The 41,168-nt window shown below is 69.4% G+C and carries 40 protein-coding genes; 7 read left to right on the forward strand and 33 right to left on the reverse strand.

Annotation, left to right across the window (positions count from 1 at the left end; genetic code table 11):
• From BN948_RS18460 to folE, 7 genes are all read right to left on the reverse strand, one after another.
• On the reverse strand, window positions 1-582 hold a 582-nt coding region (locus BN948_RS18460; RefSeq protein ID WP_202901781.1), incomplete at its 3' end, for a hypothetical protein.
• 1 nt (window position 583) lies between these two features.
• Entirely contained in the window at window positions 584-1,054 is a 471-nt protein-coding gene (locus tag BN948_RS18465) for a DM13 domain-containing protein (protein ID WP_009520406.1), read from the reverse strand.
• 48 nt (window positions 1,055-1,102) lie between these two features.
• On the reverse strand, window positions 1,103-1,606 hold the full coding sequence (locus tag BN948_RS18470) for a 6,7-dimethyl-8-ribityllumazine synthase (RefSeq protein ID WP_009520407.1): 504 nt from the start codon (window positions 1,604-1,606) through the stop codon (window positions 1,103-1,105).
• Window position 1,607: 1 nt separating this feature from the next.
• Window positions 1,608-2,441 (reverse strand): DUF429 domain-containing protein, encoded by an 834-nt coding sequence (locus BN948_RS18475; protein WP_009520408.1) that lies wholly within the window; start codon window positions 2,439-2,441, stop codon window positions 1,608-1,610.
• Window positions 2,442-2,455: 14 nt separating this feature from the next.
• Window positions 2,456-3,337 carry an EamA family transporter gene (locus tag BN948_RS18480; RefSeq protein ID WP_009520409.1) on the reverse strand — a complete coding sequence of 294 codons (882 nt, stop codon included), beginning with the start codon at window positions 3,335-3,337 and terminating at the stop codon, window positions 2,456-2,458.
• A gap of 4 nt (window positions 3,338-3,341) precedes the next feature.
• Complete coding sequence (locus BN948_RS18485; RefSeq protein WP_009520410.1) at window positions 3,342-3,764, reverse strand: BLUF domain-containing protein; 423 nt, start codon at window positions 3,762-3,764, stop codon at window positions 3,342-3,344.
• A gap of 25 nt (window positions 3,765-3,789) precedes the next feature.
• Window positions 3,790-4,518, reverse strand: coding sequence for a GTP cyclohydrolase I (gene folE / locus BN948_RS18490; protein ID WP_009520411.1), 729 nt, complete (start codon window positions 4,516-4,518; stop codon window positions 3,790-3,792).
• 103 nt (window positions 4,519-4,621) lie between these two features.
• Between folE and BN948_RS18495 the strand changes: the two genes are divergently transcribed.
• Window positions 4,622-5,419: a hypothetical protein gene (locus BN948_RS18495; RefSeq protein ID WP_009520412.1), complete on the forward strand. Its 798-nt coding sequence runs from the start codon at window positions 4,622-4,624 to the stop codon at window positions 5,417-5,419.
• Between the two features lie 25 nt (window positions 5,420-5,444).
• On the opposite strand, the gene BN948_RS27075 is transcribed toward BN948_RS18495, so the two are convergent.
• The 26 genes from BN948_RS27075 to dapF all read right to left on the reverse strand — a co-directional run bounded on the left by BN948_RS27075 (window position 5,445) and on the right by dapF (window position 35,152).
• Window positions 5,445-5,621 carry a hypothetical protein gene (locus BN948_RS27075; RefSeq protein WP_009520413.1) on the reverse strand — a complete coding sequence of 59 codons (177 nt, stop codon included), beginning with the start codon at window positions 5,619-5,621 and terminating at the stop codon, window positions 5,445-5,447.
• Between the two features lie 13 nt (window positions 5,622-5,634).
• Window positions 5,635-6,558 (reverse strand): UDP-3-O-acyl-N-acetylglucosamine deacetylase, encoded by a 924-nt coding sequence (gene lpxC / locus BN948_RS18500; protein ID WP_035623146.1) that lies wholly within the window; start codon window positions 6,556-6,558, stop codon window positions 5,635-5,637.
• Between the two features lie 391 nt (window positions 6,559-6,949).
• Window positions 6,950-8,164 carry a cell division protein FtsZ gene (gene ftsZ, locus BN948_RS18505; RefSeq protein ID WP_009519768.1) on the reverse strand — a complete coding sequence of 405 codons (1,215 nt, stop codon included), beginning with the start codon at window positions 8,162-8,164 and terminating at the stop codon, window positions 6,950-6,952.
• A 182-nt stretch (window positions 8,165-8,346) separates the two neighbouring features.
• Window positions 8,347-9,576 (reverse strand): cell division protein FtsA, encoded by a 1,230-nt coding sequence (gene ftsA / locus BN948_RS18510; protein ID WP_009519770.1) that lies wholly within the window; start codon window positions 9,574-9,576, stop codon window positions 8,347-8,349.
• A gap of 13 nt (window positions 9,577-9,589) precedes the next feature.
• Window positions 9,590-10,387 (reverse strand): cell division protein FtsQ/DivIB, encoded by a 798-nt coding sequence (locus BN948_RS18515; RefSeq protein ID WP_009519771.1) that lies wholly within the window; start codon window positions 10,385-10,387, stop codon window positions 9,590-9,592.
• Window positions 10,388-10,397: 10 nt separating this feature from the next.
• Window positions 10,398-11,336 carry a D-alanine--D-alanine ligase gene (locus BN948_RS18520; protein ID WP_009519773.1) on the reverse strand — a complete coding sequence of 313 codons (939 nt, stop codon included), beginning with the start codon at window positions 11,334-11,336 and terminating at the stop codon, window positions 10,398-10,400.
• A complete protein-coding gene (murC, locus tag BN948_RS18525) occupies window positions 11,333-12,730 on the reverse strand; it encodes a UDP-N-acetylmuramate--L-alanine ligase (protein WP_009519774.1) in 1,398 nt (465 codons plus the stop codon). Before murC ends, BN948_RS18520 begins: the two co-directional genes overlap by 4 nt.
• Window positions 12,727-13,806, reverse strand: a complete 1,080-nt coding sequence (gene murG / locus BN948_RS18530; RefSeq protein ID WP_009519775.1) for an undecaprenyldiphospho-muramoylpentapeptide beta-N-acetylglucosaminyltransferase — start codon at window positions 13,804-13,806, stop codon at window positions 12,727-12,729. The genes murC and murG overlap by 4 nt, the downstream gene beginning before the upstream one ends.
• On the reverse strand, window positions 13,803-15,038 hold the full coding sequence (gene ftsW / locus BN948_RS18535) for a putative lipid II flippase FtsW (RefSeq protein ID WP_050980710.1): 1,236 nt from the start codon (window positions 15,036-15,038) through the stop codon (window positions 13,803-13,805). The genes murG and ftsW overlap by 4 nt, the downstream gene beginning before the upstream one ends.
• Window positions 15,039-15,121: 83 nt before the next feature.
• Window positions 15,122-16,918, reverse strand: a complete 1,797-nt coding sequence (murD, locus tag BN948_RS18540; protein WP_009519777.1) for a UDP-N-acetylmuramoyl-L-alanine--D-glutamate ligase — start codon at window positions 16,916-16,918, stop codon at window positions 15,122-15,124.
• Complete coding sequence (mraY, locus tag BN948_RS18545; RefSeq protein WP_009519778.1) at window positions 16,915-18,093, reverse strand: phospho-N-acetylmuramoyl-pentapeptide-transferase; 1,179 nt, start codon at window positions 18,091-18,093, stop codon at window positions 16,915-16,917. The genes murD and mraY overlap by 4 nt, the downstream gene beginning before the upstream one ends.
• Window positions 18,083-19,510 (reverse strand): UDP-N-acetylmuramoyl-tripeptide--D-alanyl-D-alanine ligase, encoded by a 1,428-nt coding sequence (locus BN948_RS18550; protein ID WP_009519779.1) that lies wholly within the window; start codon window positions 19,508-19,510, stop codon window positions 18,083-18,085. Before BN948_RS18550 ends, mraY begins: the two co-directional genes overlap by 11 nt.
• Entirely contained in the window at window positions 19,507-21,015 is a 1,509-nt protein-coding gene (locus BN948_RS18555; RefSeq protein ID WP_009519780.1) for a UDP-N-acetylmuramoyl-L-alanyl-D-glutamate--2,6-diaminopimelate ligase, read from the reverse strand. The genes BN948_RS18550 and BN948_RS18555 overlap by 4 nt, the downstream gene beginning before the upstream one ends.
• Window positions 21,015-22,751 (reverse strand): peptidoglycan D,D-transpeptidase FtsI family protein, encoded by a 1,737-nt coding sequence (locus BN948_RS18560; protein WP_009519781.1) that lies wholly within the window; start codon window positions 22,749-22,751, stop codon window positions 21,015-21,017. The genes BN948_RS18555 and BN948_RS18560 overlap by 1 nt, the downstream gene beginning before the upstream one ends.
• Window positions 22,748-23,059: a cell division protein FtsL gene (gene ftsL, locus BN948_RS18565; protein WP_009519782.1), complete on the reverse strand. Its 312-nt coding sequence runs from the start codon at window positions 23,057-23,059 to the stop codon at window positions 22,748-22,750. Before ftsL ends, BN948_RS18560 begins: the two co-directional genes overlap by 4 nt.
• Window positions 23,060-23,144: 85 nt before the next feature.
• Entirely contained in the window at window positions 23,145-24,065 is a 921-nt protein-coding gene (rsmH, locus tag BN948_RS18570) for a 16S rRNA (cytosine(1402)-N(4))-methyltransferase RsmH (protein ID WP_009519783.1), read from the reverse strand.
• 8 nt (window positions 24,066-24,073) lie between these two features.
• Window positions 24,074-24,490, reverse strand: a complete 417-nt coding sequence (gene mraZ, locus BN948_RS18575; RefSeq protein WP_009519784.1) for a division/cell wall cluster transcriptional repressor MraZ — start codon at window positions 24,488-24,490, stop codon at window positions 24,074-24,076.
• A gap of 598 nt (window positions 24,491-25,088) precedes the next feature.
• Window positions 25,089-26,420, reverse strand: coding sequence for an ATP-dependent protease ATPase subunit HslU (gene hslU, locus BN948_RS18580; RefSeq protein ID WP_009519075.1), 1,332 nt, complete (start codon window positions 26,418-26,420; stop codon window positions 25,089-25,091).
• Window positions 26,421-26,423: 3 nt separating this feature from the next.
• Window positions 26,424-26,972, reverse strand: a complete 549-nt coding sequence (gene hslV, locus BN948_RS18585) for an ATP-dependent protease subunit HslV (RefSeq protein WP_009519073.1) — start codon at window positions 26,970-26,972, stop codon at window positions 26,424-26,426.
• A gap of 90 nt (window positions 26,973-27,062) precedes the next feature.
• Entirely contained in the window at window positions 27,063-28,880 is a 1,818-nt protein-coding gene (locus tag BN948_RS18590; protein WP_009519072.1) for a hypothetical protein, read from the reverse strand.
• A gap of 31 nt (window positions 28,881-28,911) precedes the next feature.
• Complete coding sequence (gene dksA / locus BN948_RS27080) at window positions 28,912-29,985, reverse strand: RNA polymerase-binding protein DksA (protein ID WP_009519070.1); 1,074 nt, start codon at window positions 29,983-29,985, stop codon at window positions 28,912-28,914.
• A gap of 254 nt (window positions 29,986-30,239) precedes the next feature.
• Window positions 30,240-31,328, reverse strand: a complete 1,089-nt coding sequence (locus BN948_RS18605) for a CobW family GTP-binding protein (protein WP_009519069.1) — start codon at window positions 31,326-31,328, stop codon at window positions 30,240-30,242.
• Between the two features lie 64 nt (window positions 31,329-31,392).
• Window positions 31,393-32,577, reverse strand: a complete 1,185-nt coding sequence (locus tag BN948_RS18610; protein WP_009519068.1) for a class I SAM-dependent rRNA methyltransferase — start codon at window positions 32,575-32,577, stop codon at window positions 31,393-31,395.
• Between the two features lie 25 nt (window positions 32,578-32,602).
• A complete protein-coding gene (locus tag BN948_RS18615; protein WP_009519067.1) occupies window positions 32,603-33,553 on the reverse strand; it encodes a tyrosine recombinase XerC in 951 nt (316 codons plus the stop codon).
• The gene (locus BN948_RS18620; RefSeq protein WP_009519066.1) at window positions 33,550-34,248 is read right to left on the reverse strand and encodes a DUF484 family protein; all 699 of its coding nucleotides are present in this window, start codon (window positions 34,246-34,248) and stop codon (window positions 33,550-33,552) included. The genes BN948_RS18615 and BN948_RS18620 overlap by 4 nt, the downstream gene beginning before the upstream one ends.
• 25 nt (window positions 34,249-34,273) lie before the next feature.
• A complete protein-coding gene (gene dapF / locus BN948_RS18625; RefSeq protein WP_009519065.1) occupies window positions 34,274-35,152 on the reverse strand; it encodes a diaminopimelate epimerase in 879 nt (292 codons plus the stop codon).
• A 221-nt stretch (window positions 35,153-35,373) separates the two neighbouring features.
• Here dapF and BN948_RS18630 point away from each other — a divergent pair, with 221 nt between their 5' ends.
• The 6 genes from BN948_RS18630 (at window position 35,374) to BN948_RS18655 (ending at window position 41,044) form a co-directional block, all read left to right on the forward strand.
• Window positions 35,374-36,381, forward strand: a complete 1,008-nt coding sequence (locus BN948_RS18630) for an ABC transporter ATP-binding protein (RefSeq protein ID WP_009519064.1) — start codon at window positions 35,374-35,376, stop codon at window positions 36,379-36,381.
• A gap of 61 nt (window positions 36,382-36,442) precedes the next feature.
• On the forward strand, window positions 36,443-37,729 hold the full coding sequence (locus BN948_RS18635) for an ABC transporter substrate-binding protein (protein ID WP_009519063.1): 1,287 nt from the start codon (window positions 36,443-36,445) through the stop codon (window positions 37,727-37,729).
• Window positions 37,730-37,739: 10 nt separating this feature from the next.
• Window positions 37,740-38,660 carry an ABC transporter permease gene (locus BN948_RS18640; RefSeq protein WP_009519062.1) on the forward strand — a complete coding sequence of 307 codons (921 nt, stop codon included), beginning with the start codon at window positions 37,740-37,742 and terminating at the stop codon, window positions 38,658-38,660.
• A complete protein-coding gene (locus BN948_RS18645; protein WP_009519061.1) occupies window positions 38,660-39,541 on the forward strand; it encodes an ABC transporter permease in 882 nt (293 codons plus the stop codon). The genes BN948_RS18640 and BN948_RS18645 overlap by 1 nt, the downstream gene beginning before the upstream one ends.
• On the forward strand, window positions 39,538-40,296 hold the full coding sequence (locus BN948_RS18650; RefSeq protein WP_009519060.1) for a GntR family transcriptional regulator: 759 nt from the start codon (window positions 39,538-39,540) through the stop codon (window positions 40,294-40,296). The genes BN948_RS18645 and BN948_RS18650 overlap by 4 nt, the downstream gene beginning before the upstream one ends.
• A 7-nt stretch (window positions 40,297-40,303) precedes the next feature.
• Window positions 40,304-41,044 carry an aspartate/glutamate racemase family protein gene (locus BN948_RS18655; RefSeq protein ID WP_009519059.1) on the forward strand — a complete coding sequence of 247 codons (741 nt, stop codon included), beginning with the start codon at window positions 40,304-40,306 and terminating at the stop codon, window positions 41,042-41,044.
• The last annotated feature ends 124 nt before the right edge of the window (window positions 41,045-41,168 follow it).

The raw sequence follows: 41,168 nt of genomic DNA on the forward strand, positions 1-41,168 counted from the left end.
TTGCTGGCGGGCTTCATCTTCATGATCTGGCTGGACAGCGCCCTGGCCTGACGCGGGGTGAATCGGCCGCCCCCGGGTGCGCGGCCAAGAAGGCCCGCATGGGGGGGAGGATTCGGTTTCTCGGCGGCGCGGGGCCCGGCCACCGCGCCCGGTGTTCACGCGGCCGGGCCCCGAACGCGGGATGAGCAGCGAGGGCGGAATGGGGTCGAGCCCGAGCTGGCGCCGCAGCTCGGTGCGCAACGCCTCCACCAGCGGCTGGCAATCGGGCGCTTCGCCGCGCTGCAGGGCAGCCAGGCAGGCCGCGGCCAGCTCCACCTGAGGCAGCGAGCCGAACAGCACCAGCTCGGCCAGTGTCTCTTCGATCTGCGGCGTGTGCTCCGCCGTGGCCGGCGTGAATGAACCCGCCAGCGCGCGGTAGGCGGCCACCAGCGACTTCAGTCGCTCGGTCTCCTGCCGGTTCTCGCGCTGGCGGCGTTGCTGCACGCGCTGCATCACCACCACGCGGATGGTGAGCAGCACGATGGCCACGACGAGAGACGTCAACAGGGTGAGCGACAAGGGACCGAGGTTGGAGAACGTCATGTCAGCGGTACCGCGCGGCAGTGATGAACTGCTGGAAGGTCTCGCACCATACGATGACCGTGTTGAAGCCCTGCGGTTCCACGCCGGGTGGCAACTCGACGATGAAGTTCTCGAAGGTTTTCACATCGCCCACGCGTTGCATGCGCGGCTTCAGGCGCGCGAAATCGGCCTCGGTCTCGACGAACTCGGGCGAAAGGTAGAGCTTGTAGTCCGGCCCCGGCGCCAGCCGCCCGCGCAGCGCGATGCGCGTGGCGCCCACGCTCACCTCGCCCTCGCCCCAGTGCAGCGCGTCGCTGTCTTTCAGGTCGCGGCGGAACTGACCGGTGAACAGGGCGCCTTCGCTGGCCCGACCGACCTGCAACGCGTCGGGCGGGGGTGGCGCGATCAGCAGCGGCAGCGTGTAGATGCCGGCGGCGAAGCCCAGGGCCAGCACCAGGCCATGGGACAGCGTGAGCCAGAGGATTCGTTTCATGGCGGCTCCTGTCGGTGGGTACCGTGGGTCGCCGCGGGCGCCGGCTTCTTACCGCCGAGCATCCAGGCCGCGCAGGCCGGCCACGGTGCTCAGCAGGGCCTGCGCGGCTTCGGTGCCCTTGGCGCCGAAGTGCTGCTGCAGGAATTTGCGGTGCTCCACGTGCTCGTGGAAGTGGTGCGGCGCCTGCACCGCGCAGATCACGGGCACGCCGGTCTTCAGTTGAACGTCCATCAGCGCCCGGACCACCGTGTCGGCGACAAAGTCGTGCCGGTACACGCCGCCGTCGACCACCAGCGCGCTGCCCACCACGGCCGCGTAGAGCCCCGACTGCGCCAAGCGCTGCACGTGCAGCGGGATCTCGAAGGCGCCCGCGACGTCGAACACGTCGATGGCATCCGGGCCGAAGCCGGCGCGCGCCATCTCGGCGAAAAAGGCGTCGCGCGAGCGCTGGACGATATCGGCGTGCCAGGAGGCCTCGACGAAGGCGAAGCGCAGCTCACGCGGCAATTGCGGAAGGTGGATGAGGGGGGGTGCTTCGGCCATGAGGCGCATTCTAGGAGCCGACGATCCAGCCCTCGAGCGGGTCGAACGCGGGCAGGCCCCAACGCGCATCGCCCGAGCGGTGGCGCTGCAGCGCCCAGGCGGCCTGCAGCAGGCACAGCACCGCGTCGAGCCGGTCGCCGCTGGCGTCATCGGCCAGGTCGTCGCGCTGCGCGTGCGTGAGTCGCAGGCGCAGGCCCGCGGCCTGCAGCAACGGTGCCTGACCGTTTTCCAGCGCGTTGATGAGGGTCTTGCGCGCGATCAGGCGCTCGCCGGTCTGTTTGCCCTTGTCGTCGCTCTTGTAGGAGGTGGCGCCCAGCACGCTGCGCGCCAGCAGACCCGGGTAGGCCTCCAGCGCCACGCGCTGCGGGTCGCCATCGAGCAGACCGGGCAGGTGCGCGCCGGCGGCGATCAGGCGCGGCACCCCCGCGTGCATCATGAAGGCCACGGGCGGGTTGACCCACTTCATGCTCGGGCTCGACCCAGCCGGGCCATCGGTGGCGCGGTGCGCGAACTTGCCACCCACCGGCCGGGCCTGGCAGAAGGCCGCAAAGGCCTCGCGGATGGCTGCGCGCGGCAAGGCGGCGTAGTGCGCCATGCAGGCGCGCCAGTCCTCGGGCCAGCCCAGGGCCTGCACCAGCTCGCGCGGCAGGCCGAAGGGCAGGTCGAAGCCGCCCACCCAGGGGCCGGGCGCGCGCAAGCGCTCGCCCCAGGCGTCCAGCGACTCGAAGCGCTCGATGGCGTCGAGCACCACGCGGCCCCGCTCCGCGCGGCCCACGGCCAGCACGATGGGTTTGCGCCGGGTGGGGGCGCTGGTGAAGTCGCAGCCGAGCAGCGTGAAGTCCATGCCCGCTCGGCCCTTCAGGCCAGTGCCAGCGCCGCCACGCCCAGGCCGATGCACAGCGCGCCCAGGATGCGCAGGCCACGGTCGCCCTCGCGCAGCAGGTGGCCGCCAATCAGCGCGGCGAACAGCATGGACACCTCGCGCGCGGGCGCCACGTGCGACAGCGGCGCGCGCTGCATGGCGAACAGCACCAGCACGTAGGCCACCGGGCTGAACACCGCCACCAGCAGCGCGTGGCGCCACTGCAGGCGCCACAGCCGCAGCGCCTCGGGGCGGTCGCGCAGCACGCGCGGCGAGAACAGCACCAGCCGCACCAGGTTGCCCATGTAGTCCAGCACGATGGGCGACACCATCAGCACTTTGACGGTGTAGCCGTCGACCACCGAGTAGGCCGCGATGGACAGGCCCGTGAGCGCACCGTAGTAGAGCCCGCGGTGCAGGCGCTCGCGCGCCACCGGGTCGTGCGCCGCGCGCCACAGGCCCGGCCCGCCCGCGATCAGGAACACCCCGCCAACCACCGCCGCGATGCCTGCGGCGCCGAGCGCGCTGATCTGCTCGCCCAGGAACAGCACCGCCACCAACGCCGTGATCAGCGGGCCGCTGCCGCGCGCCAGCGGGTACACCACCGTGAGGTCGGCGCGCCGGTAGCCGCGCAGCAGCGTGGTGAAGTAGAAGACATGGATGACGCCGCTGGCCACCACCAGGGCCCATTCGGCAGCGCCCCAGCGCGGCAATTCGGTGCGCGCGAACCACCAGCCCACGGGCGCCCAGATGACCGCGATCAGCGCCGACGAAAACCAGGCGAAGCGCGTGTCGCCGCCCGCGTGCTTGGCGGCGATGTTCCAGCCCGCGTGGATCAGGCCCGCGAGCAGGACGAGCAGGAAGGCGTCGAGCGACACCCTCTCACGCGCGGCCGATGATGCTGGCCGTGGCCATCAGCTCTTCGAGCAGCGCCAGCGAGACCTCGCCCGACACGGCGTACGGGTCCAGCTCGGGGCGCTCGGAGTACTTGAGCACGATGGAGGCGTTGAGCTTGGCCAGGTTGACCTGGCCCATGGTCCAGCCACCGAAGCGGCGCTCGGTGATCTCCTGGTAGTGCAGCAGCTCCACGTCCTGGTGGCGCGGGTCCGCCACGATCTGGTTGTAGAGCTGGCTGACGGCCCGGCGACCGCCCTCGATGGCCTGCAGGAAGATGCCGCCGCCGTAACACAGCACCCCCGTGATGCCATGGGAAGGGTTGTGCTGACGCGAGGACTCCAGGATGCTGTCGATGGCCTTGGGGTCCTTGTCGACGGCGCGGCTGACATAGAGCAGGCGGACCAGCATGGTGGGCTTCTTTGCGAAAAGTGGATCAGCGGGGAACGAGGGCCAGGAATTCGCGGCGCAGGTTGGCGTCCTTGAGGAACACGCCGCGCATCACCGAGTTGATCATCTTGCTGTTCATGTCCTTCACGCCGCGCCAGGCCATGCAGTAGTGGCTGGCCTCCATCACGATGGCCAGCCCGTCGGGCTGCGTCTTTTCCTGGATCAGGTCGGCCAGCTGGATCACAGCCTCTTCCTGGATCTGCGGGCGCCCCATGATCCACTCGGCCAGGCGCGCGTACTTGGACAGGCCGATCACGTTGGTGTGCTCGTTGGGCATGACGCCGATCCACAGCTTGCCGATGACCGGGCAGAAGTGGTGGCTGCAGGCGCTGCGCACGGTGATCGGGCCCACGATCATGAGCTCGTTGAGGTGCTCGGCGTTGGGGAATTCGGTGACCGCGGGGCCCTTGACGTAGCGGCCCGCGAAGACCTCCTTGAGGTACATCTTGGCCACGCGGCGCGCGGTGTTGCCGGTGTTGTGGTCGCTGTCGGTGTCGATCACCATCGACTCAAGCACGCCCTGCATCTTCTCGGTGACTTCGTCGAGCAACTTCTCGAGTTCGCCGGGCTGGATGAACTCGGCGATGTTGTCGTTGGAGTGGAAGCGCTGGCGCGCGGCCTTCAGGCGTTCGCGGATCTTGACGGACACGGGCACGCCTTCGTCGCCGGAAGGCGGCGTGGCCGGGGTCTGGTCAGGGTCGGTCTTCATGAGCATCGGGCATGCTAACACCGGCGCGCATTCCCCCCGGGCGTATGGCCTTGCGCGCCGGAGCAGGATTGGCCCCGCGTGGCGCGGGCCACCGCTTCTGGAGCACCCCATGACCCATTGGCGAAATTGCAGCCGGCGGTGGCTGTCGGGCCTCGTTCTGACGGGCGCTCTCGCCGCTCTCGCGGGCTGCATCAACGACGCCTTCGACCCCTGGCTCGGGCCGCGCCGGCCCCGGGAAGGCACCGAACGCTACCTGTCCACCCGCCCCGACGTCAGCGAATCCGACAAGTACAACTTCCTGCAGCGGCAGCCCATCGCGCCCGAGCTGCTCGCCGATCTGGCCCAGTCGCCCTCGCGGGACACGCGCGCCTACGTGGCCATGAATCCGGCTACCCCGGCCGACACACTCGTCGCCCTGGCGGCCGACCCCGACATCGGCGTGCGCCAGTACACCGCCCCCCACCCCGGCCTGCCCCGGGCCGCACTGCTGCGCCTGTTCGCAGACCCGAGCGCGCTGGTGCGCGACGCCGCCGTGGCCTCACCGGTCTGGCAGGCCGAGGAGCTGTGGACGCTGTATCGGCAGGGGCATGCCGGCGACGCCATTGCGGGCAACCCCAATGCGCCCGCGGCGCTGCTGATGGCGATCGCGCGCAGCGGCCGGGGGTCGTCGCTGCTGGGCTACCAACTGGCGCGCAGCCCGCAGATCACGCCGGAGATCGAGGCCTTCGTGCTGGCCAGCGGATCCGGCACGGACAAGCTGACGCTGCTGAACAATCCCCGCCTGTCCTGCCCCACGCTGCTGGACCTGGCCAAAGACCCGGAGCCCCACATCGCGCAACGCGCACGGGAAACCGCCGAGGAGCGCGACAGCGCGGGGCGGCGGTGCCGGGTGAAGGGCCGGCCCTGAGAAAGCGTCGTCGGGGCCGGCGCGCTCAGAGCAGCCGCTCGAGCGCCAACACCGCGAAGAACCCCAGGGCCGCGATCACCGTCCACTTGAGGATCACCAGGCCCCATTGGCGGTAGCGCGCCTGGCCGGTGCCGATGTAGAAGGCGAAACACACGCCCGCTGCGATCAGCAGCAGCAGGACGGTCCAGCGGAACAGCAGCATGCGATGACCCGGCTCACCAGGCCGGCGCGACCTGGGCGAAGCCCTGCGGGGCCTCGCGCTCGTTGTCGAAGCTCACGATCTGGTAGGACTGTGGCCGCTCCAGCAGCGCGCGCAGGAGCTGGTTGTTCATGGCGTGCCCGCTGCGGAAAGCGCTGTACGCAGCCAGCAGCGGCTTGCCCACGATGTGCAGGTCGCCCATGGCGTCGAGGATCTTGTGCTTGGCGAACTCGTCGCCGTAGCGCAGGCCGTCGGCGTTGAGCACCTTCACGTCGTCCATGACGATGGCGTTGTCCAACCCGCCGCCCAGCGCCAGACCATGCGAGCGCATCATCTCCACGTCCTTCGTGAAGCCGAAAGTGCGGGCGCGCGCGATCTCGCGCGCGTAGTTGCCGCTGCCGAGGTCGAACTCCACGCGCTGACCGGAGGCGTTCACGGCCGGGTGGTCGAACTCGATCTCGAAGCTGAGCTTGTAGCCGTGGTACGGGTCGAGCCGCGCCCACTTGAGGCTGCGGCCCTCGCCCTCGCGCACCTCGACGGGCTCAATGACGCGGATGAAGCGCTTGGGCGCGTTCTGCGCCACGATGCCGGCGCTTTGCAGCAGGTAGACGAAGGAGGCGGACGATCCGTCGAGGATGGGCACCTCTTCGGCGGTGATGTCGATGAGCAGGTTGTCCAGCCCCAGGCCGGCACAGGCGCTCATGAGGTGCTCGATGGTGTGCACCTTGGCGCCACCATTGGAGATGGTGGAAGCCAGGCGCGTGTCGCTGACAGCGAGGGCGTTGACGGGGATGTCCACGGGCTCGGGCAGGTCGACGCGCCGGAACACGATGCCGGTGTCGGGGGCGGCGGGGCGCAGCGTCAACTCAACGCGCTGACCGCTGTGCAGGCCGACGCCGACCGCCTTGGTCAGGGATTTGAGGGTGCGTTGCGCGAGCATCCTCGGATTGTAGTTTTCACGGCCCCAAAGCATGGTTGCAAATGGCGATGGCCTTGATAGGTTTGGGTTCTCGAAGCGTCTTTCTCCGGAGGGGTCGGTCATCGGCGCTCGGGTGTCCGGCTCCGCGACTGTCCCCCGGAGCGGATCGCTGGCGCGCTCCGCTCCTCCTCCTTTATGTCGCTACGCCGGACACCCGATCACCGACGACCTCGTTGGCACTCGGTCTGTTGGTGCGCCCAGGTGCCTGTTGCTCGCGGACGCTGGGTGCCCTGCGTAGCGAAATAAAGGGGGAGGACGGCGCAGCCGTCCGGAGGACATTCGCGGAGCAGGGCACCCAGTGGCCGCGAGCCCGCGAGGTGCAGGCTCGCTACCGCCACGAACGCAGACAACCTCAATCCGCCTGCTTACGAAGGAAAGCAGGAATCTCGAAGTCGTCCATGCCACCCGAAGCCAGCGCGTCCACCTTGGCCGCCGCCTGCGTGCGGTTGGTGCGCCACACGCTGGGCACCGCCATGTGCTGGTAGTCTGGCTGGGCCGAGCCCGCGCCCGGGCCGCCCACGGCCTGGTTCACGGTGGGCACGTTGAACGGCACGTCGTCCGTGCCGGTGCGCAGCACCTGCAGCGGCGGCTGGCGACGCTGCTGGCCCTGGCGCGACAGACCCGTCGCCACCACGGTCACGCGCATCTCGTCGCCCAGGCTGTCGTCGTAGGCCGCGCCGTAGATCACGTGCGACTCGGCCGAGGCGTAGGCGCGGATGGTGTTCATCGCCAGCTTCGACTCGGCCAGCTTCAGCGAGCCCTTGGCCGCCGTCACCAGCACCAGCACGCCCTTGGCGCCCGACAGGTCGATGCCCTCCAGCAGCGGGCAGGCCACGGCCTGCTCGGCGGCGATGCGCGCACGGTCGGGGCCGGCCGCGGTCGCGGTGCCCATCATGGCCTTGCCTGGCTCGCCCATCACCGTGCGCACGTCTTCGAAGTCGACGTTCACGTTGCCGTACTCGTTGATGATCTCGGCGATGCCGCCCACGGCGTTCTTCAGCACGTCGTTGGCGTGCGCGAAGGCCTCGTCCTGGGTGATGTCGTCACCCAGCACCTCCAGCAGCTTCTCGTTGAGCACCACGATCAGCGAGTCCACGTTGGCCTCGAGCTCGGCCAGGCCCTGGTCGGCGTTGACCATGCGGCGCCCGCCCTCCCAGTCGAAGGGCTTGGTGACCACGCCCACGGTGAGGATGCCCATCTCCTTGGCCACGCGCGCGATCACGGGCGCCGCGCCGGTGCCGGTGCCGCCGCCCATGCCGGCGGTGATGAACAGCATGTGCGCGCCTTCGATGGCCTCGCGGATGCTGTCCACCGCGCCCTCGGCCGCCTCGCGGCCTTTCTCGGGTTTGCTGCCCGCGCCCAGACCGGTGATGCCGAGCTGGATCGTCTTGTGCGACGCGCTGCGCGCCAGGGCCTGCGCGTCGGTGTTGGCGCAGATGAACTCCACGCCCTGGACCTGGCGGGCGATCATGTGCTCGACGGCGTTGCCGCCGCCACCGCCCACGCCGATGACCTTGATTTGCGTGCCCAGGTTGAATTCTTCAACTTCGATCATTTCGATGCTCATTGGGTGCTCCTTTGCAGTTGCCAGTTTTGTTTGATGCTTTGAATGCGAAAACGGAAATCGGGAAAACGGTTCGGGTCATCCGGGAGGCCCGGTGTGTTCGTCACACCGTCCTCGTCGTCGGCGCCGCCCCGGCGGCCGCCACTGGGGCGGGCCGTGCGTGCTGAGGGGGATCGTCGCTGCCATCAGAACGTTCCCATGAACCAGCTTTTCACGCGCTCCAGCGTGCCCGAGACGGAGCCCGCCTTCTGCGCCACCTTGTGTCCGCGCACACGGGCCAGGCGCGCCTCTTCAAGCAGGCCCATCACCGTGGCCGCGCGCGTCTGCGCCACCATGTCGGACAGCGCGCTGTGGTAGTTGGGCACACCGCGCCTCACGGGCTTGAGGAAGATGTCCTCGCCGAGTTCCACCATGCCGGGCATGACCGCGCTGCCGCCGGTGAGCACGATGCCGCTGGAGAGCATTTCCTCGTGCCCGCTGTCGCGCAGCACCTGCTGCACGAGCGAAAAGATTTCTTCCACGCGCGGCTCGATCACGCCGGCCAGGGCCTGCTTGCCCAGCAGGCGCGGGCCGCGATCACCCAGGCCGGGCACTTCCACCTGCGTGTCGGGGTCGGCCAGCAGTTGCTTGGCGCAGCCGCTCTCCACCTTGATGTCCTCGGCGTCCTTGGTGGGCGTGCGCAGCGCCATGGCGATGTCGCTGGTGATGAGGTCACCCGCGATCGGGATCACCGCGGTGTGGCGAATCGCGCCGCCCGAGAAGATGGCCACGTCGGTGGTGCCGGCGCCGATGTCGACCAGGGCCACGCCCAGTTCCTTCTCGTCGTCGGTGAGGATGGCCTGGCTGCTGGCCAGCGGGTTGAGCATGAGCTGATCGACCTCCAGCCCGCAGCGGCGCACGCACTTGATGATGTTCTCGGCCGCGCTCTGCGCGCCGGTGACGATGTGCACCTTCGCCTCCAGGCGGATGCCGCTCATGCCGATCGGCTCCTTGACCTCCTGGCCGTCGATCACGAACTCCTGCGGCTCCACCAGCAGCAGGCGCTGGTCGGTGGAGATGTTGATGGCCTTGGCGGTCTCGATCACGCGCGCCACGTCGGTGGCGCTGACCTCGCGGTCCTTGATGGCCACCATGCCGCTGCTGTTGATGCCGCGGATGTGGCTGCCGGTGATGCCGGTGTAGACGCGCGCGATGCGGCAGTCGGCCATCAGCTCGGCCTCTTTCAGGGCCTGCTGGATGCTCTGCACCGTCGCGTCGATGTTGACCACCACGCCACGCTTCAAGCCATGGCTCGCGGCCACGCCGAGTCCGGCGAGCTTGAGCGTGCCGCCGGGCTGCACCTCGGCCACCACCACCATGATCTTGGCGGTGCCGATGTCGAGTCCGACGACGAGGTCCTTGTATTCCTTGGGCATGATGGTGCGGGCGTTACCGGTTCGAAGGTTTGTTGGGTGTGGCTTGGTCGTTGGTGGTGGTCACGCCGCGCACGCGCAGCGCGTAGCCATTGGGGTAGCGCAGGTCCACGGTCTGCAGCGCACCCGCATAGCGCTCGGTGATCTGCGGCAATGTGCCGACGAAGCGTTGCACGCGGGCCTGCAGTTCCTCGGGGGTGCCGCGGCCGAGCTCGATGACCGCGCCGCTGTGCAGGCGAGCGCGCCAGCCGCCGCGCTCGCCCAGCTCCAGACGTTCCAGGCCGAGCTCGAGCCGCGCGAACTGCGCCTGCAGCGCCTGGTGCAGCGCCAGCACGTCGGCCGCGCGGCCGTCGGGGCCGGCCAGTTCGGGCAGGCCGTCCACGTCGTCGGGGCTGGCCTCGAACACCTCGCCGTGCGAGTTCACGAGTTCGCCGGAGCCTTGCTCGCCCCACCAGGCCACGGCGTCGTGTTCCTGCAGGGTCACGCGCAGGCGGTTGGGAAACTCGCGCTGCACCACCGCGCGGCGCACCCAGGGCACCTGCTCGAACATCTGGCGCACCTGCTCCAGGTCCACGGTGAGGAAGCTGGACGACAGGCGCGAGCGCATCTGAGTGGCGAGCTGGGCGCGCAGGCCCACGGCGTTCTGGTGCGCCACGTCGCCGTGCACGCTGATGCCCTTGACCGTCCAGGCCGGATGGCGCACGGCCCAGGTGCCCAGCGCGCCGAGCGCGAGCAGCGCGAACACGCCCAGCAGAAGCTGGGTGGCCAGGGCCATCAGCTTCACGTCCAGGGGCATGTCGGTCGTCGTGGGCATGGTGAACGGTTCAGGCGTTGTCCAGACTGGCCGTGGCCAGCAGTTGCACGCACAGGTCCTCGTAGGAGATGCCGGCCGCGCGCGCCGACATCGGCACCAGCGAGTGGCCGGTCATGCCGGGCGAGGTGTTGATTTCCAGCAGCCAGGGCTTGCGCGTGGCGGCGTCGATCATCACGTCGGCGCGCGCCCAGCCGCGGCAGTCCAGGGTGCGGAAGGCCTTGAGCACGAGCGCCTGGATGGCGGCCTCTTCGCCTTCGGGCAGGCCGCAGGGCACCAGGTACTGCGTGTCGTCGGTGAAGTACTTGTTCTGGTAGTCGTAGTTGCCCTCGGGCGCCACGATGCGGATGACCGGCATGGCGCGGGCCGATTCGCCCGTGCCCAGCACCGGGCAGGTGACCTCGTCGCCGGCGATGAATTGCTCGCACATCACCATCGGGTCCTGCTTCGCGGCCAGGGCATAGGCGGCCTCGCATTGATCGGCACCCATCACCTTGGTGAGGCCGATGGTGGAGCCTTCGCGCACGGGCTTGACGATCATGGGCGAGCCCAGGGCCTCGAAGGCGGCGCGCGTGTCGGCCGCGCTGCGCACCTGGCGCCAGGCCGGCGTGGCCAGGCCCTCGGCCAGCCAGATGCGCTTGGTCATGAGCTTGTCCATGGCCACGGCCGAGGCCATCACGCCCGGGCCGGTGTAGGGAATGCCCAACAGCTCCAGTGCGCCCTGCACCGTGCCGTCTTCACCGAAACGGCCGTGCAGCGCGATGAAGCAGCGCGCGAAGCCCTCGCGCTTGAGTTCGCCCATCTCACGCTCGGCCGGGTCGAAGGCGTGCGCGTCCACGCCTTTCGATTGCAGCGCCTTGAGCACGCCGGTGCCCGACATGAGCGAGACCTCGCGCTCCGCGGAGCGCCCGCCCATCAGCACGGCCACCTTGCCGAATTCCATCGTCGTCATTTCGCCAACTCCATGATTCGTCCCGCCACCGCGCCCACCGTGCCGGCACCCATGCACAGCACCACGTCGCCGTCGCGCGCGTTGTCCAGCACGGCCTTCGGCATGTCGGCCACGTCGTCCACGAACACCGGCTCGAGCTTGCCCGCCACGCGCAGCGCGCGGGCCAGCGACCGGCCGTCGGCCGCGACGATGGGCGCCTCACCGGCCGCGTAGACCTCGGCCAGCAACACGGCATCGGCCTGGCCGATGACTTTCACGAAGTCCTCGAAGCAGTCGCGTGTGCGGGTGTAGCGGTGCGGCTGGAAGGCCAGCACCAGGCGGCGGCCGGGGAAGGCGCCGCGCGCGGCGGCGATCGTGGCGGCCATCTCCACCGGGTGGTGGCCGTAGTCGTCCACCACGGTGATGTGCCCGCCGCCGGTCAACGCGGCCTCGCCATAGCGCTGGAAGCGGCGGCCCACGCCCTTGAAGCCCGCCAGCGCCTTGAGCACGGCCTCGTCGGGCACGCCCAGTTCCACCGCGATGCCGATGGCGGCGAGCGAGTTGAGCACGTTGTGCTGGCCCGGCAGGTTGAGCACCACGTCCAGGTCGGGCAGGGCCACGCCATTGCGGCGCTGCACCGTGAAATGCATCTGCCCGCCCACGGCGCGCACATTCAGCGCGCGCACCTGGGCGTCCTCGCTCAGGCCGTAGCTGGTGATGGGGCGCGCGATCTGCGGCAGGATTTCGCGAATCGCGGGGTCGTCCACACAGACCACGGCGGCGCCGTAGAACGGCATCTTGTGCAGGAAGTCCACGAAGGCGCCCTTGAGGCGGCCGAAGTCGTGGCCATAGGTGTCCATGTGGTCCGCGTCGATGTTGGTGACGACCGAGATCACGGGCAGCAGGTTGAGGAAGGAGGCGTCGGACTCGTCGGCCTCGACCACGATGTACTCGCCGCTGCCCAGGGCCGCGTTGGCGCCCGCGCTGTTCAGGCGGCCACCGATGACGAAGGTCGGGTCCAGGCCGGCCTCGGCGAACACGCTGGCCACCAGGCTGGTGGTGGTGGTCTTGCCGTGGGTGCCGGCAATGGCCACGCCCTTCTTCATGCGCATGAGCTCGGCCAGCATCACCGCGCGCGGTACCACGGGCACCAGCTTCGCGTGTGCGGCCACCACCTCGGGGTTGTCGGCCTTGACCGCGGTGGACGTGACGATGGCGTCGGCCCCCTCGATGTGCTTCGCCTCGTGCCCGATGCAGACCTTGGCGCCCAGCGATTCCAGGCGGCGCGTGGCCGCGGATTCACCCAGGTCGCTGCCGGAGATGGTGAAGCCCTGGTTGAGCAGCACCTCGGCGATGCCGCTCATGCCCGCGCCGCCGATGCCGACGAAGTGGATGTGACGGATGGCGTGCTTCATTCGGTTCTGACTTTCGCGAGTTCGACGCAGGCACCCACCACGGCCTCGGTGGCGCCGGTCTTGGCCACGGCGCGCGCCTTCTCGGCCATGGTCTGCAGTTGCGCGCGGTCCAACCCCTGCAGCAACAGCGCAAGCTTCTCCGGGGTGAGCCCGGCCTGCGCCTCCAGCCAGGCCGCGCCGGCCTCGACCAGGAAGCGCGCGTTGTGGGTCTGGTGGTCGTCCACCGCGGCGGGGAACGGCACCAGGAGCGAGGCAGCGCCCACGGCGGCGAGTTCGGTCACCGTGCTCGCGCCCGCGCGGCCGATGACCAGATCGGCCTCGGCGTAGGCGCTGGCGGTGTCCTCGATGAACGGGGTGAGTTCGGCCACTACGCCGGCCTGGGCGTAGTTGGCGCGCAGCTCGTCGATCTGCTTCTCGCCACTCTGGTGCAGCACCAGGGGACGGCGGTCTTCAGGGATGCGTGCCAGCGCCTGCGGCACCACGCGGTTGAGCGCCTGTGCGCCCAGGCTGCCGCCCACCACCAGCAGGCGCAACGGCCCCGTGCGGCCGGCAAAACGCTCGGCCGGCGCGGGCTGGTTCAGAAAGGCCGCGCGCATCGGGTTGCCCACCCACTCGGCCTTGGACAGCGCGTTCGGAAAGGCGTTGAAGCGGCGGTCGGCCACCTCGGCCAGCACCTTGTTCGCCAGGCCGGCGACGGAGTTCTGCTCGTGCAGCACCAGGGGCTTGCCCAGCAGCACGCCCATCATCCCGCCCGGGAAGGTGATGTAGCCACCCAGGCCCACCAGCACATCGGGCTTCACGCGGCGCACCACCTGCAGGCTTTGCCAGAAAGCGCGCAGCAGGTTCAACGGCAGCAGCAGCTTGGTGACGAGCCCCTTGCCGCGCAGGCCACCGAAGTCGATGGCTTCGAGCGGGAAGCCGCGCGGCGGCACGAGCCGGCTTTCCATGCTGCCCGGCGCGCCCAGCCAGTGCACGCGCCAACCGCGCGCGCGCAGCGCCTCGGCCACGGCCAGGCCCGGGAAGATGTGGCCGCCGGTGCCGCCGGCCATGACGAGGGCGCAGGGTTCCCTTGTCATGATCGACCGCCTTTCATCATCTGCCGGTTCTCGAAGTCCACGCGCAGCACGATGGCCAAGGCGATCAGGTTCAACAGGATCGCCGAGCCGCCGTAGCTCATGAAGGGCAGCGTGAGGCCCTTGGTGGGCAGCGCGCCCAGGTTCACGCCGATGTTGATGAAGGCCTGGAAGCCCATCCACAAACCCACGCCCTGCGCCACCAGACCGGAAAAGACCTGATCGAGCGCGATGGCCTGGCGGCCGATGTGCATGATGCGCCGCGTCATCCACAGAAACAGCGCGATCAGTACCAGCACGCCGAGCAGGCCGAACTCCTCGCCGATGACGGCGAGCAGGAAGTCGGTGTGCGCCTCGGGCAGCCAGTTGAGTTTTTCGACGCTGCCGCCCAGGCCCACGCCGAAGATCTCGCCGCGGCCGAAGGCGATGAGCGCGTGCGAGAGCTGGTAGCCCTTGCCCAGCGCGTGCTCGGCGCTCCACGGGTCGAGGTAGGCGAAGATGCGCTCGCGGCGCCAGTCACTGGCCATGATCATCATGGCGAAAGCGCCCACCACCACCAGCGCGATGAGGAAGAACATCCGCGCGTTGACGCCGCCCAGGAACAGGATGCCCATGGCGATGACCACGATCACCATGAAGGCGCCCATGTCGGGCTGGGCCAGCAGCAGCATGCCCACCACCAGCAGCGCCACGGCCATGGGCCACACGGCCTGCCAGAAGTTCTGCTTGATCTCCATCTTGCGGACCATGTAGCTGGCCGCGTAGAGCAACACCGCCAGCTTGCCGAGTTCGGACGGCTGGAAGTTCATGACGCCCAGCGAGATCCACCGGTGCGCGCCGTTGACGCCCTTGCCGATGCCCAGCACCGCCACCATGAGCAGCAGCGCCAGCGCGAACAGCCAGGGCGCAAGCTGCTCCCAGCGCCGCATCGGCACCTGGAAGGCCAGCAGCGCGGCGACGAAGGCGATGGCCATGGACAGGCCGTGGCGCAGCACGAAGTGCGTGTGCGCGTAGTTCTCGAAGCGCGGGTTGTCGGGCAGCGCGATGGAGGCCGAATAGACCATCACCAGGCCCCAGGCCATCAGCGCGAACACCACCCACAGCAGCGGCTGGTCGAAGCCGGTGACGTGCACGGACGCGCCGCGCTGGCGGCCGTAGCTGCGGCTGGACAGCCGCACGGGGATGCCGTCGCCGCCGGCGCCCACCAGCGCGCCAGCGGCCCAGGCGGGCAGCATGCCCTGCAGCCACTCGCGCAGGCGGGTGCCCAGACGGGCCATCAGGCCCGGGCCCTGGGTGGGTTGTGTGGCCTTGCGTTTGCTCACAGGCCGCCCTCCAGGCTCATGCCGCGCGCCTCGGCGAGTTCCCGCACGGCGGCGACGAAGACCTCGGCCCGCTGCACGTAGTTGCGGAACTGGTCCAGGCTGGCGCAGGCCGGCGACATCAGCACGGCGTCGCCCGATTGCGCGAGTTCGGCGGCCAGCGGCACGGCGGCCGTGAGTTCGCCTGCGTCGTGCATCGGCACGCCGGCGCCGCGCAGCGCCTCTTCCACGGCGGCGCGCAGCAGCGGCGCGTCGCGGCCGATGAAGACGACGGCGCGCGCGTGGCGGGCCAGCGGCGCGGCCAGCGGCGTGAAGTCCTGGCCCTTGCCGTCGCCGCCCAGGATCACCACCAGCCGACGCTCGGCACCCAGGCCGTTGACGGCCGCCAGCGCGGCGCCCACGTTGGTGCCCTTGCTGTCGTCGAAGTATTCGACCCCGTCCACGATGGCCACGGGCTCGACGCGGTGCGGCTCGCCGCGGTACTCGCGCAGGCCGTGCAGCATGGGCGCCAGCGGCGCGCCGGTGGACGTGGCCAGCGCCAGCGCGGCCAGTGCGTTGGCGGCGTTGTGGCGGCCGCGGATGCGCAGGGCCTCGGCCGGCATCAGGCGCTGGAAGTAAACGTCTTCGTCCTCTTGCGCGCGACCTTTCGCGCGCGTCTCATCCAGCGCCAGCGCCCGCACCAGCCAGGTCATGCCGTTGACGGTTTCCAGGCCCCAGTCGCCCGCGCGGGTGGGCGCGTCCAGGCCGAACGTGCACCATTCGCGCGCCGGCACCTGGCGGTTGCGGTTGCCGATCTTGACCGTGATCAGGCCGGGCTTCATGGCCATCACGCGTTCGTCGTCGCGGTTGAGCACCATGAGCGCCTTCGCGCCGAACACGGCGGCCTTGGCGTGGGTGTAGGCGTCCATGCCGCCATGCCAGTCGAGGTGGTCTTCGCTGAGGTTGAGCAGCGTGGACGCGGTGGGCACGTCGGCCCACGCGCCCTGCGCGGTGCCGTCGAGCTGGAAGCTGGAGAGTTCGAGTACCCACACGCGCGGCAGGTGCGGCGGCTGGGGCGCTTCGGGTGGTGGCGGAGCGATGAGCGCGGGGCCTTCCTCTTCCGCCTCGACCGGCTCAAGCGTCGGCGCGGGCTCGCCAGGCGCGTCGTCGAACAGCGGCTCGGTGTCAGGCTCGGGTTCGGCAAGGGGCGATGGTGCGACGGCGGTCTGCGCCTCGGCGGCGGCCCTGGCCTCGGCCTCGGCCGCTTCAGCCGCTTCGCGCTCGTCATCCGCCGCCTGCGCGATCGCCTCGGCGTGCAGCGCGGCGGCCAGCACGTCCAGCAGGGCCGGGCCGATGTTGCCCGCGACCGCGACGGACCAGCCCGCGCGGTCGAGCAACTGGCCCGCGAGCGAGGTGACGGTGGTCTTGCCGTTGGTGCCGGTGACGGCCAGCACCTTGGGCTTGTACGCGAAGCGCTCGCGCTGCGACAGCGCCTGCAAGGCCTGGGCGAACAGGTCGAGCTCGGTCAACACCGGCACGCCGCGCTCGCGCGCGAACGCGAACACGCCCTGCAACTCGGCCGGCATCAGGCCGGGGCTGCGCGCGATCAGCGCCCAAGGCTCGCGGGCCAGCAGTGCTTCGTCGAAGGCGCCACTGACGAACACCGCATCGGGGCATTCGCCCTGCAGGGCCAGCAGTTGCGGCGGGGCCTCGCGCGTATCGGCCACGGTCACGCGCGCGCCTTCGCGCGCGCACCAGCGCGCCATCGACAGGCCGGAGGCGCCGAGACCGAGGATGAGGACGGGCTGGTCTTTCATCGCAGCTTCAGCGTGGAGAGACCGACGAGGCACAGCAGCATGGTGATGATCCAGAAGCGCACCACCACCTGCGTTTCCTTCCAGCCCTTCTTCTCGAAGTGGTGGTGCAGCGGCGCCATCTGAAACAGGCGGCGGCCCTCGCCGAAACGCTTCTTGGTGTACTTGAAGTACGTCACCTGCAGCATCACCGACAGCGCCTCGACCACGAAGATGCCGCCCATGATGGCGAGCAGGATCTCCTGGCGCACGATGACGGCGATGGTGCCGAGCGCGCCGCCGAGCGCGAGCGCGCCCACGTCACCCATGAACACCTGCGCCGGGTGCGTGTTAAACCACAGGAAGGCCAGGCCCGCGCCCGCCATGGCGGCGCAGAAGATGAGCAACTCGCCCGCGCCGGGGATGTGCGGCAGCAGCAGGTAGCGCGCAAACACCGCGTTGCCCGTGACGTAGGCAAAGATGCCCAGGGCCGAGCCCACCATCACCACCGGCATGATGGCCAGGCCATCGAGCCCGTCGGTGAGGTTGACCGCGTTGCTTGCGCCCACGATGACGAGGTAGGTGAGGATGACGAAGCCAGCCACACCCAGCGGGTAGCTCACTTCCTTGAAGAAGGGCACGATGAAGCCCGACTGCGGCGGCAGGTCGAGCGTGAAGCCCGAGCCGACCCAGTCGATGAAGAGTTCGAGCACGCGCGCGTTGCTGGTCTCGGAGACGGCGAACACCAGGTAGAAAGCCGCGACCAGGCCGATCAGCGATTGCCAGAAGTACTTCTCGCGCGATCGCATGCCCTCGGGATTCTTGTGCACCACCTTGCGCCAGTCGTCGGCCCAGCCGATGGCGCCGAAACCCAGGGTGACGATGAGCACGATCCAGACGAAGCGGTTGCTCCAGTTGAACCACAGCAGCGTGGACAGCGCGATGGCGAAGAGGATCAGCACACCGCCCATGGTGGGCGTGCCGCCCTTGCTCAGGTGCGTCTGCATCGCGTATTCGCGGATCGGCTGGCCGATCTTGAGCGCGGCCAGCCGGCGGATGAACCAGGGGCCCGCCACCAGGCCGACCACCAGCGCCGTCATCGCGGCCATGACGGCGCGGAACGTGAGGTACTGGAACACTCGCAGGAAACCCAGGTCAGGCGAGAGGCCTTGCAGCCAAAGGGCAATGCTAGGCAGCATGAGACGAATCCTTGTCGTTGACGGCCTGAGTCGGGTCGAGCGCGCGAACCGCCCGCACCACGCGCTCCATGCGCATGAAGCGCGAGCCCTTCACGAGCACGCTGGCGACCACGCCGGTGGCCAGCTCGGCGGCGACGTCGGTGGCCAGCGCCTCCACCTCGGGCACGCAGCGCGGCGCGGGCTCGTTGGCCGCGCGCATGGCCTCGGCGGCTTCGCACATGGCCGTGCCACTCACGCGCACCTCGTCGATGCCGCGCGCGTAGGCGTGGCGCAGCACCTCCAGGTGGAAGGCCAGGCCCTGGTCGCCCACCTCGCCCATGTCACCCAGCACCAGCAGGTGCGGGCCGGGCAACGCGGCCAGCACGTCGATGGCGGCGCGCACGGAGTCGGGGTTGGCGTTGTAGGTGTCGTCGATCAGCGTGACCACGCGGGCGTCGACCCGCACCGTGATCGCGCGCGAGCGCCCACCCACGGGCTCGAAGGCGTTCAGGCCCGCCACGATGGCGTCGAGCGGCACGTCGGCGGCCACCGCGCAGGCCACGGCCGCCAGCGCGTTGCGCACGTTGTGGCGGCCGGCGATGCGCAGTTGCACCTGACCCTCGCCCAGGGGCGAGGCGAAGTGCAGCGCCCAGGCGTTGTCCTGCCACTCGGCGGCGAGGGCACGCACGGCGGCTTGCGGATCGGTGTCGCTGAAGGTGATCGTGCGGCGCGCGCCGGCCAGGGCCTGCCAGATGCGGGTGTGCACGTCGTCGCTGGGGAACACGGCCACGCCCTCGGCGCCCAGCGCGGTGATGACGGTGCCGTTCTCTCGCGCCACGGCCTCCACCGAGCTCATGAACTCCTGGTGCTCGCGCTGGGCGTTGTTGACCAGGGCCACGGTGGGTGCGGCGATGGCGGCGAGCTGGGCGATCTCGCCCGGGTGGTTCATGCCCAGCTCCACCACCGAACAACGGTGCGCGGCGTTCAGCCGCAGCAACGTGAGCGGCACGCCGATGTCGTTGTTGAAGTTGCCCTGCGTGGCGTGAGCGGCCTCGCTCGCGTGGGCGCGCAGGATACTCGCGACCATCTGGGTGACCGTGGTCTTGCCGTTGCTGCCGGTCACGGCGATCAAGGGCAGCGTGAACTGCGCGCGCCAGGCCTGCGCGAGCTGCAGCAGCGCGGCACGCGTGTCGGGCACCTCCACGCCGGGCAGGCCGGCCTCGGCCAGGCCGCGCTGCGCGAGCGCGGCCACGGCACCGGTGGCGGCCGCCTGCGGCAGGAACTCGTGCGCGTCGAAACGCTCGCCCTTGAGTGCGACGAACAGATCGCCCGCGCGCAGGCTGCGGGTGTCGGAATGCACGCGCTCGATGGGCGCGGCGATGCGGCCGACGGCGCGCGCGCCGGGCAGCGTGGGCAGGAGTTCGGCCAGGGTCTTCATGCGGATTCCTTGCGCAGCGCCAGCGCGCGCCGCGCGTGTTCGATGTCGGAGAACGGCAACTTCACGCCGCGAACCTCCTGGTAGTCCTCGTGCCCTTTGCCGGCGATGAGCACCACGTCGGCGGGCGCAGCCTCGCGCACGGCCAGGGCGATGGCCTCGGCGCGGTCGGCCACGGTGCGCGCGGCGTCGGCGCGGCTGAGGCCGCGCGCCATCTGCGACAGGATCGCCATCGGGTCTTCGCTGCGCGGGTTGTCGCTGGTGAGCACGGCGTGGTGGGCCTCGCGCTCGGCCACGGCGGCCATCAGCGGTCGCTTGCCCGGGTCGCGGTCACCGCCGCAACCGATGAGCACCCACAAGGCACCGCCGCGCCGCGCGGCCAGAAGCTGCAGCGCCTGCAGGGCCTTCTCCAGCGCGTCGGGCGTGTGGGCGTAGTCCACCAGCACCAGCGGGGCGCCGGGCGCGTCTGCCTGCGCCTGCTGCATGCGGCCGGGCACGGGCGTGAGCGCGGCGCAGGCCTGCGTGGCGGCGGCGAAGGGCACGCCCAGCGCGCGCGCCGTGGCCAGCACACCCAGCAGGTTGTGCACGTTGTAGCGGCCCACCAGCGGCAGGCTCAGCGTCTGGCGCTGGCGTTCCTGGCCGCGTTCGTCGCGCTCCACAAGTTCGAAGGCCAGGCCCGCGAGCGTGGTGGTGACGCCCCGCGCCTCGAGCCGCGCCTCGCGATCGATGGCAAGGGACCACAGGTCGAGCCCGCGACCTTGCAGGCGCGCGAGCAGGCCCGCGCCGTGCGGATCGTCAACATTGACCACCGCGGCCTTGAGGCCGGGCCAGTCGAACAGGCGCTGCTTGGCGGCCCAGTAAGCATCCATGCTGCCGTGGTAATCCAGGTGGTCCTGCGTGAAGTTGGTGAACACGGCCACGGCCACGCGTGTGCCGTTCAGGCGGCCTTCCTCCAGGCCGATCGACGAGGCCTCGATGGCGCAGGCGCGCAGGCCCTGTTCGACGAAAGCGCGCAGCCCGTGCTGCAACATCACGGGGTCGGGCGTGGTCAGGCCCGTGACCTGCAGACCGTCGCCCGGGCTGCCCATGCCCAAGGTGCCCACCACCGCCGCCGGGCGGTTGCAGGCCGCCAGCAGTTGCGCCGCCCACCAGGCGCTGGAGGTCTTGCCGTTGGTGCCGGTGATGGCGATGACATCGAGCGCGCCGCTGGGCTCATGGCACCAGGCGCTGGCGATGGGGCCGGCCTGGGCCTTGAGGCCGGGCACCGCCAACACACGCGGGTCGTGGCGGAAGTCGTAGGCCTCCAGGCCGTCGCGCTCGACCACGGCCGCGCTGGCGCCGGTGCGAAGCGCATCGACCACGAAGCGGCGGCCATCCGTGGCCGCGCCGGGCCAGGCCACGAAGCCGTCGCCCTCGCGCACGCGGCGGCTGTCGCACACCAGCGCGCCGGTGACGCTGGCGCGCAGCCACTGCGCCACGGCCTCGGGGTGGACGAGCGTCTGCACCATCAGAACGCCTCCTCCACCGGCTCGGTGGTGACGATCTGCGGCTTGACGTTCATGTCCGGCTGCACGCCGAGGATGCGCAGGGTTTCCTGCACCGTCTCGCTGAACACGGGCGCGGCGACCACGCCGCCGTAGAACTTGCCGTCGGTGGGCTCGTCGATCATCACCGCGACGATGATGCGCGGCTGCTCGATCGGCGCCATGCCGACGAAGAAGCCCCGGTACTTGCCTTCGGCGTAGCCATTGCCTTCCTGCTTGCGCGCGGTGCCGGTCTTGCCGCCCACCGAGTAGCCCATGGTCTGCGCGCGCGTGGCGCTGCCGCCGGGCTGCGCGGCCATGGCCAGCATGTCGCGCACGGCGCGCGCGTTGCGCTCGCTGAACACGCGCACGCCCTGCGCGGGCGTATCGCTCTTGAGCAGGGTCAGCGGAATGAGTTCGCCGTCGCGCGCGAAGATGGTGTAGGCCTGTGCGAGCTGGTAGATCGAGACGGACAGGCCATAGCCGTAGCTCATGGTGGCCTGTTCGATGGGGCGCCAGGTCTTGTAGGGCCGCAGCCGGCCGGCCACGGCGCCGGGGAACGGCACCTGCGGCTTCTGACCGAAACCGACCTGCGCGTACATCTCCCACATCTCGCGCGGGCTCATCTGCATGGCCATCTTGACCGTGCCTACGTTGCTGGACTTCTGGATCACCTCGGCCACCGTCAACACGTCCTTGGGGTGCGTGTCGCGGATGGTGGAGCCGCCGATGGTGATGCGACCGGGCGCCGTCTGTATGAGCGTGGTCGGCTTGACCAAACCCTTGTCGAGCGCGAGCGCGGCGATGAAGGGCTTCATCGTCGAGCCGGGCTCGAAGGTGTCGGTGAGCACGCGGTTGCGCAACTGCTCGCCACTGAGGTTGCGGCGCTGGTTCGGGTCGTAGCTGGGGTAGTTGGCCAGGGCCAGCACCTCACCGGTGGTGGTGTCGATGACGATCACGCTGCCGGCCTTCGCCTTGTGCTGCAGCACGGCCTGGCGCAGCTTCTGCCAGGCGAAGTACTGCACCTTGCTGTCGATGGACAGGGCAAGGTCGGGGCCGTCCACGGGCGGCACCACGTCCTGCACGTCCTCGACGACGCGTCCCAGGCGGTCCTTGATCACGCGGCGCGAGCCGGCCTTGCCCGCGAGTTCCTGGTTGAACGCCAACTCCACGCCCTCCTGGCCGCGGTCTTCCACGTTGGTGAAGCCCACCACGTGCGCCGTGGCCTCGCCCTCGGGGTAGCGGCGCTTGTACTCGCGGCGCTGGTAAATGCCCTTGATGTCCAGCGCGGCGATCTTCTGCGCGATGGGTTCGTCCACCTGTCGCTTGACCCAGACGAAGGTCTTGTCGTTGTCGGCCAGGCGCTTGCGCAGTTCGGCCAGCGGCATGTCGAGCAGCTTCGCCAGCTCGCGCATCTTCGGGTGGTTCTTTTCCACGTCCTCGGGGATGGCCCAGATGCTCTGAGCCACCACGCTGGAGGCGAGGATCAGGCCGTTGCGGTCGAGCACGCGGCCGCGGTTGGCGGGCAGTTCGAGGTTGCGAGCGAAGCGCACCTCGCCCTGACGCTTGAAGAAATCATTGCCGATGACCTGCACGTAGGCGGCGCGCCCCGCCAGCCCAGCAAAGGCCAGCGCCAGGCCGGCGACGATGAACTTGCTGCGCCAGACGGGCGTCTTGCTGGCCAGCAGCGGGCTGGAGGCGTAGTTGATGCTGCGGCTCATCGCGCGCCCTCCCCTTCGGCCTGCGGCGCGGGTGCCGGCGCGGTGGCGCGGCCGCTCACGTACTGCGTGATACCGGGCGTGACCTGGCGCATTTGCAAGTGCCGCGTGGCGAGCTGCTGCACCCGCGCGGGTGCGGCCTGCGCGCGGCGCTGTACCGCCAGTTGCTCGTGATCGGCATCGAGCTGCTTGGCCTGCGACTGCGCGCGGTAGAGCGCGGAGTACAGGCGGCGCGACTCGTACTGGGTGTGCACCAGGTAGAAGGCACTGGCCAGCACAGCCAGCAACAGCACGAGGTTCAAACGAATCATGACAAGGCCCCCACGCTGGCCACTGCGTGTGCTGCGCTGCCCCCCGAGGGGGCGCGAGCTTGCTTGGGGCGGCCCGGCGCAGCGCTCATGCCACCCCCGTTCGTGTGGCCACGCGCATGACGGCGCTGCGCGCGCGCGGGTTGCCTTGCACCTCGGCGTCGGAGGGCATCACGCGGCGCACGTCGGCCAGGCGCGTGGGCGCGGGCTCGGCGAAGGGTGCACGGCGGTCGACCACGGTGCGCGAGTGGCGCGCCATGAACTGCTTGACCGGGCGGTCTTCCAGGGAGTGGAAGCTGATGACCACGAGGCGACCTTGGGGCTTGAGCAGGTGCAGGCTGGCCTCTAGCGCCTGTTGCAACTCTTCAAGCTCGGCGTTGATGAAAATCCGAAGAGCCTGAAATGTGCGCGTTGCAGGGTCCTTGCCCGGCTCGCGGGTTTTGACCGCGCCAGCCACGATTTCGGCCAGCTCGCCGGTGGTTCGAACAGGGCCCCGTTCCTGTCGGCGACGATCAATCGCCTTTGCAATCTGTGCAGCAAACCGTTCTTCGCCATAGTCACGGATGACCTCCGTCAGGGTGGGGATGGGCACCGTCTCCAGCCACTGGGCAACGCTCTGGCCACGCGTGGTGTCCATGCGCATGTCCAGCGGACCGTCGTGGCGAAAAGAAAAACCCCGCGCGGGGTCGTCGATCTGTGGAGAGCTCACGCCAAGGTCCATGAGCAGGCCGTCGGCACTGGCCGGGGGCAAGTCGGCGATGGCCGCGAAGCCGCTGTGGTGCACCGTCACGCGCGCGTCCTGCGCGGCGAGCTGGCGCGCCACCTCGATGGCCTGGGGATCCTTGTCGAAGACGGTCAGCCGCCCCTGGGGCGACAGCCTCTGCAGGATGGCGCGGCTGTGCCCGCCGCGGCCGAAGGTGGCATCGACGTAGTGGCCGTCCGGGTTGATCGACAGCGCCTGCACGGCTTCGGTCAACAGGACGGTCAGATGGCTCCATGTCGTCTCCACCGCCACCCTTAGAAGGAAAAGTCCTTGAACACGTCGGGCATCTCGGCCTTCATGGCCTCGGCCTCTTGCGAGGCATACACCTGGGCGTCCCAGAGTTCAAGGTAGGCCCCCATGCCGAGCAGCACGACGTCCTTGCTGATGCCGGCGCCGGCACGCAACTCCGGCGAGACGAGGACGCGGCCGGTGCCATCGACCTCGACGTCCATGGCATTGCCGAGGAAGATGCGCTTCCACCACTGGGCCTGCATGGGCAGGTTGGCGATGCGGCCACGGAATTCCTCCCAGGCCTCGCGGGGGAAGACCATGAGGCAGCCGTGGGGGTGTTTGGTGATCGTGAGGGAGCCGCCCAGGGCGTCGCGGTGCCGGGTCGGCACGGAGAGCCGCCCCTTGGCATCGAGACTGAGCGAAGACGCGCCCTGGAACACCGCTTTTGACCCTCGGATGGCAGATGCCACCACTTAATTGCACTAAATCCCACTGTAGCAGGAAAACACTCCCGCGCCAGGGGTTGAGTACACATTTTTTCAATGAAATCAACCACTTAGAGCTGATTTCGAGGGAGCTTGGACGCCAAAAAGCACATAAAAAGCAAGCACTTACAACAGGCAGTGCAAGTGAAGCTTCAAAACGGAAACGCCCGGGGGACGTTCCACGGGCGTTTCACGAGGCGACGGGCGGTGGGGGTGTTGGCTTGGCTTTCTCCGGGGGCTCCGGTCATCGGCGCTCGGGTGTCCGGCTCCGCGACTGTCCCCCGGAGCGGATCGCTGGCGCGCTCCGCTCCTCCTCCTTTATGTCGCTACGCCGGACACCCGATCACCGACGACCTCGTGGGCACTCGTCGCATGCGTACTCGACCGCTACTTCAGCTCGCGGGTGTGGGGTGCTCCACGCAGCGGCATAAAGGAGGAGGACCGGGCTGCAAGCCCGGTCCGGGGGACAGCCGCGGAGTGGAGCACCCCGCGACCGCGAGCGTGCGCGAGGTGCCACGAGCACAACCTGCCGAGCACAGACCCGCCCAAACGCTCAGAGGATGTACCGCGACAGATCCTCGTCCTTGCTCAGCGCCCCCAGGCGTTCCTGAACGAAAGCCGCGTCGATCTTCACCGTCTGCCCTTGCAGCTTCGCCGCATCGAAGCTCACTTCGTCCAGCAAGTGCTCCATCACCGTCGACAGGCGCCGCGCCCCGATGTTCTCCGTGCGCTCATTCACCTCACACGCGATCTGCGCAAGTTGGCGAATGCCTTCGGGCGTGAACTCCAGCGTCACCCCCTCCGTCTGCAGCAGCGCCTGGTACTGCCGCACCAGCGAGGCGTGCGTCTGCGTCAGGATCGCCTCGAAGTCGTCCACCGACAGCGACTGCAACTCCACGCGGATGGGAAAACGCCCCTGCAGCTCGGGAATCAGGTCGCTCGGCTTGGACAGGTGAAACGCCCCGCTGGCAATGAAGAGGATGTGGTCCGTCTTGATCGGCCCGTACTTGGTCGACACCGTGGTGCCCTCCACCAGCGGCAGCAGGTCGCGTTGCACGCCCTGGCGCGACACCTCGGCCGTGCCGCCCGTGTCGCTGCGCGAGGTCACCTTGTCGATCTCGTCGATGAACACGATGCCGTTCTGCTCCGCGTTGTGCAGCGCGCGGGTCTTGATCTCGTCCTCGTTGACCAGCTTGGCCGCTTCCTCGTCGATGAGCAGCTTCATGGCCTCGGCGATGCGCAGCTTGCGCACCTGCTTGCGGCCGGCGCCGAACTGGCCGAACAGGCCCTTGAGTTGCTCGGCCATCTCCTCCATGCCGGCCGGGCCCATGATTTCCATCGTGGGGCGCGGCTCGGCCAGCTCGATCTCGATCTCGCGGTCGTCGAGTTCACCTTCACGCAACTTCTTGCGGAACGCCTGGCGCGTGCTGTTGTCGGGCGTGGTCTGGGGCTCGAAGCCCACCGCGCGTGGCGGCGGGATCAGCGTGTCGAGGATGCGCTCCTCGGCCGCGTCTTCGGCGCGGGTGCGCTGCTTGCGCATCTCGCTCTCGCGGGTCTGCTTGATGGCGATGTCGGCCAGGTCGCGCACGATGCTGTCGACGTCCTTGCCGACGTAGCCCACCTCGGTGAACTTGGTGGCCTCGACCTTGATGAAGGGCGCGTCGGCCAGCTTGGCCAGCCGGCGCGCGATCTCGGTCTTGCCCACGCCCGTGGGGCCGATCATGAGGATGTTCTTGGGCGTGATCTCAGGGCGCAGCTTCTCGTCGACGAGCTGGCGGCGCCAGCGGTTGCGCAGGGCGATGGCCACGGCGCGCTTGGCGCCCTTCTGGCCGATGATGAAGCGGTCGAGCTCGGAGACGATCTCTTGCGGTGTCATGGAGGACATGGCTCAGTCCAGCGTCTCGATGGTGTGGTTCATGTTGGTGTAGATGCACAGCTCGCCCGCGATCGCAAGCGACTGGCGCACCACGTCTTCCGCGCTGAGCTGGGTGTGGTCGACCAGGGCCTTGGCCGCGGCCTGCGCGTAGGCGCCGCCCGAGCCGATGGCCACGATGCCGTGCTCGGGTTCGAGCACGTCGCCATTGCCGGTGATCACGAGCGCGGCGGTGCGGTCGGCCACGGCCAGCATGGCCTCCAGGCGGCGCAGCACGCGGTCGGTGCGCCAGTCGCGCGTGAGTTCGATGGCGGCGCGCGCCAGGTGGCCCTGGTGTTTCTCCAGCTTGGCTTCGAAGCGCTCGAACAGAGTGAAGGCGTCGGCCGTGGCGCCGGCGAAGCCGGCGAGCACGCGGTCGTTGTAGAGCTTGCGCACCTTGCGGGCGGTGCCCTTGATCACGATGTTTCCGAGCGTGACCTGGCCGTCGCCGCCGATGGCGACCTGCACGCCCTGCGGGGTTTCCCGGCGGACGCAGACGATGGTGGTGCCGTGAAAGGATTCCATGGGGTCTGATGTGAGGGCTTTGCGCCGCCATGCAAGGGGCAGCGGTGAAACCGGATGCAAGCAACGGCCCGGCGGCCAGCCGCCGGGCCGTCAATCGTTGCGCAGAACGACCTTCGCGTACTCGGTGATGCCGATGACGTGAAAGAACGCCGAGATCAGCCGGTGCACGTCGACAAACTGCACGAGCCGGTTCTGCGCGTGGTGATTGGAGACCCAGTTGAGCAAGGTTCCAGCGGCCGAAAAATCGACGCGGATGAGGTTGCGGCAGGAGAGGATCAGCACGTCGGCACCTTCCAGGCGCTGTTCCAGCATGTCGATGGTGCTCTGCGCGTCGCCCCGGATCTCGCCCGAGAGTTCGACCAGGCCCAGGTGGTTGACCGAGGAGCCGGGCTGGGAATCCATGCCCGCCTCGCCCGACAGGGTGGAGTGCACAGCCTCGATCACCGATTCGCCGAGCACCGAATGGCCTTCGTCGCCATCGCCGCGCACCGACTGGTAGCGGCAGCGGGGCCGCTCCCAACCCGGCGGGGAGAGTTCGTAGGTGACGCAGAAATCGAGCGCGGTGAGCTCGAATTCGTCGGCGCGGTTCATGAGCCGCAGCACCGCCATGCGCAGTTCCCACCAGAGCTGCTCGACATCGCGGCGGCCCGAGTGCGTCATGTTCTTCAGCACCTCGCGCAGCTTGGAGCCGCCCACGAAACGCAGGTCGACGTCCTGGTCGGTCCACAGCGTCACGATGCCCAGCAGCGCGCGGGCGGCCTTCTGGTCCATGCTGGCGAGCAGAGTCCAGTCGAGCACCCAGGGCGAGCGCGCGCGCGACAGCACGTTCTGCAGCGTGCCAACAGCGTGCGCGTCGAGCTCGGGCTCGCAGGCCCAGACGGCGCGGGCCTGCGTGGCCGCCACCGGTTCCTGGGCCGCACCGACCATGCGGTGCACCGCGGCCGGCATGTCGTACCACTGCGGGGCCGAGCGGCTGAAGCGGTTCACGAACTCCACCGCGCGGCTTTCGAACGGTGCCAACTGGCCGGTGGCACGGTACAGGTCGAACAGCGCGAGCCAGTCGGCCTCCTGGTCGACCCGCGTGCCACCTTCCGACACGGCTTCGAGCAGGCCCTGTTCGGCGCCCGCGTCGTCCCCGTTGGCAAAGCGGATCGCGGCCTCCTCGACCTCAGGGTCCTGAGCGATCTCCTGCACATCGAGCGCGTAGAAGTGCGAGGCCGAGAACTCGGAGCCCTGGCCGCTGGGTGTACCGGCGCGCGGCGCCATGAGGCCAGTGCGCGGGCCGGCACTGACCGCCTTGGCGGGGGCCGGCGCCGTGACGGCATTCGCCGCGCGCAGGTCCATGGGTTCGGTGGGCTGGTGCTCGCGCGCGCCGGGGTTGAGCAGCGGCGCGGGCTCGGTCACGTCGTACTGGGCGCGCAGGCGCGCCGGGTCCACCTGCGGCAATGGCCGGATCGGCGAGGCCTCGCGAGCCTTCTGCTGCGACGCGCCGGGCGGCTGCGCAGCGCTGTTGGGGCCGGGCGAGCCGGTGCTGGTGATGGAGTCCGCGCCCTTGGTCTTCCACCACTGCATGGACATCTGGGCTTCGATCTCGTCGATCTTCTTGAGCGTCATGGCCCGGTCGTCGGGCTTGGAGGGGATGCTGCTCTGGAAGAAGGACGGGCGCATGCCTTGCGCTTCGGCCGGGCTGCCCTCGCGCGAGCGGATCTTGCGCAGCATGTCGAATTCGCGCTTGCGCACGAAGTCGTTGCGCCGCTTGCGCTCGATCATTTCCTTGAGCGCGGCCTTGCTGTACTCGCTCTCGCGGTCCGACTGGCGCGTGTCCAGGTCCGCCCAACTCGTGGTCGGGTGGCGAACGAATTTCACCACCTTGGAAAGAAAGCCGCCGCTGGAGTCGTCCTTGGACATGGAACCGGGCCGTGGATCGATCAGCCGGCGCTCAGTCGCCGAACATCTTCTGCTTGAGTTCGCGGCGCTGCTGCGCTTCGAGCGAAAGGCTGGCTGTGGGCCGCGCGATGAGACGGCCCACGCCGATAGGCTCGCCGGTCTCGTCGCAGTAGCCGTAGTCCTCCGCCTCGATGCGGGCGAGGGCCTGCTCGATCTTCTTGAGCAGCTTGCGCTCGCGGTCGCGCGTGCGCAGCTCCAGGGCGTGCTCTTCCTCGATGGTGGCGCGGTCGGCCGGATCGGGCACGACCACGGTGTCCTCACGCAGGTGCTCGGTGGTTTCGCCCGCGTTGTTCAGCATGTCGGCGCGCAGGCGCTGCAGCTTGAGTTTGAAGAAGGCCAGCTGCACGTCGTTCATGTACTCGCTGTCGGGCATGGCCTGCACGTCCTGATCGGTGAGCTGCTCGACCGGCAGGGTCTTCCAGTTGTTGGCCCGCTTGGGGTCCTTCTGGAGGGATGAGGGGGCGGGGGGCGTCATGACGGTTCGTTCATTCATGTGGGAGAAGGTCGCCTTGGCGGCGTCCGGGGCATGGCTGGGGACCGAGGCCGGCTGGGACATCTGCGCCAGCATGACCTTGCGGGCCTCGCGCTTGCCCATGGGTGGGGGCGAGGGTTCGATGACGATCGGCGCGGGCGGGCTGGCGACCTTGGCCTTGGAGATGACGGCCTTGGCCGCCGACGCCGCTTTGGCCGCTGACGATGCCACCGAGACGGTCTTGGCAGGCGTGGCGGCCGCTTTCGCGGCAGGCTTCGCGACCGGTTGCACGGGAGTCTTCTTCACGGCGGCTTTCTCGGGTGCCTTGGCCACGGCCTTTTTTGCCGGGGCCTTCGCCACCGGCTTGGCCGCCGCCTTCCCGGCCACTGGTTTGGCCGGCGCTTTCTTGGCAACGGCCTTCACGGCGGGCTTCGCGGGTGCCTTGGCCACAGGCTTCTTCACTGCGGGCGCCTTCTTGGGGGCAGCCTTGGCCGAGGAAGATTTGGCCGTTGCAGCCGGCTTGGCGGCACGCGCGGAGGCGCCCGAGGCGACGGACTTGCCTGCTTTCGCTGCCTTGGAAGCCGGGGCTTTCACAACGGGTCTCCTTAGGATGGCTGGGGCGTCCCTTGCAAGGGATCATGCCCGGCACGTGGACCGATGGCGACAGGTCGAAACCCGGACCCGCCTTCGGCGAAGGGGCTGTTATACCCCCATGCTGTGTGACAAAAGTCCCGTTCGATTCGGGGCGCGATTGTAGCCATGCGCGAAACGCACTTCGCACCGGCCAGCAGGCCGAGGTGCGGGGAAGCGAGACATACGACACGGCAGGCCCCGCGCACCGGGGCGTTTCAGACGAGGCTCTGCTCGAGCCCCTGCTCGAGGATGTCGCGCGGAAGGTCGATGCCGATGAAGACCATCTTGCTCATGCGCTTCTCGTCGGGACCCCATTCGGGCCCGAGGTCGCTGCCCATGAGCTGGTGCACGCCCTGGAAGATGACCTTGCGCTCGGTGCCCTGCATGTGCAGCACGCCCTTGTAGCGCAGCATGCGCGGGCCGTAGACCTGCACGATGGCACCCAGGAAGTCTTCGAGCTTCTCGGGGCTGAAGGGGCGATCGGCGCGGTAGACGAAGCTCTTGACGTCGTCGTCGTGGTGGTGATGGTGCCCATGCCCGTGGCCGTGCTGGTGCGAGGGGTGGTCGCAGTGCTCGCCATGGGCGTGGTCATGGTCATGGTGGTCGTGCCCGTCGTGCTCATGGCCATGATCGTGATCGTGGTCATCGGCCTTGAGAAAGTCCGGGTCAATCTCGAGCTTGGCGTTGAGGTTGAAGCCGCGCAGGTCGAAGACTTCCTTGATGGCCACCTCGCCGAAGTGCGCGGGCCGCATGGCCGCGCGCGGGTTCATGTGCTTGAGGCGGTGGGTCAGCGCATCCACCTCCTGCGGGGAGACCAGGTCGGCCTTGCTGATGAAGATCTGGTCGGCGAAGCCCACCTGGCGGCGCGCTTCCTGGCGGTCGTTGAGCTGATCGGCGGCGTGCTTGGCGTCCACCAGGGTGACGATGGCGTCGAGCAGGTACTGTTCGGCCACCTCGTCGTCCATGAAGAAGGTCTGGGCCACGGGGCCGGGGTCGGCCAGGCCGGTGGTCTCGATCACCACGCGATCGAAATCGAGTTCACCCTTGCGCTTCTTCTGCGCCAGGTCAGCCAGGGTGGCGCGCAGGTCGTCGCGGATGGTGCAGCAGATGCAGCCGTTGCTCATCTGGATGATGTTCTCGGTGGTGTCGGCCACCAGGATCTCGTTGTCGATGTTCTCTTCGCCGAACTCGTTTTCGACGACGGCGATCTTCTGGCCGTGGGCCTCGGTGAGCACGCGCTTGAGCAGGGTCGTCTTGCCCGAGCCGAGGAAGCCGGTGAGGATGGTGGCAGGGATCAGGGCCATGGTGCGTGGAGGGGGTGGGAAAACGAAGGCGGACGAGTGTAGGCCAGCAAGATGCGGGCCGGGTTCAGGGGCGGCGCATCACCACCAGGCCCTTGAGGTATTCGCCTTCGGGAAAGTTCACCGTCATCGGGTGGTCACGGGCGCCGCCCAGGCGCTGCAGGAAGACGCCATCCACGCCCGCCTCCAGCCCGGCCGAGGCCACGATCTTGTGGAACAGCTCCACGCCCACGCCACCCGAGCACGAAAAGGTGAACAGCACGCCACCCGGGCGCAGCAGCTTGAAGCCCAGGCGGTTGATGTCCTTGTAGGCGCGCGCGGCGCGCTCGGCGTGGGCCGCGGTGGGGGCGAGTTTGGGCGGGTCGAGCACGATGCCATCGAACTGCCGGCCTTCGTCGATGAGGCGGCGCAGGGTCGTGTTGACGTCCGCGTCGAGCCACTCGCAGCGATCGGCGGCGAAGCCGTTGAGCGCCACGTTGGCGCGGGCCTGCTCCAGCGCAGGGCCCGAGGAGTCCACCGAGAGCACGCGCCGGGCCCCGCCCGCCAGCGCGGCCACGGTGAAGCCCCCGGTGTAGCAGTAGCCGTTGAAGACCTCGGCCAGGCCGTAGCGCTGCACAAGGTCGCGGCAGGCGGCGCGGCTGTCGCGCTGGTCGAGGTAGTAGCCGGTCTTGTGGCCGCTGGCGACGTCCAGGCCCAGGCGCCAGCCGTGCTCGTTCAGCTCCAGGGCGGTGCCGCCCTGCCCGCGCAGCCAGCCGGTGGCGTCGGCCAGACCTTCCAGGCGCCGGCTGCTGGTGTCGCTGCGTTCGTACAGGCGTGTGCAGCCGGTGAGTTCGACGAGGGCATCGGCGATGGCGTCCTTCCAACGTTCGACACCGGCGGCGCCGAACTGGGCGACCAGGGTGTCGCCGTAGCGGTCCACCACCAGGCCGGGCAGGCCGTCGGACTCGGCGTGCACCAGGCGCACGCCGTCGCTGGGGATGGCCAGGCGTTCGCGCAGGGCGATGGCGGCGCGCAGGCGTTCCTTGAAGAAGGCGGCGTCGATGCGCTGGCCCTGATCGAAGCTCCAGGCGCGCACGCGGATCTTCGAGGCCGGCGAGTACGCGCCCCAGGCGAGGAACTGGCCGTCGGCGCCGTCCACGCGCACGGTTTCGCCGGCATCGGCGCTGCCCCTGGCGATGGCGCCGTCGAACACCCAGGGGTGCCGACGCTGCAGCGAGCGTTCCTTGCCGGGCTTGAGTCGGATGGATTTCATGGCCGCGATTGTCGCGGCGGCGCGCTCACTTGCCGCGCGGCTTGCGGGCCTGGGCTCGCGGATGGGCGGCGTCGTACACGCGCGCCAGGTGCTGGAAATCCAGCCGTGTGTACACCTGCGTGGTGCCGATGCTGGCGTGGCCCAGCAGCTCCTGCACGGCCCGCAGGTCGCCGCTGGACTGCAGCACATGGCTGGCGAAGGAGTGGCGCAGCATGTGCGGGTGCACCGGCGTGGCCAGGCCTGCCTTGAGGGCGCGGCGCTTGAGCCGCACGCGGATGTATTGGGGCGTGAGCCGCTGGCCGCGCTGGCCGATGAACAGTGCGGCGTCGTCGCGCGCGAAGGCCACGCGCAGGTCCAGCCAGCGCCGCAGCGCTTCCAGCGCGGCGCGACCCACCGGCACGCTGCGCCGCTTGTTGCCTTTGCCGAGCACGTGGGCCTCGGCTTCCTGCAGGTCGATCCAGCCGCGCGCCACGCCGCTGGCCGCCACGTCCAGCCCCACCAGCTCGCCGATGCGCAGGCCGCAGCCGTACAGCAGCTCGGCGATGCAGGCGTCGCGGGCCTCCAGGGCCGGGTCGTCCTCGGCGTCTTCGTAGCTCGCCAGCCGCACGGCCTCGTCCACCGGCAGGGCCTTGGGCAGGGGCTTGCCGGCCTTGGGGGCGCGCACATCATTCACGGGGTGTTGCTGGATCAGGCCCTGGCGGCCGAGCCAGCCATAGAAGCCGCGCCAGCCCGAGAGGATGAGCGCAATGCCGCGCGCGCTGCGCCCGCCCGAGTGCATCTGCGCCACCCAGCGCCGCACGTGCGCGGGCACCACGTCCACCAGGGCCACGCCGGCCTCGCGCGCGTTGGCCTGCAGCTTGTCCAGGTCGGCGGTGTAGAGCGCCAGCGTGCGCTCGGCCAGGCGCTTGTCCACGCGCACGTGGTCCAGGTAGGCCCGCACCAGGCCCGCGTCGTCGGTGCGGGCCAATTCGGTCATTCGACCGTGGCAGGCACCACCGGGCGCAGGCGCGACAGCGCGGCACTGGTGAGTTCGCCAATGCGTTCGAGGAAGTCGGTGCCCATGTCGGGCGCGAAGCGCTGCGGGTCCGGCGAGGCCAGCACCAGCAGGCCGAAGGCCTCGGGCGCGGCGCCCGCGCGCAGGGGAATCAGCGCCAGCGAGTTGGCCGACGACGGATCGACCAGCCACTGCGCGGCCTCCAGGCCCGGGTTGTGGCCGCAGTACGGCACCGCGAGCGAGCTGGCAAAAGCCTGTGCGTCCTCGCTCGCGCCCTGGGCGTAGTCCTCGCCGCCGAACTCGACGGACACGCCCCAGACCTTGATGCCCACCTGCGGCACCAGGAACTGCGCCGCCAGCTCGGTAGCGGCCACGCGCGGCAGGTCGCGCGCCTCGCGCACCAGCAGCAGCTCGCGCATCCAGCGCTGCAGCTTGTCGGCGATGGCGGTGTTCTCCTTGCCGTGGCGCAGCATCTCGGCGCCCTTGAGTTCCAGGCCGCGGATCTTCTCGCGCAGCATCTCGGCCTGGCGCTCCTGCAGGCTCACCGCGCGACCGCCGTGTGGGCTGGTGAGCTGCACCGCCGCCAGCAGGCTGGCGTGGCGCTCGAAGAAATCGGGGCTGTTGGCCAGGTACTGGGCGATGTCGTCTTCGGTGATGGGCGGGATCGGCTGGGTCATGGTCTTGAACGGGAAAGGGGTCGGTTCAGCTCAGGTTGTCGGGGACGGTGATTTCGCCCTCGAACACGGAGGTGGCAGGGCCGGTCATGAACACCGAGGCGTCGTGGCTGGCGGTGTCGATCCACTCGATGGTGAGCACACCGCCACGGGTGTGCACGTCCACGCGAGAGCCTAGCCAGCCCAGTCGGATGCCCGCCACCACGGCGGCGCAGGCGCCGGTGCCGCAGGCCAGGGTTTCGCCGGCGCCGCGCTCGTACACGCGCAGCTTGACGGTTCGGGTGTCGACCACCTGCAGGAAACCGGCGTTGACGCGCTGCGGGAAACGCTCGTGGTTCTCGATCAGCGGGCCCCAGGCCGCCACCGGGGCGCTGTCCACGTCGTCCACCAACAGCACGGCGTGCGGGTTGCCCATGGACAGCACGGCCACGTGCTGGTCGCCCGCGTAGGGCACGGGCAGCGGCCAGCGCTCGAAGTTGCCGAGCTTCTCGGCCCGCAGACCTCGGGCGTCGAACGGCACCCGGGCCAACGCGAACACCGGCGGGCCCATGTCCACGGTGACGCGGCCGTCGGGCAGGCGCTTGAGCTCCAGCACGCCGTTCTTCACCTTCACGCGCAGCGGGTTGCGCTCGCTCAGGCCTTTGTCGTGCACGTAGCGCACGAAGCAGCGCGCGCCGTTGCCGCAGTGCTCCACCTCGCCGCCGTCGGCGTTGTGGATGACGTATTCGAAATCAAGCCCCGGGCCGGGGGCCGGGCGCACGGAGAGGATCTGGTCGGCGCCGACGCCGAAGTGGCGGTCGGCCAGGTAGCGGTACTGCGCCGTGTTCAGGCCGAGCGATCCGCGCGTCTCGTCGAGCACGACGAAGTCGTTGCCCGCGCCTTGCATCTTGGTAAAGCGGATCTGCATGGGCGCGAATTATCCGCGCACGGAACCTGTGCGGGCGCGACGCACGCAATCGACCCACGGTGCGCAGGGCTGGTGCGCCTCGCCACGGTGCGCGCGCACCGGCGGGCGTCGCACCGGCCGTGCACGCCCCATCACCGTGCACAAATGGCCAGGATCTTGTACGCAATCGGTGCCGGATTGCGTACAAACTGCCTGGCACAAGTCGTGCAAGCCGGGGGCCCATGCACGCCGAAGCCCCCACCCCCGCCGCCGTCGAGCTGATCGCGCTGACCAAACGCTACGGCCCGTCGAGCGTGGCCGTCGACAGCATCGATCTGCGCATCGCCCCCAACAGCTACTGCTGCCTGCTGGGCCCTTCGGGCTGCGGCAAAAGCACCACGCTGCGCATGATCGCGGGGCACGAAAGCACCACCAGCGGCGACATCCTGCTGGAGAACCGCAACATCACCACGCTGCCGGCGGCCAGCCGCGGCACGGCCATGATGTTCCAGAGCTTCGCCCTGTTTCCGCACCTGACGGCGCTGGACAACGTGGCCTTCAGCCTGAAGATGAAGGGCGAGGACAAGGCCGGTCGCCAGGCCAAGGCGCAGGCCCTGCTGGAGCGCGTGGCCATGGGCCACCTGGCGCAGCGCAAGCCGGGCGAGCTGTCCGGTGGCCAGCAGCAGCGCGTGGCCCTGGCGCGCGCGCTCATCACCCAGCCGCGCGTGCTGCTGCTGGACGAACCCCTGTCCGCCCTGGACCCGTTCCTGCGCATCCAGATGCGCGCCGAACTGCGCCAGTGGCAGAAGGACCTGGGCCTGAGCTTCATCCACGTGACGCACTCGCAAGAAGAGGCCATGGCCCTGGCCGACACCATGGTGGTGATGAACCAGGGCCTGATCGAGCAGGTCGGCAGCCCGCACGAGGTCTACAACCGCCCCGCCACCGAATTCGTGGCCCGCTTCATGGGCGGACACAACGTGCTGTCCACCGCCGACGGCAAGGTGGCCGTGCGCAACGACCACATCACGCTCGACGAGGCCGACGCCGGGAGCGACTGGCAAGCCACCGTGAGCGACGTGGAGTACCAGGGCACCTACGTGCTGCTGGGCCTGCGGATCGACGGCGGAAGTGGCGAGACCGTCTCGGTCATGGTGCCCGAGGCCCGCTTCCTGCAACGCCCCTTCCAGTTGGGCGAGCGCGCGCGCCTGACTTGGGACCCGCAGCGCGCCCATCGCTTCGCCGCCTGAGGCCCTCCCCCTTTTCCCGATTTCCCCGCCCTTCCCCTTCAACCACCACAGGAGCACTCCCATGTCCGAACCGATCGACAGCAAGCCCGGCCAGGCCGGCATCTCGCGCCGCAGCCTGCTGCAGGGCAGCGCCGGCATGGCCGGCATCCTGGCCAGCGGCCTGGCGCCCGCCGTGCACGCGCAAGAGAAGATCGTGCTGCGCTACCTGGGCACCGCGGTGAACCAGGACAAGGCCATCGCCGAGAAGTTCAAGGCCGACACCGGCATCGAGATCCAGTACGTGGCCGTCACCACCGACGACGTGACCAAGCGCGCCGTGACCGCGCCCAACAGCTTCGACCTGATCGACACCGAGTATTTCTCGCTCAAGAAGATCGTGCCCACGGGCAACCTCAAGGGCATTGACACGAAGAAGATCAAGAACGCCGACAAGATCACCACGCTGTTCACCACCGGCACCGTGGGCGGCAAGGCCGTGGGCGACCAGGGCACCGCGCCCAAGAAAGTGATCTTCCTGGAGGGCGAGAAGAGCAAGGCCTTCGCCAAGTCGCCGACGCAGTTCATGAGCCTGATCCCCACGGTCTACAACGCCGACACGTTGGGCATCCGGCCCGACCTGATCAAGCGCCCCATCGGCTCCTGGGCCGAGCTGCTCAACCCCGAGTTCAAGGGCAAGGCCGCGATCCTGAACATCCCCTCCATCGGCATCATGGACGCGGCCATGGTGGTGGAGGCCATGGGCCTGCACAAGTACCCCGACAAGGGCAACATGACCAAGGCCGAGATCGACCTCACGATCAAGACCCTGATCGAAGCCAAGAAGGCCGGCCAGTTCCGCGCGCTGTGGAAGGACTTCAACGAGTCGGTGAACCTGATGGCCTCGGGCGAGGTGGTGATCCAGTCGATGTGGAGCCCGGCCGTGACTGCCGTGCGCACCAAGGGCCTGGCCTGCACCTTCCAGCCGCTGAAAGAGGGCTACCGCGCCTGGGCCGCCGGCTTCGGCCTGCCCGCCACGCTCAGCGGGCGCAAGCTCGACGGCGCCTACGAGTTCATCAACTGGTTCCTCGACGGCTGGGCTGGCGCCTACCTGAACCGCCAGGGCTACTACAGCGCCGTGCTCGACACCGCCAAAGCCAAGATGGAGGCCTACGAATGGGCCTACTGGATGGAGGGCAAGGCCGCCGAGAAGGACATCAAGAGCCCCAACGGCCAGTTGCTGGCCAAGGCCGGCGAGAAGCGCGACGGTGGCTCGTACGAAGAGCGCATGGGCGGCATCGCCTGCTGGAACGCTGTGATGGACGAGAACGAGTACATGGTCCGCAAGTGGAACGAGTTCGTCGCGGCTTGAGGCGCCACCCATGATCAGCACCACACCCGCGGCGCACGGCGTCGCCCACACACCCGAGCGGCCAATGCCGGCCTGGTGGCAGGCCGCGCCGTACACGCTGGTGTTCGTGCTGTTCTTCCTCTTGCCCCTGGGGCTGATCCTGATGGTCAGCTTCTGGGACTTCAACGAGTACGAGCTGCTGCCCGGCTTCACGCTGCGCAACTACGCCAGCATCTTCGAGGGCTGCTCCACGCTCACTGATCACGGCGACTTCTGCGTCACGCTCTCGACCTACCTGTCGACGCTGAAGTTCAGCTTCCTGGTCTGGCTCATCACCCTGGTGCTGGGCTTCGCGGTGGCTTATTTCCTGGCCTTCCACGTGCGCTCCAGCGGCATGCAGACGGCCCTGTTCGTGCTGTGCACCGTGCCGTTCTGGACGTCCAACGTCATCCGCATGATCTCGTGGGTGCCGCTGCTGGGCCGCAACGGCCTGGTGAACCAGGCGCTCACCGGGCTGGGCGTGGTGGACGAGCCGGTGGAGTGGCTGCTGTTCTCCGACTTCTCGGTGGTGCTGGCCTTCGTGCACCTCTACACCATGTTCATGATCGTGCCCATCTTCAACAGCATGATGCGCATCGACCGCAGCCTGCTGGAGGCCGCCAGCGACGCCGGCGCCAGCGCCTGGCAGACGCTGTGGAACGTGATCGTGCCGCTGTGCAAGACCGGCATCATCATCGGCTCCATCTTCGTCATCACCATCGTGATGGGTGACTTCGTCACCATCGGCGTCATGGGCGGCCAGCAGATCGCCTCGGTGGGCAAGATCATCCAGGTGCAGACCAGCTACCTGCAGTTCCCGCTGGCGGCGGCCAATGCGGTGATCCTGCTGGCGGTGGTGCTGATGATCATCTGGTGCCTCACGCGGCTCGTGGACATCAGGAAGGAGCTGTGATGCGCGAACGATCCCCCGGCTTCTGGCCGCTGGCCTTCGTGTTCGCCCTGTTCGTGCTGTTCATGTACGGGCCGATGTTCGTGATCTTCGTGCTGAGCTTCCAGGGGCCGGACGGCGGCCTCACCTTTCCGCTGCGCGGCTTCTCGCTGCACTGGTTCCGCCAACTGGCCGAAGGCCTGGGCACGGTGGACATCGGCTCGGCCTTCCTGCGCTCGCTGGGCCTGGGCGCGGTGGTGATGCTGCTGACCGTGGTGCTGTCGGTGCTGGCGGGCCTGGCCTTTCGCAAGCGTTTGCGCGGCGGCGACGCGCTGTTCTACGTCACCGTGGCCAGCCTGATCATGCCGTCCATCATCGTGTCGCTGGGCATCGGCCTGCAGTTCCGCCTGCTCGATGGCGGCATCAAGTCGGCCCTGGAGACGCTTGGCGCCACCACCACGCTGGAGGGCTACGGCACCGCGCTGGGCCTGTTCACCTCGGCCCTGGGCGCGCACCTCACCTGGACGCTGCCCTTCGGCCTGCTGATCATGTTCGCGGTGTTCAACCGCTTCAACCCGGCGTATGAAGAGGCCGCGCGCGACCTGGGCGCCACGCGCTGGCAAAGCTTCCGGCACGTGGTGCTGCCCCTGATCGGACCCTCCGTCATCGGCATCGGCATGTTCGGCTTCACGCTGAGCTGGGACGAGATCGCGCGCACCTCTCAGGCCATCGGCGACGTGAACACGCTGCCGCTGGAACTGCAGGGCCTCACCTCCACCGTCACCACACCGGCCATCTACGCGCTGGGCACGGTGACCACGGTGGTGTCCTTCCTGGTGATGGGCGTCACGGTGGGTCTGGCCGTGCTGCTGGGGCGGCGCCAGGGCAAGGGGCGAAAGGCATGACACGAATGCCCCCGCGCGAGGCCGCCCGTGCGGCTTCACGCCCCCGCCGCGCCGCCGCCAGCGCCAGCCCGAGCGACCAGGACATCTACGACCGCATGATCTCGGCCGTGCTGGACCACCGCCTGCTGCCCGGTACCAAGCTGGTGGAAGACCGCCTGGCCGAAGCCTTCGGCGTGTCGCGCACGCGCATCCGCCCGGTGCTGGTGCGCCTGGCCAACGAGAGCATCGTCACGCTCACGCCCAACCGCGGCGCCACCGTGGCCCAGCCCAGCGAGCAGGAGGCGCGCGAAGTGTTCGAGGTGCGTCGCCTGGTGGAAGCGCCTTTGGTGGCACGCTTCATTGCCAACGCCGAGACCGCGGACATGCAGGCACTCACCCGCTGCATCCGCGACGAGGAGGCCGCGCGCGGCGCGGGCGACATGCACCGCGCCATCCGCCTCTCGGGCGACTTCCACCTGCACATCGCCGAACGCTCGGGCCACGGCACGCTGGGCGGCGTGCTGCGCGAAATGGTCTCGCGCACCTCGCTGATCCTGATGGCGTACAGCCCCACGCACGGCCGCGCCAGCGAGGACGCCACCGCCTGCGGCTGCCAGGAGCACCGCGCGCTGCTCGCCGCCATCAAGCTGCGCGACGCGAAAGAAGCGGCGCGGCTGATGGACGAGCACCTGCGCCGGCTGGAGGCACAGCTGGTGTTCCCGCCCGCGCGCGACGCCGGGCCGGATCTGCTCGACCTGTTCGGCGGGGCGGGCTGAACACCGCATGCGCGAGCTGCTGGTCGTCAATCCCAACACCTCGGCCGCGGTGAGCGACCTGCTGCAGCGGCACGTGCAGGCCGCCGCGGGCTCGCACGTGCGGGTGCGCACCGTCACCGCGCGCTTCGGCGCGCCCTACATCGCCGACGAAGCCAGCTTCGCGGTGGCAGGCCACGCGGCGCTGGACGCCTGGGCGGCGGCGCTGGCCACCCCCGAGCGCGCGCCCGACGCGGTGCTCATCGGCTGTTTCGGCGACCCGGGCCTCATGGCCTTGCGCGAGTCCAGCCCGGCGCCGGTGACCGGCCTGGCCGAGGCCTCCTTCATCGAGGCCGCGCGCCACGGGCGCTACGCCATCGTCACCGGCGGCGAACGCTGGGGCCCCATGCTGCAGCGGCTGGCGCAGTCGCTGGGCCAGGCCCAGCAGCTCGCGGGCATCCACACCGTGGTGCCCACCGGCGCACAACTGGCGGCCGACCCGGCGGGCGCGCAGCGCCTTCTGGCCCAGGCCTGCGCCGACGCGGCGCGCCAGCTGGGCGTGCAGGCCGTCATCCTGGGCGGCGCCGGGCTGGCGGGCATGGCGGCGGCGGTGCAGGCCCTGGTGCCGGTGCCGGTGATCGACAGCGTGGTCGCGGGCACGCACTGGGCGCTGCGCAGCCCACCACCGCCGCCTTCGCGCGCCGCGCCCGGATTCGACATCGCCTGGCAGGGCTTGTCGGCCGAGATGCGGGCGCTCGGGTCGGCACCGTAGCGCTCGGCGGCGCGGCGCCCGAGCGCGGCGCCGCCCATGGCCACACCGCCTGCGCGCGACAGCGCGCGGCGCAGCCCTCGCGCACAATCGTGCGCATGGTCCGCCCCACCCAGCTCCTTCACCC

This window comes from Hydrogenophaga intermedia, from assembly GCF_000723405.1.
GTDB lineage: Bacteria > Pseudomonadota > Gammaproteobacteria > Burkholderiales > Burkholderiaceae_C > Hydrogenophaga > Hydrogenophaga intermedia.

What these genes read in the sequence shown, in the direction of transcription:
- ftsZ (WP_009519768.1), bottom strand. Translation starts at nt 8,164, where the DNA reads ATGAGCATCGAAATGATCGAAGTTGAAGAATTCAACCTGGGCACGCAA.
- hslU (WP_009519075.1), bottom strand. Translation starts at nt 26,420, where the DNA reads ATGTCCTCCATGACACCGCAAGAGATCGTCTCCGAGCTCGACCGCTTC.
- BN948_RS18515 (WP_009519771.1), bottom strand. Translation starts at nt 10,387, where the DNA reads ATGCCCACGACGACCGACATGCCCCTGGACGTGAAGCTGATGGCCCTG.
- dapF (WP_009519065.1), bottom strand. Translation starts at nt 35,152, where the DNA reads ATGCAGATCCGCTTTACCAAGATGCAAGGCGCGGGCAACGACTTCGTC.
- BN948_RS18495 (WP_009520412.1), top strand. Translation starts at nt 4,622, where the DNA reads ATGACCCATTGGCGAAATTGCAGCCGGCGGTGGCTGTCGGGCCTCGTT.
- BN948_RS18470 (WP_009520407.1), bottom strand. Translation starts at nt 1,606, where the DNA reads ATGCGCCTCATGGCCGAAGCACCCCCCCTCATCCACCTTCCGCAATTG.
- BN948_RS18485 (WP_009520410.1), bottom strand. Translation starts at nt 3,764, where the DNA reads ATGCTGGTCCGCCTGCTCTATGTCAGCCGCGCCGTCGACAAGGACCCC.
- ftsL (WP_009519782.1), bottom strand. Translation starts at nt 23,059, where the DNA reads ATGATTCGTTTGAACCTCGTGCTGTTGCTGGCTGTGCTGGCCAGTGCC.
- BN948_RS18560 (WP_009519781.1), bottom strand. Translation starts at nt 22,751, where the DNA reads ATGAGCCGCAGCATCAACTACGCCTCCAGCCCGCTGCTGGCCAGCAAG.
- BN948_RS18590 (WP_009519072.1), bottom strand. Translation starts at nt 28,880, where the DNA reads ATGTCCAAGGACGACTCCAGCGGCGGCTTTCTTTCCAAGGTGGTGAAA.
- BN948_RS18645 (WP_009519061.1), top strand. Translation starts at nt 38,660, where the DNA reads ATGCGCGAACGATCCCCCGGCTTCTGGCCGCTGGCCTTCGTGTTCGCC.
- BN948_RS18620 (WP_009519066.1), bottom strand. Translation starts at nt 34,248, where the DNA reads ATGACCCAGCCGATCCCGCCCATCACCGAAGACGACATCGCCCAGTAC.
- ftsA (WP_009519770.1), bottom strand. Translation starts at nt 9,576, where the DNA reads ATGCCCAAGGAATACAAGGACCTCGTCGTCGGACTCGACATCGGCACC.
- folE (WP_009520411.1), bottom strand. Translation starts at nt 4,518, where the DNA reads ATGCTCATGAAGACCGACCCTGACCAGACCCCGGCCACGCCGCCTTCC.
- BN948_RS18610 (WP_009519068.1), bottom strand. Translation starts at nt 32,577, where the DNA reads ATGAAATCCATCCGACTCAAGCCCGGCAAGGAACGCTCGCTGCAGCGT.
- lpxC (WP_035623146.1), bottom strand. Translation starts at nt 6,558, where the DNA reads ATGCTCGCGCAACGCACCCTCAAATCCCTGACCAAGGCGGTCGGCGTC.
- BN948_RS18650 (WP_009519060.1), top strand. Translation starts at nt 39,538, where the DNA reads ATGACACGAATGCCCCCGCGCGAGGCCGCCCGTGCGGCTTCACGCCCC.
- BN948_RS18655 (WP_009519059.1), top strand. Translation starts at nt 40,304, where the DNA reads ATGCGCGAGCTGCTGGTCGTCAATCCCAACACCTCGGCCGCGGTGAGC.
- BN948_RS18465 (WP_009520406.1), bottom strand. Translation starts at nt 1,054, where the DNA reads ATGAAACGAATCCTCTGGCTCACGCTGTCCCATGGCCTGGTGCTGGCC.
- hslV (WP_009519073.1), bottom strand. Translation starts at nt 26,972, where the DNA reads ATGGAATCCTTTCACGGCACCACCATCGTCTGCGTCCGCCGGGAAACC.
- BN948_RS18615 (WP_009519067.1), bottom strand. Translation starts at nt 33,553, where the DNA reads ATGACCGAATTGGCCCGCACCGACGACGCGGGCCTGGTGCGGGCCTAC.
- ftsW (WP_050980710.1), bottom strand. Translation starts at nt 15,038, where the DNA reads ATGCTGCCCGCCTGGGCCGCTGGCGCGCTGGTGGGCGCCGGCGGCGAC.
- murC (WP_009519774.1), bottom strand. Translation starts at nt 12,730, where the DNA reads ATGAAGCACGCCATCCGTCACATCCACTTCGTCGGCATCGGCGGCGCG.
- BN948_RS18630 (WP_009519064.1), top strand. Translation starts at nt 35,374, where the DNA reads ATGCACGCCGAAGCCCCCACCCCCGCCGCCGTCGAGCTGATCGCGCTG.
- mraY (WP_009519778.1), bottom strand. Translation starts at nt 18,093, where the DNA reads ATGCTGCCTAGCATTGCCCTTTGGCTGCAAGGCCTCTCGCCTGACCTG.
- murD (WP_009519777.1), bottom strand. Translation starts at nt 16,918, where the DNA reads ATGAAAGACCAGCCCGTCCTCATCCTCGGTCTCGGCGCCTCCGGCCTG.
- BN948_RS18555 (WP_009519780.1), bottom strand. Translation starts at nt 21,015, where the DNA reads ATGGTGCAGACGCTCGTCCACCCCGAGGCCGTGGCGCAGTGGCTGCGC.
- murG (WP_009519775.1), bottom strand. Translation starts at nt 13,806, where the DNA reads ATGACAAGGGAACCCTGCGCCCTCGTCATGGCCGGCGGCACCGGCGGC.
- BN948_RS18520 (WP_009519773.1), bottom strand. Translation starts at nt 11,336, where the DNA reads ATGACGACGATGGAATTCGGCAAGGTGGCCGTGCTGATGGGCGGGCGC.
- BN948_RS18605 (WP_009519069.1), bottom strand. Translation starts at nt 31,328, where the DNA reads ATGGCCCTGATCCCTGCCACCATCCTCACCGGCTTCCTCGGCTCGGGC.
- BN948_RS18475 (WP_009520408.1), bottom strand. Translation starts at nt 2,441, where the DNA reads ATGGACTTCACGCTGCTCGGCTGCGACTTCACCAGCGCCCCCACCCGG.
- BN948_RS18635 (WP_009519063.1), top strand. Translation starts at nt 36,443, where the DNA reads ATGTCCGAACCGATCGACAGCAAGCCCGGCCAGGCCGGCATCTCGCGC.
- BN948_RS27075 (WP_009520413.1), bottom strand. Translation starts at nt 5,621, where the DNA reads ATGCTGCTGTTCCGCTGGACCGTCCTGCTGCTGCTGATCGCAGCGGGC.
- BN948_RS18550 (WP_009519779.1), bottom strand. Translation starts at nt 19,510, where the DNA reads ATGAAGACCCTGGCCGAACTCCTGCCCACGCTGCCCGGCGCGCGCGCC.
- BN948_RS18640 (WP_009519062.1), top strand. Translation starts at nt 37,740, where the DNA reads ATGATCAGCACCACACCCGCGGCGCACGGCGTCGCCCACACACCCGAG.